The sequence below is a fragment of the Micromonospora sp. NPDC023888 genome, assembly GCF_040639415.1.
In the GTDB taxonomy this organism is placed as follows: Bacteria; Actinomycetota; Actinomycetes; order Mycobacteriales; family Micromonosporaceae; genus Micromonospora.
Genome location: NZ_JBEZZW010000004.1, coordinates 224,039 through 276,227 on the forward strand (window position 1 = coordinate 224,039; position 52,189 = coordinate 276,227).

50 protein-coding genes, 1 pseudogene and 1 riboswitch (1 of these 52 only partly in view) are annotated in these 52,189 nt (G+C 72.5%); of the genes and pseudogenes, 32 read left to right on the forward strand and 19 right to left on the reverse strand.

What is annotated here, in order from left to right:
• The 3 genes from AB0F61_RS05600 to AB0F61_RS05610 all read right to left on the reverse strand — a co-directional run.
• Window positions 1-186: the 5' end (the start) of a hypothetical protein gene (locus tag AB0F61_RS05600; protein ID WP_357803592.1), read on the reverse strand. 1,026 nt of this gene lie to the left of the window's left edge; the window shows 186 of its 1,212 coding nt (coding positions 1-186); the start codon lies at window positions 184-186; the stop codon falls past the left edge of the window.
• A 67-nt stretch (window positions 187-253) separates the two neighbouring features.
• Entirely contained in the window at window positions 254-1,807 is a 1,554-nt protein-coding gene (locus tag AB0F61_RS05605; RefSeq protein ID WP_357803594.1) for an FAD-dependent oxidoreductase, read from the reverse strand.
• A 30-nt stretch (window positions 1,808-1,837) separates the two neighbouring features.
• Entirely contained in the window at window positions 1,838-2,320 is a 483-nt protein-coding gene (locus AB0F61_RS05610) for an MSMEG_6728 family protein (RefSeq protein ID WP_357803596.1), read from the reverse strand.
• A 95-nt stretch (window positions 2,321-2,415) separates the two neighbouring features.
• Here AB0F61_RS05610 and AB0F61_RS05615 point away from each other — a divergent pair, with 95 nt between their 5' ends.
• The 4 genes from AB0F61_RS05615 to AB0F61_RS05630 all read left to right on the forward strand — a co-directional run bounded on the left by AB0F61_RS05615 (window position 2,416) and on the right by AB0F61_RS05630 (window position 9,137).
• The gene (locus AB0F61_RS05615; protein WP_357803598.1) at window positions 2,416-4,386 is read left to right on the forward strand and encodes an NAD-binding protein; all 1,971 of its coding nucleotides are present in this window, start codon (window positions 2,416-2,418) and stop codon (window positions 4,384-4,386) included.
• A 66-nt stretch (window positions 4,387-4,452) separates the two neighbouring features.
• The gene (locus tag AB0F61_RS05620; protein WP_357803599.1) at window positions 4,453-7,335 is read left to right on the forward strand and encodes a BTAD domain-containing putative transcriptional regulator; all 2,883 of its coding nucleotides are present in this window, start codon (window positions 4,453-4,455) and stop codon (window positions 7,333-7,335) included.
• 30 nt (window positions 7,336-7,365) lie between these two features.
• Entirely contained in the window at window positions 7,366-8,355 is a 990-nt protein-coding gene (locus AB0F61_RS05625) for an ATP-binding cassette domain-containing protein (RefSeq protein WP_357803601.1), read from the forward strand.
• Between the two features lie 26 nt (window positions 8,356-8,381).
• Window positions 8,382-9,137, forward strand: coding sequence for an ABC transporter permease (locus tag AB0F61_RS05630; protein WP_357803602.1), 756 nt, complete (start codon window positions 8,382-8,384; stop codon window positions 9,135-9,137).
• A 29-nt stretch (window positions 9,138-9,166) separates the two neighbouring features.
• Here the strand turns inward: AB0F61_RS05630 and AB0F61_RS05635 are convergent, their stop codons facing one another.
• Complete coding sequence (locus AB0F61_RS05635; protein ID WP_357803603.1) at window positions 9,167-10,405, reverse strand: APC family permease; 1,239 nt, start codon at window positions 10,403-10,405, stop codon at window positions 9,167-9,169.
• A gap of 11 nt (window positions 10,406-10,416) precedes the next feature.
• A complete protein-coding gene (locus AB0F61_RS05640; RefSeq protein ID WP_357803693.1) occupies window positions 10,417-11,154 on the reverse strand; it encodes a phosphatase PAP2 family protein in 738 nt (245 codons plus the stop codon).
• A gap of 120 nt (window positions 11,155-11,274) precedes the next feature.
• Between AB0F61_RS05640 and AB0F61_RS05645 the strand changes: the two genes are divergently transcribed.
• Window positions 11,275-12,498, forward strand: coding sequence for a DUF4032 domain-containing protein (locus tag AB0F61_RS05645; RefSeq protein WP_357803605.1), 1,224 nt, complete (start codon window positions 11,275-11,277; stop codon window positions 12,496-12,498).
• Window positions 12,499-12,710: 212 nt separating this feature from the next.
• On the opposite strand, the gene nagA is transcribed toward AB0F61_RS05645, so the two are convergent.
• The 3 genes from nagA to AB0F61_RS05660 are packed head-to-tail and all read right to left on the reverse strand — an operon-like array spanning window position 12,711 to window position 15,738.
• Complete coding sequence (gene nagA / locus AB0F61_RS05650) at window positions 12,711-13,820, reverse strand: N-acetylglucosamine-6-phosphate deacetylase (protein ID WP_357803607.1); 1,110 nt, start codon at window positions 13,818-13,820, stop codon at window positions 12,711-12,713.
• Window positions 13,817-14,812 (reverse strand): ROK family protein, encoded by a 996-nt coding sequence (locus AB0F61_RS05655; protein ID WP_357803609.1) that lies wholly within the window; start codon window positions 14,810-14,812, stop codon window positions 13,817-13,819. Before AB0F61_RS05655 ends, nagA begins: the two co-directional genes overlap by 4 nt.
• A complete protein-coding gene (locus AB0F61_RS05660) occupies window positions 14,809-15,738 on the reverse strand; it encodes a sugar isomerase (RefSeq protein WP_357803611.1) in 930 nt (309 codons plus the stop codon). Before AB0F61_RS05660 ends, AB0F61_RS05655 begins: the two co-directional genes overlap by 4 nt.
• Before the next feature lie 200 nt (window positions 15,739-15,938).
• Between AB0F61_RS05660 and AB0F61_RS05665 the strand changes: the two genes are divergently transcribed.
• The 19 genes and pseudogenes from AB0F61_RS05665 to AB0F61_RS05755 all read left to right on the forward strand — a co-directional run bounded on the left by AB0F61_RS05665 (window position 15,939) and on the right by AB0F61_RS05755 (window position 28,099).
• Window positions 15,939-16,724 carry a DeoR/GlpR family DNA-binding transcription regulator gene (locus AB0F61_RS05665; protein WP_355027530.1) on the forward strand — a complete coding sequence of 262 codons (786 nt, stop codon included), beginning with the start codon at window positions 15,939-15,941 and terminating at the stop codon, window positions 16,722-16,724.
• A 121-nt stretch (window positions 16,725-16,845) separates the two neighbouring features.
• Window positions 16,846-17,856: an ATP-binding cassette domain-containing protein gene (locus AB0F61_RS05670; RefSeq protein WP_357803613.1), complete on the forward strand. Its 1,011-nt coding sequence runs from the start codon at window positions 16,846-16,848 to the stop codon at window positions 17,854-17,856.
• Complete coding sequence (locus tag AB0F61_RS05675; protein WP_357803615.1) at window positions 17,853-18,869, forward strand: ABC transporter permease subunit; 1,017 nt, start codon at window positions 17,853-17,855, stop codon at window positions 18,867-18,869. The genes AB0F61_RS05670 and AB0F61_RS05675 overlap by 4 nt, the downstream gene beginning before the upstream one ends.
• 112 nt (window positions 18,870-18,981) lie before the next feature.
• A complete protein-coding gene (locus AB0F61_RS05680) occupies window positions 18,982-19,386 on the forward strand; it encodes a DUF3263 domain-containing protein (RefSeq protein WP_357803616.1) in 405 nt (134 codons plus the stop codon).
• Between the two features lie 198 nt (window positions 19,387-19,584).
• Entirely contained in the window at window positions 19,585-20,232 is a 648-nt protein-coding gene (locus AB0F61_RS05685) for a hypothetical protein (protein ID WP_357803618.1), read from the forward strand.
• Window positions 20,229-20,624: a phage holin family protein gene (locus tag AB0F61_RS05690; RefSeq protein ID WP_357803619.1), complete on the forward strand. Its 396-nt coding sequence runs from the start codon at window positions 20,229-20,231 to the stop codon at window positions 20,622-20,624. The genes AB0F61_RS05685 and AB0F61_RS05690 overlap by 4 nt, the downstream gene beginning before the upstream one ends.
• Before the next feature lie 21 nt (window positions 20,625-20,645).
• The gene (locus AB0F61_RS05695) at window positions 20,646-21,245 is read left to right on the forward strand and encodes a DUF3618 domain-containing protein (protein WP_357803621.1); all 600 of its coding nucleotides are present in this window, start codon (window positions 20,646-20,648) and stop codon (window positions 21,243-21,245) included.
• The gene (locus tag AB0F61_RS05700) at window positions 21,214-22,110 is read left to right on the forward strand and encodes a hypothetical protein (protein WP_357803623.1); all 897 of its coding nucleotides are present in this window, start codon (window positions 21,214-21,216) and stop codon (window positions 22,108-22,110) included. Before AB0F61_RS05695 ends, AB0F61_RS05700 begins: the two co-directional genes overlap by 32 nt.
• A 140-nt stretch (window positions 22,111-22,250) precedes the next feature.
• Window positions 22,251-22,760 (forward strand): GNAT family N-acetyltransferase, encoded by a 510-nt coding sequence (locus AB0F61_RS05705; RefSeq protein ID WP_357803625.1) that lies wholly within the window; start codon window positions 22,251-22,253, stop codon window positions 22,758-22,760.
• A 278-nt stretch (window positions 22,761-23,038) separates the two neighbouring features.
• On the forward strand, window positions 23,039-23,473 hold the full coding sequence (locus AB0F61_RS05710; RefSeq protein WP_357803627.1) for a hypothetical protein: 435 nt from the start codon (window positions 23,039-23,041) through the stop codon (window positions 23,471-23,473).
• Between the two features lie 2 nt (window positions 23,474-23,475).
• Complete coding sequence (locus tag AB0F61_RS05715; RefSeq protein ID WP_357803629.1) at window positions 23,476-24,651, forward strand: SRPBCC family protein; 1,176 nt, start codon at window positions 23,476-23,478, stop codon at window positions 24,649-24,651.
• A 5-nt stretch (window positions 24,652-24,656) separates the two neighbouring features.
• Window positions 24,657-24,863 (forward strand): annotated as a pseudogene (gvpJ, locus tag AB0F61_RS05720) (gas vesicle protein GvpJ); the annotation flags it as partial.
• A gap of 136 nt (window positions 24,864-24,999) precedes the next feature.
• Window positions 25,000-25,755: a GvpL/GvpF family gas vesicle protein gene (locus AB0F61_RS05725; RefSeq protein ID WP_357803630.1), complete on the forward strand. Its 756-nt coding sequence runs from the start codon at window positions 25,000-25,002 to the stop codon at window positions 25,753-25,755.
• Window positions 25,756-25,758: 3 nt separating this feature from the next.
• Window positions 25,759-26,082, forward strand: coding sequence for a gas vesicle protein GvpG (locus AB0F61_RS05730; protein ID WP_357803632.1), 324 nt, complete (start codon window positions 25,759-25,761; stop codon window positions 26,080-26,082).
• Entirely contained in the window at window positions 26,048-26,380 is a 333-nt protein-coding gene (locus AB0F61_RS05735) for a gas vesicle protein (RefSeq protein WP_357803634.1), read from the forward strand. The genes AB0F61_RS05730 and AB0F61_RS05735 overlap by 35 nt, the downstream gene beginning before the upstream one ends.
• Window position 26,381: 1 nt before the next feature.
• The gene (locus AB0F61_RS05740) at window positions 26,382-26,750 is read left to right on the forward strand and encodes a gas vesicle protein (RefSeq protein WP_357803636.1); all 369 of its coding nucleotides are present in this window, start codon (window positions 26,382-26,384) and stop codon (window positions 26,748-26,750) included.
• Window positions 26,743-27,540, forward strand: coding sequence for a GvpL/GvpF family gas vesicle protein (locus AB0F61_RS05745; protein WP_357803638.1), 798 nt, complete (start codon window positions 26,743-26,745; stop codon window positions 27,538-27,540). The genes AB0F61_RS05740 and AB0F61_RS05745 overlap by 8 nt, the downstream gene beginning before the upstream one ends.
• On the forward strand, window positions 27,537-27,746 hold the full coding sequence (locus AB0F61_RS05750) for a gas vesicle protein (protein ID WP_357803640.1): 210 nt from the start codon (window positions 27,537-27,539) through the stop codon (window positions 27,744-27,746). The genes AB0F61_RS05745 and AB0F61_RS05750 overlap by 4 nt, the downstream gene beginning before the upstream one ends.
• Window positions 27,746-28,099, forward strand: coding sequence for a gas vesicle protein K (locus AB0F61_RS05755; protein ID WP_357803642.1), 354 nt, complete (start codon window positions 27,746-27,748; stop codon window positions 28,097-28,099). The genes AB0F61_RS05750 and AB0F61_RS05755 overlap by 1 nt, the downstream gene beginning before the upstream one ends.
• A gap of 50 nt (window positions 28,100-28,149) precedes the next feature.
• Here AB0F61_RS05755 and AB0F61_RS05760 read toward each other — a convergent pair whose 3' ends face one another.
• From AB0F61_RS05760 to AB0F61_RS05795, 8 genes are all read right to left on the reverse strand, one after another.
• Window positions 28,150-29,082 (reverse strand): superoxide dismutase, encoded by a 933-nt coding sequence (locus AB0F61_RS05760; RefSeq protein ID WP_357803644.1) that lies wholly within the window; start codon window positions 29,080-29,082, stop codon window positions 28,150-28,152.
• 92 nt (window positions 29,083-29,174) lie between these two features.
• The gene (locus AB0F61_RS05765) at window positions 29,175-31,400 is read right to left on the reverse strand and encodes an AAA family ATPase (protein WP_357803646.1); all 2,226 of its coding nucleotides are present in this window, start codon (window positions 31,398-31,400) and stop codon (window positions 29,175-29,177) included.
• 36 nt (window positions 31,401-31,436) lie between these two features.
• Complete coding sequence (locus tag AB0F61_RS05770; protein ID WP_357803647.1) at window positions 31,437-31,952, reverse strand: hypothetical protein; 516 nt, start codon at window positions 31,950-31,952, stop codon at window positions 31,437-31,439.
• A gap of 37 nt (window positions 31,953-31,989) precedes the next feature.
• Entirely contained in the window at window positions 31,990-32,733 is a 744-nt protein-coding gene (locus AB0F61_RS05775; RefSeq protein ID WP_357803649.1) for an ATP/GTP-binding protein, read from the reverse strand.
• Window positions 32,711-33,199, reverse strand: a complete 489-nt coding sequence (locus AB0F61_RS05780; RefSeq protein WP_357803651.1) for a DUF742 domain-containing protein — start codon at window positions 33,197-33,199, stop codon at window positions 32,711-32,713. The genes AB0F61_RS05775 and AB0F61_RS05780 overlap by 23 nt, the downstream gene beginning before the upstream one ends.
• Window positions 33,196-33,669 carry a roadblock/LC7 domain-containing protein gene (locus tag AB0F61_RS05785; protein WP_357803653.1) on the reverse strand — a complete coding sequence of 158 codons (474 nt, stop codon included), beginning with the start codon at window positions 33,667-33,669 and terminating at the stop codon, window positions 33,196-33,198. Before AB0F61_RS05785 ends, AB0F61_RS05780 begins: the two co-directional genes overlap by 4 nt.
• Window positions 33,666-36,197, reverse strand: a complete 2,532-nt coding sequence (locus AB0F61_RS05790; RefSeq protein ID WP_357803654.1) for a sensor histidine kinase — start codon at window positions 36,195-36,197, stop codon at window positions 33,666-33,668. Before AB0F61_RS05790 ends, AB0F61_RS05785 begins: the two co-directional genes overlap by 4 nt.
• Complete coding sequence (locus tag AB0F61_RS05795) at window positions 36,184-37,362, reverse strand: hypothetical protein (protein WP_357803656.1); 1,179 nt, start codon at window positions 37,360-37,362, stop codon at window positions 36,184-36,186. Before AB0F61_RS05795 ends, AB0F61_RS05790 begins: the two co-directional genes overlap by 14 nt.
• Before the next feature lie 374 nt (window positions 37,363-37,736).
• Here AB0F61_RS05795 and AB0F61_RS05800 point away from each other — a divergent pair, with 374 nt between their 5' ends.
• Together AB0F61_RS05800 and AB0F61_RS05805 are read left to right on the forward strand one after the other, a co-directional pair.
• Entirely contained in the window at window positions 37,737-40,601 is a 2,865-nt protein-coding gene (locus AB0F61_RS05800; protein WP_357803657.1) for an alpha/beta fold hydrolase, read from the forward strand.
• Window positions 40,601-41,467 (forward strand): ABC transporter permease subunit, encoded by an 867-nt coding sequence (locus tag AB0F61_RS05805; RefSeq protein WP_357803658.1) that lies wholly within the window; start codon window positions 40,601-40,603, stop codon window positions 41,465-41,467. The genes AB0F61_RS05800 and AB0F61_RS05805 overlap by 1 nt, the downstream gene beginning before the upstream one ends.
• Before the next feature lie 9 nt (window positions 41,468-41,476).
• On the opposite strand, the gene AB0F61_RS05810 is transcribed toward AB0F61_RS05805, so the two are convergent.
• Window positions 41,477-42,166, reverse strand: a complete 690-nt coding sequence (locus AB0F61_RS05810) for a DUF4232 domain-containing protein (protein ID WP_357803660.1) — start codon at window positions 42,164-42,166, stop codon at window positions 41,477-41,479.
• A gap of 526 nt (window positions 42,167-42,692) precedes the next feature.
• Here AB0F61_RS05810 and AB0F61_RS05815 point away from each other — a divergent pair.
• A complete protein-coding gene (locus tag AB0F61_RS05815) occupies window positions 42,693-43,148 on the forward strand; it encodes a DoxX family protein (protein ID WP_357803662.1) in 456 nt (151 codons plus the stop codon).
• 226 nt (window positions 43,149-43,374) lie between these two features.
• On the opposite strand, the gene AB0F61_RS05820 is transcribed toward AB0F61_RS05815, so the two are convergent.
• On the reverse strand, window positions 43,375-43,680 hold the full coding sequence (locus tag AB0F61_RS05820) for a metalloregulator ArsR/SmtB family transcription factor (protein ID WP_357803663.1): 306 nt from the start codon (window positions 43,678-43,680) through the stop codon (window positions 43,375-43,377).
• Window positions 43,681-43,771: 91 nt separating this feature from the next.
• Here AB0F61_RS05820 and AB0F61_RS05825 point away from each other — a divergent pair, with 91 nt between their 5' ends.
• The 4 genes from AB0F61_RS05825 (at window position 43,772) to AB0F61_RS05840 (ending at window position 47,956) form a co-directional block, all read left to right on the forward strand.
• Window positions 43,772-44,740: a DMT family transporter gene (locus AB0F61_RS05825; RefSeq protein WP_357803665.1), complete on the forward strand. Its 969-nt coding sequence runs from the start codon at window positions 43,772-43,774 to the stop codon at window positions 44,738-44,740.
• Window positions 44,741-44,886: 146 nt separating this feature from the next.
• Window positions 44,887-45,087, forward strand: a complete 201-nt coding sequence (locus AB0F61_RS05830) for a hypothetical protein (RefSeq protein ID WP_357803666.1) — start codon at window positions 44,887-44,889, stop codon at window positions 45,085-45,087.
• A gap of 84 nt (window positions 45,088-45,171) precedes the next feature.
• Window positions 45,172-45,307, forward strand: a riboswitch (SAM riboswitch).
• Window positions 45,308-45,317: 10 nt separating this feature from the next.
• A complete protein-coding gene (gene thrC, locus AB0F61_RS05835) occupies window positions 45,318-46,604 on the forward strand; it encodes a threonine synthase (protein WP_357803667.1) in 1,287 nt (428 codons plus the stop codon).
• 332 nt (window positions 46,605-46,936) lie between these two features.
• On the forward strand, window positions 46,937-47,956 hold the full coding sequence (locus AB0F61_RS05840) for a GNAT family N-acetyltransferase (RefSeq protein WP_357803669.1): 1,020 nt from the start codon (window positions 46,937-46,939) through the stop codon (window positions 47,954-47,956).
• Between the two features lie 9 nt (window positions 47,957-47,965).
• Here the strand turns inward: AB0F61_RS05840 and AB0F61_RS05845 are convergent, their stop codons facing one another.
• A complete protein-coding gene (locus tag AB0F61_RS05845) occupies window positions 47,966-50,158 on the reverse strand; it encodes a hypothetical protein (RefSeq protein ID WP_357803670.1) in 2,193 nt (730 codons plus the stop codon).
• Window positions 50,159-50,388: 230 nt separating this feature from the next.
• On the opposite strand from AB0F61_RS05845, the gene paaN reads away from it, so the two are divergent.
• The gene (gene paaN, locus AB0F61_RS05850) at window positions 50,389-52,062 is read left to right on the forward strand and encodes a phenylacetic acid degradation protein PaaN (protein ID WP_357803671.1); all 1,674 of its coding nucleotides are present in this window, start codon (window positions 50,389-50,391) and stop codon (window positions 52,060-52,062) included.
• Window positions 52,063-52,189 lie beyond the last annotated feature (127 nt).

Genomic DNA, 52,189 nt, shown 5'->3' on the forward strand with positions numbered 1-52,189 from the left:
GGCCTCGGCGGGGACGCCGAGTTCGGCGTGCTGCCCGTGGTGGTAGGCGTCGGCCATCCACCAGCCCAGGCGTAGTGCGGTGACGATGCAGGCGCGTTCGTCGCGGATCAGTGGGTACGCGTCGTCGCGGCCGATCTCGCCGATTGGTGGATGGTTCTCCGCGCCGGCGCGGTGCAGTGGTGACATTCCCCGCTGCCCTCCCGCCCGGTCGATCGACGGTTGATCAACCAAGCGTACGGCAGCGTACCGGTGCTTATGTTGTGTTTTGTCGGTTTGGGGTGCCGCGGCCGGCCAGCAACCCCCGGGGCCGGATCGACCGCACCGGCTCCGCCGCGCCGCCCTCCGCGCGCAGGATGTGGTTCGCGGCGACGACGCCCGTCGCCGCGGAGCGTTCCATCAACGCGCTCGGGAAGTCCGTGGCGATGCCGTCACCGGCCAGGTAGAGGCCGGACGCGTCGGTGCGTACCCCCGGTCGCCAGGCGTGGCTGCCCGGCGTGAACGCCGGCGCCTGCGCCTCCACCCGGGCCCGCAGCTCGCGAACCCGCAGGTCGGCAACCTCCGGCCAGAGCGCGACAAGTTCGCGTCGCATCCGCTCGGCCAACTCCTCGGCCGGCACCCCCGGCTCGCAGGCATACGCGTGCAGCTCGATGACCGACCCACCGGTCTGCCGGGCCCACCGCCGAGGCTCGTCCTCCAGCCGGTGATACAGCGTCACCGAATCCAGTGTGGGCTGCCGGGACACACCACTGAACACCGCCCGCTCGGCGGCCACGTCCCCGGCGCACCAGTACCGCGCCACCGCGTACGGCGGGCCGGGCCGGCCGAAGGCGGGCATCCGGGCGGTCAGCTCCGGCGCCTGCTCGACCAGGTCGGGAGAGGCCGCGACAAGCGCGGCGAGTGCCGGCGGGTCGACGGCCAGCACCACGTGGGCCGCCGGGTGGTCACCGCCGTCGGTGGTCGTCACCCGCCAGCCGTCGGCGTCCCGGTGCACGCCCGTCGCGGCGCGACCGGTGAGCACCCGACCGCCGTGCTTCTCCACGTGCCGGGTCAGCGGCTCCCAGATCGCCGTGGCGTAGTCCTCGTCCGGGCAGTCGAACGCCAGCCCCTCCGGGTTGCCGAGCAGGTAGAAGTGGAACTGGGCGACCATCTCGGCGGCCGACATCTCCGCCTCGTGGTTGAAGAACGAGTGCGAGAAGACCTCGAACAGCATCGCCCGAGCCCGGTCCGGCAGCCGCAGCGACGCCAACAACTCGTCGGCGGTGGTGTCGTCCAACTCGGCGTAGGTGCGCACCGGGTCGTAGGTGAGCAGCGGCAGCGCGGCGTCCCGGTCCATCAGGCGCAGGTCGCCCAGCCGCAGACTGGGGCTGCGCACCAGCAGCGCGAGCAGGTTCGCCGGCGGTGCGGGCGGCAGCTTTCCGAACTCCTCGGTCGGCCACTGCGCACTGAGGATCGGGTATCCCGCGATGGGCTTGAGGAAGCCCAGGTCCGGGTCGATCCGGCGGAGGATGGCCCGCCAGTTGTAGTACTGCCGGAAGAACGCGTGGAAACCGTGCTCGTTCTGTTGGCTGCCCTCGGGCAGCGCCTCCGGCCAGGCGCCCAGTCGACCGCCGAGCGTCGGTGCCGCCTCCAGCACCGTGACCGCCACCCCCCGCTCGGCCAGCACCACCGCCGCCGACATGCCGGCGATGCCGCCACCCACCACCACCGCCGCGGTCGGCCGCGGCACGCGGTCCGCGCCGCCGCCGCCCGGGTCGACCAGATGTTGGCGTACGCCGATGAGCCGACCCACCACCTGCGACAGCGTCATGGGCACCTACCTCTCTCGGCCCAGTCTGCGCTACGGAAGGCAACGGCGCGCGCGGTCGGAGGCGGGCCAGACGTACTCCAGGTCCTCCGGAACGTCGTCGCCGAACAGGGGCCGGTAGTGCGCCGGGTCCTTGCGGACCAGCGACGAGCGGTGGCTCAGGTGCAGCTCGTCGCGGCCCAGCCACGGCGGCAGCTCACCAGCCTCGGCCAGCTCGACCTGAGTCCGTACGACGCCGGGCCCGCAGGCGGCCGCGAGGTCCACGGTCATCGTGGTGGCGCAGGTGTCGGCCCGCCCCGGCTCGGTCCACACCGCGCACATGTCCAGCCCGTAGCGGGTGAGCGCCTCCTCGTACCCGGCCCACATCTTCACCGCCGGGTGGTTGCGCCAGCCGTACCCGGGTCGGGTGAGCCCACGCAGCACCTGGATGGCCTCCACCCGCTGCTTGCCCAGCCGCTTCTGGTCCAGCGTGCGGGCGCTGGCCAGGAAGTCCGGGTACGGGAGGAACGTCTGCATGCGGCTGCTCTACCCGTCGCCGCAGCGGGCATGCCTGGTCACGGGATGATCCGGACGGGGTCGCCCACCATGGCCGTGCTGATTACGATCCGGGCATGGCGGAGCCGTGGCGGGACCGGGCGCGACGGGCGGTCGAGTGGAACTGGCGGCTGCGGTCGGTCGGTGATCCACGCCCGCACTACGTGATCTGCGGGAAGGACGCCCTCGCCTACTACGTGGCTCGGGCGCTGCTCGAATCCGAACTGCCGGCGGGTGGTGCCCGGGTGACGGTCGTGGTGCCGGAGCGTTACCGCAGCAACGGCCCGGACGTGGCGGGGCTGCGCGGGGTCCGGGTGGTCCGCTCGGATCGGCTGGACGTGTCCACCTTCGAGGCCGCCGGCCTGGCCGGGGCGACCGGGCTTGCCCTGCTGCACCAGGACGACGTCGGCAACCTGCACGCGGCGCTCTGCGCGCAGGCCGTCGACCAGCAGGTCCGCCAGGTGCTGCGGATGTTCAACGGCACCCTCGCCGACGGGGTGCGCAAGCTGATCAAGGCACCGGTCGAGGTGCTCTCCGACGCCGAGATGGCCGCGCCGGCCTTCGTGGCCGCCGCGCTCGGCGAGGTCGACCCCAGCTCCTTCCAACACCGGGACAAGACGTTGCGGGTGGCGCGGCGGGCCGACGTCCGCCCGCAGGACGTGGTCTGCGCCCTGGCCCACCTCAGCGAGGCGCAGGGGGTGGAGCTGCTGCCGGCCGAGCAGGCCGGCGCGGACCTGGTGCTCGCCGAGGCGACCGGGCAGCCGCCGGGCACCGAGGTCGCCGCCCGTCGGCTCGTCCGGGCCCGCCGGCGACGCCGTCCGGTTACGGTGCTGCTGGGAGCCGTACGCGGCTTCGCCACCCGCAAGATCGGCGTCGCGGTGATGCTGGTGCTGGCGGTGATCGCGGTGCTGGGGGCGCTGATCTCCCGCACCGAGGGCGCCTCCCCGCTGGAGGCGCTGTACCTGACCCTGGTCACCACCCTCAGCGGCGCCGACCCGGACACCACCAAGCCAGCCGGAGCGCAGATCATGCAGGTCGTGCTCAACCTGGCCGGGTTGGCACTGATCCCGCTGATCACCGCCGTCGTGGTGGACGGCATCGTCAACGCCCGGCTGGCCCTGCACACCGGCCGGTTGCAACCCGCGCGGGCCGGGCACGTCGTGCTGATCGGCCTGGGCAACGTCGGCACCCGGGTGATGGCGCAGCTCCGGGAGTACGACGTCGAGGTGGTGGCGATCGACAAGGACCCGGCACCACGCGGCGGCGCCCTGGCCCGCCAGCTCGAGGTGCCGGTGATCGTCGGCGACGCCGCGCTCTCCGAGACGCTTGTCGCCGCGTCGGTGGCCGACTGTCAGGCGCTCGTGGTGGCGTCCACCGACGACGTGGCCAACCTGGAGGCGGCGCTCGCCGCCCGTGACCTCCACCCCGGCCTGCGGGTGGTGCTGCGGCTCTTCGACGGTGACTTCGCCGAACGGGTGGAGGAGACCTTCGCCCTCGGGGTGTCCCGGTCGGTCTCCTACCTGGCCGCCCCGGCCTTCATCGGGGCGCTCACCGAACGCGCGGTGATCACCACGATCCCTGTCGACAGGCATGCGCTGCCGGTCGCCGAGGTGCCGGTCGCCGCCGGCTCCGAGTTGGACGGTCGGCCGCTGGACGTGGTCAACCGGGACGGGCAGGTCCGGTTGATCGCCCGTACCCCGGCCGGCGGCGGCAGGACGATCTGGTGGAAGGACCTCGACCCCCGCCAGGTGGTCTTCGCGGGCGACCGGTTGACAGTGGTCGCCCGCCGACGCGGGTTGGACTGGCTGACCAGGCAGTGCGCCCCTCCCGCCGCGGGGAGGGTGCCGATGCCGCACGGTCACGTCGACTCGACGTCCCGGCCGGAGCCGGTCCTGCCGGCCGCGGTACCGGAGTCACTGCCGCCACCGACCGGGCCGGGGATCGCTGCCTCGACCTCCGGCGCGGCGCATCCGGTGCCGGCCCCGTTGTCGCCGGCCGACGGCGCCCTACCGCCGACTCGCGACGCGGGCACCCGCGTAGATGACTAGGTGCTGATCGGCAAGATCGGCGATCGGTCGGCGGGAACCGGCCGGCACTGGGTGACAATCGGTGCCATGCGTTTCCGCATCCTGGGGCCGACCCAGGTGCTGCTGGCCGACGGGCGTGAGATTCCCGTCGGCGGTCCGCGGCTGCGCGCACTACTGGCGCTGCTCCTGCTCGACGCGGGCCGAGTGGTCCCCGCCGAGCGGCTGATCGACAACCTGTACGGCGAGCACCCGCCCCGGGGCGCTGCCAACGCCCTTCAGTCCCAGGTGTCGCGCCTGCGTCAGGCCCTGCCCGCCGAGCACACCCCTGTCGAGTTCCATCCGACCGGCTATCGGCTCGCCGTGGATCCGGCAGACGTCGACGCGTACCGGTTCGAACGGCTCGCCGAGGCGGGGCGCCACGCGCTCGCCGGCGGTGACTGGGCCCGCGCGGCGGCCGAGTTGCGTACGGCGTTGGAGTTGTGGCGGGGTCCCGCCCTGGCCGACGTCATCGACGTGGCCGGCGCACCCGCGCAGGCCGCCCGGCTGGACGAGCTGCGGCTGGCCGCCGTCGACGATCGGATCGAGGCGGACCTGGCGTTGGGCGCGTCCGCCGCGCTGGTCCCGGAGTTGCGGGAGTTGGTCGTCGCGCACCCGTTGCGGGAGCGGTCGCGGGGCCAGCTCATGCGTGCGCTGTCCGCACTGGGTCGGCCGGCCGAGGCGCTTGCCGAATTCGAGGCGGCCCGCCGCACGCTGGCCGAGGAACTCGGCGTCGGCCCGTCGCCGGAGCTGGCCGCGATCCACCTGGCGGTGCTGCGTGGTGCGGACCGCCCGGCCGAACGCGCGGCGGCCGAAGCGGCGCTGCCGAGCCACCTCACCACGTTCGTCGGGCGGGAGGAGGAGCTCAAACGCGTTGGGAAGCTGCTCGGCGAGCGCAGGCTCGTCACCCTCACCGGCCCCGGGGGAGCGGGCAAGACCCGGTTGGCGATCGAGGCCGCGAGCCGTTCGGACGGCGAGGTCCGCTTCGTCGAGCTGGCCGGGCTGGCCGACGGGTCGGACGTACCGCAGGCGGTGCTGAGCGCCCTCGGCCTGCGCGACGCGGGCCTGCGGGCCCCGGCCGAGCCGGGCCGGCAACCGACCGACCGGCTGGTCGAGGCGCTCGCCGAGCGGCGGCTGCTGCTGGTGCTCGACAACTGCGAGCACGTCATCGCCGACGCGGCCCGGCTCGCCGCACGACTGCTGGGCGCGTGCCCGACGTTGCGGGTGCTGGCCACGAGTCGTGAACCGCTCGGGCTGGCCGGTGAGGCGTTGTGCCCGATGTCCGGGCTCGCCCTGCCACCGCCCGACGCGTCGGCGCTGGACGCCGACGACTACGCGGCGGTCAGCCTGTTCGCCCAGCGGGCCGCCGACGTGGCGCCCGACTTCACCCTCACACCGGCCAACGCCGAGCTGGTGCTGCGGATCTGCCGCACCCTCGACGGTCTGCCACTGGCGATCGAGCTGGCCGCCGCGCGACTGCGGGCGCTGTCGGTCGCCGAGGTGGCCGCCCACCTCGACGACCGGTTCCGGCTGCTGTCGATGAGCAGCCGGGCCGCATCACCTCGGCACCGCACGCTCAGGGCGGTGGTCGAGTGGAGTTGGGACCTGCTCGACGATGCCGAGCGGACACTGGCCCGACGGCTGACCGTCTTCGCCGGCGGTGCCACGCTGGAGGCGGCCGGGCGGGTCTCCGAGATGCCCTCGGCCGAGTTCGTCGACGCGCTGACCGGTCTGGTCGACAAGTCCTTCGTGGAGTTGACCGGAGGCCGTTACCGAATGCTGGAGACCGTGCGGGCCTTCTGCGCCGGACGCCTCGCCGAAGCTGGCGAGGCCGAGCGGCTGCGCCGCGCGCACACCGCGTACTTCCTGGAACTCGCCTGGACCGCCAGCGACCACCTGCGCCGAGCGGAACAACTGCACTGGTTGCGACGGCTCGACGCCGAGCGGGACAACCTGCACGCGGCGCTGCGTCGTGCCACCGCGGCGGGCGACGGGCCCGACGCCGCCGGGTTGGTCTCCGCCCTGTCGTTCTACTGGTGGTTACGCGGCATGCGTGGGGAGGGCGCCCGGCTGGCCGCCGACGTCCTCGACGTGCTCGGTGCCGAGGCGCCGCCCGGGTTGGGCGAGGAGTTCGCCCTCTGCGTCTACAACGCGTCGCTCGCCGGTTCCGGTCACCTGCCGTCGCTCGGCACGCAGGATTCCGTGATCCGCAGCCTCGACCGGCCCCCTCGACAACCGTTCCTGCTCTATCTGTCGGGGATCTCGACCGGCCCCCCACCCGGCGGCCCCGAGGACGTCGAAGAGCTGATGCGGGAGCTGCGGCGGCTGGTCGGCCCGGACACCTGGATCAACGCGCTCGGCGCGATGGGCCACGGCTCGGCGCAGATGTGGGGTGGCCAGTCGGACCGGGCCGGGGCCGCGTTCTTCGCCGCGCTTGACGGCTTCCGGAGCACCGGAGACCGGTGGGGTTCCCTGATCACACTTGGCGCGCTCGGCGAACTGGCCGCCTGGCGGGGTGATCCGGAGGCCGCGGGCGAGCACATGAACCAGGCCATGGGGTTGGCCGAGGAACTCGGCTCGGCCGTCGACCAGGCCGACATGCTGCGTACGCGGGGTGAGATCAGGCTGCGTGCCGGTGACCTCGCGGCGGCCCGGGACGACTTCGCCGGTGCGCTGCTGCTCGCGCAGGGCAGTGGCGCGCCCGAGTTCGTGTCCGCCGCCCGACTCGGCCTCGCCCAGGTGGCACGGCTGCACGGTGATCTGGCCGAGGCGAGGCGGCTCTGCGAAGCGGCGTTGGCCGGCGGGCTCACCGGCTGGTACGTCGGCGAGGCGACGCGCGCGGAGATCATCCTCCTTCTTCAGCAGATAACCGAGGAGGAGAAGGCCGGGGCCGCGAACGGGCCCGGTGCGCCGCCGTCAGCGGACGGTGCGTGACCCGTCAGCGCCCGACCGCACCCTGGCGGCATGACGACATACGAGGTGGTGGCCGAAGGGCTGGGTAAGCGGTACGGCCCGACCCGGGCACTTGACACCTTCAACCTGACCGTACCGACCGGAACGGTGTACGGACTGCTGGGTCCCAACGGCGCGGGAAAGACGACTGCCGTACGGATCCTCACCACGCTGCTGCGCTTCGACGCCGGCCGGGCCACTGTGGCCGGGTTCGACGTGCGGCGTCAGCCGGACGAGGTGCGGGCCCGGATCGCGTTGACCGGGCAGGACGCCGCGGTCGACGAGATCCTCAGTGGGCGGCAGAACCTGGAGCTGTTCGGCCGGCTGTTCCGGTTGGGCAGACGGGCGGCCCGCCGACGCGCCGACGAACTGCTGGAACGGTTCGGGCTCGACGAGGCGGCGGGTCGGTCGGCCGGTGAGTACTCGGGTGGGATGCGCCGCCGGCTGGACCTGGCGGCCAGCCTGATCCGGACACCGCGGGTGCTCTTCCTCGACGAGCCGACCACCGGCCTGGACCCGCGCAGCCGCAACCAGGTGTGGGACCTGGTCCGTGGTCTGGTCGCGGACGGGACCACGGTCCTGCTCACCACGCAGTACCTGGAGGAGGCCGATCAGCTCGCCGACCGGATCTCGGTGATCGACGCCGGTCGGGTGGTGGCCGAGGGCTCGCCGGACGAGCTGAAGTCGATGACCGGCGGTGACCGGATCGAGGTGGTGGTGCGCGACGCGGCCGACCTGACCCGGGCCGCCCGCATCGTCGCGTCGATCTGTGCCGCGGAGCCGGAGCGCGATCCGGAGGTGCGGCGGCTCAGCGTGCCGGTCACCGACCGGGTCGCCGGGCTTGTCGACGTGGTGCGGGCGTTTGACGACGCCGGGGTCGCGGTGGAGGACATCGGCCTGCGGCGCGCGACGTTGGACGAGGCGTTCCTGTATCTGACCGGACACCGGCCGGACGAGGCCCGTGAGGCCGTCGGCGTTGGCGGAAAGGCGGACCTGGCATGACCACGGCGGTGGCTGACGGTTGGACGATGACCAGGCGGAACATGATCCACGTGATCCGCGCACCGGAGGAGCTGATCCTCTACTTCTCACTGCCGATCATGTTCGTGCTGGTCTTTGGGTACGTGTTCGGCAGCGGCATGCAGGTGGCGGGTGGCGGCAGCTACCGCGAGTTCCTGCTGCCCGGGGTCTTCGTGATGACGATGTTGTACGGCCTCGGCGCCACCGCGACCGGCGTGGCGCTGGATCTCAGCCGGGGTGTGGTCGACCGGTTCCGGTCGATGCCGATGGCCCGGTCCGCCCTGATGACCGGTCGCAGCGCCGCGGACCTGCTCCGTGCCCTGCTGGAGATGTCCACCCTGCTGGTCTGTGGCCTGCTCGTCGGGTGGCAGTGGCGGCAGGGTGTCGGCAGGGCGTTGCTCGCCGTCGGGCTTCTCCTGCTGCTGCGGATCGCGATCACCTGGGTCGGGATCTACCTGGCGTTGCTGGTCCGCAACCCGGACACGGTCGGCGTGATCGTCTTCCCGGCGGCGTTCCCGTTGAGCGCGATCTCCAACGTCTTCGTGTCGCCCGAGCTGATGCCGTCGGTCATCGGTGCGATCTCGGAGTGGAATCCGCTCTCGGCCACCGTGGCCGCGATCCGTCAACTGTTCGGCAACCCCGGCCTGGGTGGCGACTCCTGGCCGGCGGAGCACGCCATGCTGTTGGCGGTGGTGTGGCCGGTGCTGCTGATCGCGACGTTCGCGCCGCTCGCGGTGCGCCGGTACCGGCGGCTGAGTCGCTGACCCCCTGGCCGCCGGTGGCCCTGCTCAGGTCACCGGCGGGCGGGGCGCAGCGCGTACCAGGCGGCGCCGGCGGCGAGCACGCCGAAGCCGGCGAGGACGCTGCCCGTCGGCAGGTTGACCGCGAGCAGCAGACAGCCGAGCAGCCCCAGGCCGGCGAGCACCCGCACGGGCAGCTTCCGCGCCGGCTCCCGGCCCAACGTCAGCGCCGCCGCGTTGGTGATCGCGTAGTAGACAAGCACGGTGCAACTGGAGAAGCCGATGGCGTCGCGCACGTCGCCGAGCAGCACCACCACGATCACCACGGCGGCCACGGCCAGTTCGGCGCGGTGCGGCACCTGGTGCACGGGGTGCACGGCGGCCAGCGCGCCGGGCAGGTCGCGGCGGCGGGCCATCGCCAGGGTGGTCCGGCCGACCCCGGCGACCAGGGAGAGCAGGACGCCGACGACCGCGACGGTGGCGCCGGCGCGGACCACCCAGGCCAGGCCGGGCAGGCCGGCGGCGGTCACCACGTCGACCAGGGGCGCCGCGGACCCGGCCAGCCGGTCGGCGCCGAGCACGCCGAGTGCGACAACGGCAAGCACCAGGTAGATCGCGAGCACCACGCCGAGCGCCAGCGGCACCGCGCGCGGGATGGTCCGCCGCGGGTCGCGGACCTCCTCGCCGAGCGTGGCGATCCGGGCGTAGCCGGCGAACGCGAAGAACAGCAGCCCGGCGGCGGTGAGCACACCCCGGGCGGAGCCGCCGGGCTCGCCGAGCCGATCCAGGTGCACCGGCCCGCCCACCAGGCCGACGACCGCGACCAGGGCCAGTACCGCGAGCACCAGCGCGACAAGCGCCCTGGTCACGGTGGCCGTCTTGCCGATGCCCCGCAGGTTCACCGCGGTCACCGCGAGCACCGCGCCGACGGAGACCAGCCGGGCCTGCCCCGGCCACAGGTACGCCCCGATGGTCAACGCCATCGCCGCGCAGCTCGCCGTCTTGCCGACCACAAAGCCCCAGCCGGCCAGGAAACCGGCGAACGGCCCGAGGCGCTCCCGGCCGTAGACGTAGGTGCCGCCGGACTCCGGGTAACGGGCCGCCAACCGCGCCGAACTTGTCGCGTTGCAGAAGGCGATGAAACCGGCAAGCACCAGTGCGGGCAGCAGGCCGGCACCGCCGGCCGCCGCCGCGGCCGGGCCGAACACCACGAAGACGCCCGCGCCGAGCATCGAGCCCAACCCGATGACCACCGCATCGGGTACGCCGAGCCGCCGCGCCAGTTGATTCACGGAACGGAACCCTAGGGGTACGAGGTGAACGGCCGGTCCCAGGCGCGTAGCCGGCCGGGGAGCGGCACGCCGTCCCAGGGTGCCCGGTACAGCAGCCGGTCCAGGAGCAGGCCCAACAGCAACCCGGCCACCGAGTCGGTCAGCCAGTGCCAGCCGAGGTAGGTGGTGGTGGTGAGGACGACAAGCGGCGGCACGACGCGGATCACGGTGACCAGTCGGGCCGGCAGTTGGCGGCCGAAGCTGCGGGCCAGCGGGGCGAGCAGCAGCGCGATGACCCCGTACCAGACGATCGCGTTGGCGACGTGCCCCGACGGGTAGGACTGGGCGAACCGCACCGGCAGGTCGTCGTGGAACAGCGGCAGGGTCTGCTCGGGCGTCAGGAACGGCTCCTTGACGCTGGCGCTCGGTGCCGCCCGCGCGGTCCAGATCTTGAGTGGGCCGATCGTCAGGTTGGTCAGCACGAACGCGACCACCGGAGGCAGGATCGGCCGCACCGACCGCAGCCGGACGGCCAGCAGCACGCCCAGCCCGGCGGCGATCAACGTCAGCGGAGTGCCCTGGCCGAGGAAGTTCAGCACCCGGGCCACCCAGTACGCGGCGGCCGGCCGGTGCCCGTCGGCCCAGTCGGCGACCGCCCGGTCCAATCCGAAGAGCTGGTCGGCGGCGAGCGCCGCCGTCAACCCGGCCAGACCGATCAGCAGGAGCGCGTCGAACCACAGGCCGGCCGGGCGGACAGGCCGTAGCCGCAGGTCACGTCGTACCGCCGTGGGTTTGAGCACGCGACCACGCTACCGGCCCGGCGCGAGGCCGGGGTGGCCGGCGCTGTGGGCCCAACCACGATCAGAGGCGGATGCGGGGGGCGACCAGTCATGCTTGTGCCCGTGCGGATCACGTCTGCCCTCGTGGACCCGGCGCTGCTCGACCTGCCCTGGTCGACACCGCTGGAGGAGTGGCCTGCCCAACACCTGGTGGCGCTGCCGCAGGGCATCTCCCGACACATCGTCCGGTTCGTCCGGCTCGGTGACTACGTCTACGCGTTCAAGGAGACCCGCGAGCGGATCGCCGAGCGGGAGTACGACCTGCTCCGGGCTCTGGAGCGGATCGACTTCCCGTCGGTCGAGGCGGTGGCGGTCGTCGCCGACCGGCAGACCGAGGACGGGGAACCCCTCGAATCCGTGCTGATCACCCGGCACCTGCAGTTCTCCCTGCCGTACCGGGCGCTGTTCTCACACACCCTGCGGCCGGAGACGATGAGCCGGCTGCTCGACGCGCTCGCCGCCCTGATCGTGCGGATGCACCTCACCGGCTTCTTCTGGGGCGACTGCTCGCTGTCGAACACGCTGTTCCGCCGGGACGCGGGCGCGTTCGCCGCCTACCTGGTGGATGCGGAGACGGGCGCGTTGCACAACTCGCTCTCCAACGGTCAGCGCGGTGAGGACCTGGAGATCGCCCGGGTGAACATCTTCGGCGAGGCGTTGGATCTCCAGGCTGCCGGCCTGCTGCACGAGTCCATCGACCCCGAGGTGGTGTGCGAGGAGGTCGTGCAGCGCTACGAGCGGCTCTGGCACGAGATCACCTACGAGCAGGCGGTGGAGCGGGAGGCCCGGCACGACATCGAGGGCCGGATCCGCCGCCTCAACGAGTTGGGCTTCGACGTGGCCGAGGTGGCCATGTCCTCCATCGACGACGGGCGTTACCTGGTCCGGCCGAAGGTCGTCGACGCCGGCTACCACACCCGGCGGCTGCTGCGGCTTACCGGTCTCGACGCCGAGGAGAACCAGGCGCGCAAGCTGCTCAACGACCTGGACGCCTACCGGGCGGAGAGCGACCTGGTCGACGAGCAGCAGGCCGCACACCGCTGGCTCACCGAGGTCTTCGAGCCGGTGGTCCGGGCCGTTCCCGCGCATCTGCGCCGCAAGCTGGAGCCGCAGGAGCTGTTCGCGCAGATCATCGAGCACAAGTGGCTGCTCTCCGAGCAGGCCGGCCGGGACGTCGGGATGCGCCACGCGGTGCAGTCCTACCTGGCCGACGTGCTGGTGCACCGCCCCGACGAGCAGGCCGTCCTCGGCGTCGACGTCCCCGCCCTGGGCTGACCCGGCCTCCGCCTCGCCGAGACCGCCATGTTGCCGGATCGGAGTCCGCAGGATGCATACGCGTCCTGTAGAGCTGCTCCAGAAATGGGGCAGTCGCCTACCTGAGGCCCCTGCCCCACACTTGGGGCAGCTCTACAGGGTGCGCAGTGGTGCAGGGGGTACAGCCGTTCAGGGTCGCGCGGCAGTGGGACGGGACCGCTGCGCGGGGCGCTTCACTCCACCCAGGTGCCGCCGCGAAGGACCCGGACGACGTTCAGGTCGGCGTCCAGCACCACCAGATCGGCGCGGAGGCCAACCTGTAGGGATCCGACCCGACTACCCAGGCCGATGGCCCGCGCTGGGGTGGTCGCCACCATCCGCGCCGCGTCGGCGATCGGGATTCCGGCATTCACCGCGTGCCGCAGCGCGGCGTCCATGGTCAGCGTGCTGCCGGCGATCGCACCGTCGCGGGCGAGTCGGGCCACCCCGTCGGTCACGGTGACGGCCTGGCCGCCCAGCTCGTACTCGCCGTCGGGCATCCCGGCGGCGGCCATCGCGTCGGTGATCAGCGCCGCCCGGTCCGGGCCCGCGGTCGCGGTGGCGAAGGTCAGCATGCCGTCGTGCAGGTGCACCCCGTCGGCGACCAGCTCACAGATGACGGTGGGAGCGTCGAGCAGGGCCACCACCGGCCCCGGCTCGCGGTGGTGCACCTGGCGCATGCCGTTGAACAGATGGGTGCCGACACTCGCGCCGGCGGCGACCGCGGCGCGGGTCTGCTCGTACGTCGCGTCGGTGTGGCCCACCGCCGCCACCACCCGTTGCGCGGTGAGCAGCTTGATGGCCTCCAGCGCGCCGTCGCGTTCCGGGGCGAGGGTGACCATCCGGATCGCGCCCCGGCCCAGCTCGATCAGCTCGGTCAACTCGTCGGTCGACGGGTCGCGCAGGTATTCCGGGTTCTGCGCGCCACAACGGGCAGCGGAGAGGTAGGGGCCTTCGAAGTGGACTCCCGCCAGCACGCCCTCGTCGACGAGCGGAGCGAACGCCTCGGTGGCCGCGCGCATCAGCGGGAAGGGCGCGCTGACCAGGCTGGCCAGCAGGGTGGTCGTGCCGTGCGCGAGGTGGAAGTCGGCCGCCGCTCGGGCCTCGTCGGCGTCCCCGGTGGTGAAAGTGTGCCCGCCACCGCCGTGGGTGTGCATGTCGACGAAGCCGGGCAGGATCCAGTTGCCGTCCCGGACCGACGGATATTCGGCGACCGCTGTGATCCGATCACCGTCCCACTCGACGCAGCCCTGTCGGATGACACCGGTCGGGGTCACCACTCGGCCGTCCACCCGCACGGTCATCGCTTCTCCTGATGGTCACGGACGCGCACGGCGTCACGGTCACGGACGCGCACCGCGTCCAGGGCGAGCAGGGCGGCACCGAGGCAGCCGGCCTCGTCGCCGAGGGCTGCCGCGACCAGTCGCGGCTCCCGGTGGAAGGTCATCCGCTCGTGCAGCGCCGCCCGCAGTGGCGTCAGCAGCAGGTCCCCGGCCTGGGCCAGACCACCGCCGAGCACGATCGTCGCCACGTCGAACAGGGCCTGCCCGGTGGCGAGGCCGTCGGCGAGCGCCTCGACCGCCTCCTGCCAGACCTGGCCGGCGAGGGGGTCCCCGGCCGCGGCCCGCTCGGCGACATCGGCCGCGGTCACGGGAGCGCCCGCCGCCTCGCCAGCCAGTTCCGCGTAGCGGCGGCCGATGGCGGCGGCCGAGGCGATCGTCTCCAGGCAGCCGGGTCGACCGCAGCCGCAGCGCGGGCCGTCGGGCCGGACCAGGATGTGGCCGATCTCCCCGGCGGCGCCGTGCGCGCCCACGGACGCCGAGCCGTCGACCACGTGCGCGGCGGCGATGCCGGTGCCGATCGCCACGAACAGCACGTGCCCGGCGCCGCGCCCGGCACCGAGCCGTGCCTCGGCGAGACCACCGACGCGCACGTCGTGGCCGAGCGCCGTGGGCAGGCCGAGCCGCGTCACCGCCAGGTCCCGCAGGGGTACGTCCCGGAAGCCCACGTTCGCCGACCAGACCGCGACGCCGCGCGCCTCGTCCACCACCCCGGGTACGGCGATGCCGACCGCGATCGGCGTGAACCCGTCGGCGCGGGCCTTGTCGGCCAACCCGGCGGCCACGTCCAGGATCGAGCCGACCACGGCCGCCGGGCCGCGCGCGGCGTTCGTGGGGTGCCGCTCGGTGCGTACCGCGACACCGTCCGGTCGGACCAGGGCGCACTTCATGCCGGTGCCGCCCACGTCCAGCGCGACGACGACCTGGTCGGCGGCCCCGGCGTCGCCGCTGGTCACGCCAGCACCACCGACCGGGACAGGTGTCGGGGGGCGTCCGGGTCGAGGCCTCGGCTGGTCGCCAGCGCGACCGCGAAGCGTTGAGCCAGGATCAGGTCGGCCATCGGGTCGACCGGGGTACGACCGGCGGACCAACTGCCCAGCACCGTGCGCCAACCATGCGTGCGGCTGTGCACGAAGGCCGCCCCGGTGGCGGCCACGTCCTCGGGGAGGCCGTCGGGTAGCTCGCCGAACGCCCAGACCAGTCGGCCGGGCGCGGCGACCGAGATGGGACCGTGCCGGTAGTCCATCGCCGGGTACGCCTCGGCCCAGAAGGTGGCCGCCTCACGGCACTTCAGCGCTGCCTCCTGGGCCAGCCCGACCGTCCACCCTCGACCGAGGAAGGTGGCCTGCCCGATGGTGGCCGGATCGATCGGCAGCGGGGATCGCACCGCGACTTCGGCGTCGGCGGCGAGCGCGGTCACCGGGTCGCCGAGGTGGGCCCGGAGCAGGGCCAGCGCGGTGGTCGCGAAGCGGGTCTGCACCACCGACCGCTCGTCGGCGAAGGGCATGGTCACCGCGGCGCTGGCCAGCTCGACCGCCGGTGACGTCGGGTCGCCGACGATGACAGTGGTGGGGGTCCGCCCGCGCAGCGCGGCGAGCAGTTCCAGCACCTCGGTGGTGGTGCCGGAACGGGTGATCGCGATCAACCGGTCGTAGCGGCGGCCGGCGGGGAACTCGGACGCCTGGAAGGCGTCGGTCTCGCCCTGGCCGGCCTGCTCGCGCCGGCCCGCGTACGCCATCGCCATGAACCACGACGTGCCGCAACCGACGACGGCCACCCGCTCGCCGGGGCGGGGCAGGTCACCGTGGACGACGCCGGCCAGTGCGGCTGCCTCCCGCCAGCAGTCGGGCTGGCTCGCGATCTCCGCGTCCACGTACGCCATGGGAAACTCCTCGCAGGGGCGACCGGTGCGCAATACGGCTCGTTAGGCACGCATTTCGCGCGTCATTCTGCGCGAACGCCGGTCGCCGTGGCAACTGACCAACCGATCGCGCAGATCAGCCTTTTGCGCCAGCCTAGTTTCGCGCACTAGTGTGCACGCAATCAATCACCGTCCGTGCAGTAACTGGGAGGGCCCCCGCGGTGGACCGGTACGCCAGATGGAACGCCCTGCTCGAGATGCTCACCGACAACGGCCGGGTCAGCGTCGAGGCGGCAGCCGAGCGGCTGGACGTCTCCCAGGCCACCATCCGGCGTGACTTCGACCAGCTCGCCCAGCAGCAGATGATCACCAGGACCCGGGGCGGCGCCGTCGCGAACGGCGTCTCGTACGACCTGCCGCTGCGCTACAAGACGGCCAAGCACTCGGCGGAGAAGCAGCGGATCGGCGCGGCCGCCGCCGCGCTCGTCACGCCGGGCACCGTGGTCGGCCTGAACGGCGGCACCACAAGCACCGAGGTGGCGAGGGCGCTCGCCGTGCGTCCGGATCTGAACACCAGCGCCGAGGGTGCCCAGCTCACCGTGGTGACCAACGCGCTGAACATCGCCAACGAGCTGCTGGTCCGGTCGCGGATGAAGGTGGTGGTGGCCGGCGGGGTGGTGCGCCCGAAGTCGTTCGAACTTGTCGGCCCGCTGGGTGGGGCACTGCTGCGCGAGGTCACCCTGGACGTCGCGCTGCTCGGCGTGGACGCCATCGATCCGCAGCTCGGTGCCGCCGCCCACCACGAGGGGGAGGCCGCGATGAACAACCTGATGGTGGCTCGGGCCAAACGCGTGGTGATCATCGCGGACTCGTCCAAGTTGGGGGGTCACGCCTTCGCCCGGATCTGTCCGGTCGAGCGGGTCGAGACGCTGGTGACCGACTCCGGTGCCGCCCCGGAGCTGGTGGACGCGTTCCGCGCCGCCGGCGTACAGGTCATCTGCGCCTGAGCGGTCACGTTCCGTCGATGAAGTAGCCCTTTCGGCGCGTCGATGCATACCGCGTATTGCGTGCGTCTGCATACCGCGTATGGTGTCGGCTGTCACGCCCACCCATCGGGGGAGGTGCAGCTTGCCTGCTGTCCTGGAGATCGAAGGTCTACGTAAGACGTACAAGAGTCGTCGACGCGGCGCCCGCAACGCGCTCGACGGCTTCGACATGCGGGTCGAGGCAGGGCAGGTGCACGGCTTCCTGGGCCCCAACGGGTCCGGCAAGACCACCACGCTGCGTACGCTGCTCGGCCTGATCCGACCCGACGGTGGCCGGATGGCGCTGCTCGGGCACGAGGTCCCCGACGCGCTGTCCACGGTCGCCGGCCAGGTCGGCGCGATCGTGGAGAGCCCGCAGTTCTTCCCGCACTTCACGGCCCGGGACACGCTGTCCCTGCTGGCCGGGGCGGGCGAGGTGCCGGCCGTCCGGGTCGGCGAGGTGCTGGAACTCGTCGGGCTGCGCGACCGGGCCGACGAGCGGGTCAAGACGTACTCGTTGGGCATGAAGCAGCGCCTCGCCGTGGCCTCGGCCCTGCTGAAGAACCCGAAGCTGCTCATCCTCGACGAGCCGGCCAACGGCCTCGACCCGGGCGGCATCCGGGAGATGCGTTCGCTGATGCGCGATCTCGCGGAATCCGGGATGACAGTGCTGCTGTCCAGCCACATCCTCGGCGAGATCCAGTTGATCTGCGACTCGGTCACCATCATCTCGCTGGGCCGGCGGGTCGCGTTCGGCCCGGTCGACGAGGTGCTCGCGCAGCACTCGTCAGGTGCCGTCCGGGTCCGGCTGGAGGCGGTGAGCGACCTGCCGGCGGCCACCGAGGCGCTCACCAAGGCCGGGATCGGAGTCACCGGTCACCCCGACCACCTGATGTTGACAGGTGTCGACAAGCCGGCCTCCGTGACGCGCCTGCTCGCCGAGCACAACCTCTACGTCAGCGAGTTGGCTCCGATCGCCGTCGATCTGGAGAGCGTCTTCCTCGAACTGACGTCCACCGCGCCGGTCCCCGGTCAGCACCGGCAGGTCGACGAGTCCATGAAGGTCGGTGGGGCGGGTCAGCCCGGCACCACCGGGGGAGGGTGGGGCGCGTGAGCCTCTTTCGTACGGAGCTGCGCCGGCTCACCAAGCGGCGCTTCACCAGGTACATGACGCTGCTCGGCCTGCTGGTGCTGGCCGCAGTGGTCATCGGGGTGTTCTTCACGAACCAGAAGATCGGCGCCGAACAGTACGCCAAGGCCGAGCGGCAGGCCGACCAGCAGTACCAGGACCAGGTGCGCTGGAGCGAGCAGGAGCGGGCCAACTGCGAGCAGGCCAAGGCGGCCGGTACGCCGAACGACGGCCGCTACCCGGACGACTGCTCGGTGATGCAGGCGCCCACCCGGGACCAGATCGAGGCGAGCTGGTTCCTGCCCTCGACGTTCGACTTCCGGGACACGTTCGACGAGACGTTGATCCCGTTCGCGGCGATCCTCGCCCTGGTCGGGTTCGTGGTCGGCGCGTCCTTCATCGGTGCCGAGTGGAGCACCGGCGGCATGATGAACCTGCTGCTCTGGCGGCCGAAGCGACTCACCGTACTGCTCACCAAGCTGGCCGCGCTGCTCACCGGCATGCTGGCGGTGACGCTGCCCGCCGCGGTGCTCTGGTTCGCCGGGTTCTGGGGGGTCGCCACGTTCCGCGGCAGCACCGAGAAGATGACCTCCGGCGTCTGGCAGTCGTTCGTGCTGACCGGTGTGCGGGGCGTGGTGTTGGTGTTGGTGCTCACCACCATCGGCTTCGCCCTGGCGTCGCTGGGTCGGCACACCGCGATGGCCCTCGGCGGCGTGGTGGCGGTGATGGTGGTCGGCCAGTTCGGCCTGGGCATCCTGCTGGATATGGCGGGCGTGCGTTGGGCCGAGGCGTTCCTGCTGCCCACGTACATGCTGGCCTGGATGACCAAGACGATCACCCTCCAGGACTGGGATTCCTGCAACGCGACCTTCAACGGGTCGTGCGAGCCGGAGACCCTGGACATCACCTGGCAGCAGTCCTCTGTGCTGCTCTCGGCCACGGTGGTGGTGATCCTCGGAGCGGCGCTCTGGGTGATGCGTCGCCGCGACATCTCCTGACCCGACCGGTACGACGCGGCGCGGTCGGCCCGACCGTCGGGATTCCCCGGCGGCGCTGGGCCGGCCGCGCCGACTGGTGCGACCCAGGTCGTCCCTGGCTAGGCTGAGGGGCATGTCCGCCGACGCCACCCCGGCCGCCCCCGAGCCGTCCACTGACGCTCGTCCGGGTGACGTAGCGGGTGCTGGCGCGCCGACGGTCCCGACCCCGCGGCCGGTGCCGCCGATCGAGAGCACCGACGATCCCGAGCCGGACGACGAGGCCGACGTCGAGCCCACTGCCCCGACAGTCGGGCTTACCGAACGGGAACGGGCGATCCTCGCCTTCGAGCAGCAGTGGTGGCGGCACGCCGGCGCCAAGGAACAGGCCGTCCGGGACACCTTCGGCGTCTCGTCGACCCGGTACTACCAGCTACTCAACGGGCTGCTCGACAACCCGGCCGCGCTCGCCGCCGAGCCGCTGCTGATCGGCCGGCTCCGCCGCCTGCGCTCGTCGCGCGCCCGCAACCGGCGCCGCTGACCCCGCCACGTCCTCTTGGGCCGCCACGTCCTCTTGCGCCCCGGCGGCCGATTCCGCCGATTTCTCCCGTTGCTGTCGCGCTGTCGGTCGTCACGCCCCAGGCCGGGCGGCCTGACCGCATGCCGGCCGACCAGGCGGGTAGGCGGGAGGCGTCCTGGGCCGCGACACGACCCAGGACCCTCAGGAAGGGAGCGGGGGATGACGGCAACGAACCAGAGCGGATCGCCGAGCGGTAGAGCACAACAGGCCCGGCAGGAAGCCTCCCGGGTCGGCCAGCAGGCCACCCAGGCCGGCGGTCAGATGGCCCATGCCGCCGCCGAACAGGGTGGGCAGGTGGCCGCAGAAGCGCGGCGACAGGCCCGGCAGCTGACCGGCGAGGCCGGTGGGCAGTTGCGTGAGCAGGCGCAGAACCAGCAGCGGCGGGCCGCCGAGGGACTTCGCGACCTGGGTCAGAACCTCGGTTCGATGGCCGAGCGGGACGGCGATTCCGGGCTGGCCGGTCAGGCGGTACGCAAGGCGGCCGACGCCGCCCAGCAGGCCGCCGGGTGGCTCGACGAGCGCGAGCCCGGTGAGGTGCTCGACGAGGTACGCACGTACGCGCGGCGTCACCCGGGGACGTTCCTCGCGGGCGCGGCGGTGGCCGGGCTGCTGGTCGGGCGGCTCACCCGTGGCCTGACCGGGCAGGCGTCCGGCAACGGTGGAGGTGGGAGCGCACCCGGCGGGCCGTCCCAGCCGCAGGGCACCCCGGCGGAGCCCGATCAGCCGTACATGGGCACGGCACGGGCGCAGAACGTCTCGCCCGCCAGCCGGCGTTCGTCCGACCTGCCCGGTGGGGTGGCCCCATGAGTGCCCCGGAGAAGGAACGGACCCAGGCCTCGGTCGGCGAGCTGCTGGGCGACGTGACCCGGGACATGTCCACCCTGGTGCGCAAGGAGGTCGAGCTGGCCAAGGCCGAACTCCGTGAGGAGGTCAGCTCGGCCGGCAAGGCTGGCGGCATGTTCGGCGCTGCCGGGTTGGCCGGGTTCCTGGCCGTGCTCTTCGTGTCGTACGCCCTCTGGTGGGGGCTGTCCAACACGATGGACCAGGGGTGGGCGGCGTTGATCGTCGCGGTGCTCTGGGCCGCCGTGGCCGGTGGTCTCTTCATCAACGCCCGGACCCAGTTGAAGCGGGCACGTGCGGTGCTGCCCCGGACGAAGCAGACCGCCCGGGAGCTGCCGGACGCCCTGCGGGGCCGGTGACGGAATCGGGAGGAACAGATCATGTCCAGTGATCCGGATCGGATCCGGCGGGAGATCGAGACCACCCGCACCGAGTTGAGCAATGACGTCGACGCGCTGACCGACAAGGTCAACCCGCGTCGGATCGCCGGTGACCGTGCCGGGCAGGCCCGGGACGCGTTCACCAGAGCGAAGGAGAAGATGATGGGCAGCTCGAGTCACATGGGGCAGGAGGCCAGCCAGCGGATGTCGCACATGGCCGGCTCGGTGCGGGACGAGACCCGTTCGCTCGGGCAGCAGTCCCGCGAACAGGCGCAGGGCAACCCGTTGGCCGCTGGCCTGGTCGCCTTCGGCGTCGGTCTGCTGGCTGCCTCGCTCATTCCGCCGAGCGGACGCGAGCGGCAATTCGCCGGACGAGCCCGGGACATGGTGAGTGAGCACTCCGGTCAGCTACGCGAGCAGGCGAGCCAGATGGGCCACCAGATGCAGGACAACCTGCGTGAGCCCGCACAGCAGGCGGCACAGTCGGTGCGGTCAAGTGCCCAGCACGGGATGTCCGCGGTGGGCGACCAGGGCCGCTCGGCTGCCGGTCAGGTGCAGGGAGAGGCGCATGCGGCCGCCGACGACCTTCGGCAGCGCTGACCCGATGGGCGCGTCGGGGCCGGTGCCGGTGATGCGGGTACGCTCCGCGTCCGCACCGGCCCCGGGCCGGCCGGTGAACGAGGACCTGGTCTTCCAGCTCGGTCCGTTGGTCGGTGTCCTGGATGGCGCGACAGTGCCGGAGGGCTTCGACACCGGCTGCGTGCACGGGCCGGAGTGGTACGTCCGACACCTGGCCGCCCGCCTCGGCGTCGCCGAGGCGGCACGCCCGGCGGCACGGCTGACCAGCAACCTGGCGGCGGCCATCCTCGCCGTGCGTGCCGACCACGGCGGGCAGTGCGACCTCGACCATCCCGGCACCCCGTCCAGCACCGTCTGCCTCCTGCGGGACTGCGGTGACCAGGTCGACTACCTGGTGCTCTGCGACAGCCCACTGATCCTGGACGCCGGCGGTCAGGTGAGCGTGGTCACCGACAACCGGCTGGACACGGCGATGGCCGAGCTGCGGGAGACGGTGGCCGCCGTGCCGGGCGGCGCGGCGGATCGCGTCACCCGGTTTCGGCATGCCGTGAGCGTCCAGCGGGAGCGGATGAACCGCACCCACGGGTACTGGGTCGCGGCCGCCGACCCGGACGCGGCCTTCCACGCGGTGACCGGGACGATGCCCCGGCACGGTCCGACGGCGATTCGCCGGGCGGCACTGCTCAGTGACGGCGCGTCAAGCGCGGTGGAGCAGTTCGACCTCACCGACTGGGCCGGCCTGCTCGACCTGTTGAGCGCCGACGGGCCGGGCGCGTTGCTCGACCGGGTCCGGGCCGCCGAGCGCGACCACCCCGACCGGCTGCGCCGGCACAAGCCCACCGACGACGCGTCTGTGGTGTTCTGCGAGTTCGCGCCGACGGTTTGAGCCTCTTACACCCGGTCGGATGACAACAGAGCGTGATGCGGAACACCCCGCCCGCCCGACCGGCCGGTACCGCTGTCCGGACCGCCAGTGGATGTCCAATGGGGTGGACTTCGGCCGATGAGAGCGGCAGACTGCGGCACGTGGCGGGTGCGGTCCGGCTGGAGCCGGTGGACGAGCAGAACCTGGAGCCGTTGCTCTCCGTAGCGGCTGCCGAGGCGGAGCCCAGCGACGTGATGCCTCCGGTCGAGGCCCCCGCCGGCTGGTCGCTCGCCCGTCGAGAGGCGTTCCGGGAGTTCCATCGGGCCAGCTTCGGCGGGCTGGACGGCCCCACCCGAACGCAGATGTACGCGATCCTCGTCGGCGGCGAGGTGCTGGGTATGGTCCGGATGACGCGCTGTGACGAGCCCGGCACGGTGGAAGCCGGCATGTGGCTCGGTCTGTCGGCACGGGGGCAGGGGATCGGCGCGGCAGCCCTGCGGGAGTTGCTGAACGCCGCCGCTCGGGCGGGCATGCGGGCGGTCGTCGCGGAGACGACCCGGGACAACATCGGCGCGGTCGCGGTCCTTGAAAAATGCGGTGCGAAACTGCGCGAGGACGGCGGAAAGGTGTGGGCCGAAATCTGCCTCGATTCCACACCGCCGGCCCTCTGAGAGGCCCATTACGCTTTCGCCTCCTGTGGCGTCATCCCTGCTCATGAGCCTCGGGAAGTCCGGTCTGCGCCGTTGCGCGCCGCCTATCCGAATGCCTTCTCCGGCGTCGACAAAAATTGTCGTAACGGTTTCGGATTAGTGCCGCCGGGTACTGCCCGCCGGGTCCGCAGATACGGGACGTCTGATCGAGGGCATGGTTGGCGCTGTTTCCCCGGTAGCCCTGCTCCGGCCCGCACCGGGCAGACGTCCGGCCCGACCGGGGAGCGTAGGGAGACCTGATGAAGACCGGAACACGAATCGGACTGGCGGTGGGCTTCGGCTACCTGCTGGGCCGCCGCCGCAAGCTGCGTACGGCGCTCACCCTGGCCGCGGCGGTCGCCGCCGGTCGGGCGAGTCGGGACCCGGGCGGTCTGCTGAAGCGGGGCACCGACGTGCTGCACTCGTCCCCCCAACTGGGCAACCTGGGCCGGCTCGGAGTGCCGCTGGTAAACGCCGGTCGGGCAGCCGCGACCGCCGCGGCCGGCAGTGGTGTCGACGCGCTCACCGGGCGGCTGCGCGGCTCGGCTGACGCCCTGCGTCGCCGCTCCGGTGCGCAGAGCGGCACCGACAGCCGGAGCGCCGACAGCCGGAGCGCCGACGACAGCGGCGCCGACGACAACGGGGCGACGAGCGACCGCGACGACTCGACAGCCGCACAGCGGCGGGGGCGGTGACCATGGCGGCGCAGAACAGCCCGGCGGGACTCGGCGACAAGCTGCGTGGTCAGTTGACCGACGAGGTGCGAAACCTTGCCGGTGCGATCGGCGAACGCGCGGTGAGTGTGGTGACCGAACGGATCACCGGTGCGACCGGTCGGCTCAGCGAGTACGCGCGCCAGGGCGGTGGGCCCGGTCTGATCGCTGCCGCCACGGGTGCGCAGAAGTTGGCCGAGGGCGGCTCACCGGTGAAGGCGATGGTGCATGCCGGTGTGGCCGGCGGTAAGGAGAAGCTGATGTCCGCTCTCGGTCGTGCGGGCGGAAAGGGCGGAAAAGGCGGTGGGAAGAAGAAGGTCACCAACATCGTCGAGACGATCGAGGTCGGTGTGCCGGTACGGGCCGCGTACAACCAGTGGACGCAGTTCGGCGACTTCCCGAGCTTCATGAAGAAGGTCGAGCAGGCCGAGAACGACGAGGCCGAGAAGATGACCTGGAAGGCGCAGGTCTTCTGGTCGCACCGGACGTGGGAGTCGACAATCGTCCGGCAGGTGCCGGACAAGCTCATCCACTGGCGGTCCAAGGGCGAGAAGGGCTCGGTCGACGGCACCGTCAGCTTCCACGAGATCACCCCGGACCTGACCCGCATCCTCGTGGTGCTGGAGTACCACCCGCAGGGCCTCTTCGAACACACCGGCAACCTGTGGCGTGCGCAGGGCCGGCGGGTGCGGCTGGAGCTGAAGCACTTCGTCCGGCACGTGATGACCGAGGTGGCGCTCGACCCGGACCAGGTCGAGGGCTGGCGCGGCGAGATCCGCGACTCCCAGGTCGTCAAGGACCACGAGACAGGCCTGCGCGAGGAGCAGGAGCAGCAGCAGCGCGGACGGGCTCCGGAGGAACCGGCCGAGGAGGAGGAGCCGCGCCGCCGGCCCGGCGGGCGACTGCGCCAACGGCCACCCCGGCGGCCGGCCGAGCCGGAGTACGACGAGGAGTACGAGGCCTACGAGGACGGCTACGACGAGGGGTACGCCGACGAGCCCGACGAGGAGCCTCCGCCACCACCACGCCGTCGGGTACCGGAGCGGGCCCGGCGCGCCGAGCCCCGCGAGCAGCCACAGCGGCCCCGGCCGCCGGTCCGACGTGGACCGGAACCCCCGCGCCGACCCGTGGTGCGCCGCCGCCGGGAGGAAGAAGAGTGACGTTGGTGCCCGGCGATGACGCCGTCGGCGGCGCCCTGGAACGGGTGGGCTCCGCCGGCGGGCTCGCCGACGTGGTGGAGACGGTGCTCGACAAGGGTGTCGTGATCGACGCGCAGGTGACGATCGGGGTCGTCGGTATCCCCCTGGTGGAGATCAACGCTCGGGTGGTGGTGGCGAGCATCGAGACCTATCTGCGGTTTGCCGAGGCGGTCGACCGGTTGGACATCGCCCCGGACGAGGGCGAAGGGCTTTCCGGCCTTCTCGGTGGCGTCACCGGCGCGGTTCGGGACGTCACCGGTTCGGTCGGTGATGCCGCCGGCACCGTACGCGACCTCGGGAGGAGCTGAGATGGCGGACGAGACGGGACTGTTCGTCTACGGCGTGGTGCCGGCCGATGTGGAGGCCACGCCCGACGCCGCCGGGGTCGGTGAGGCACCCGGCGAGGTGACGGTGATCCGGCATGGGGACATCGCAGCCCTGGTGAGCGCGGTTCCGCTTGACGCGCCGCTCGGCCGCCCGGCGGACCTGCGGGCCTACCAGGACCTGCTGGACGGGACGGCGGTGGTGGCGCCGGTGCTGCCGGTGCGGTTCGGCACCGTGGTCACCGGCCCGGACGCGGTCCTCGACCTGCTCCGACCGCACCACGACCGGTTCGCCGCCGCGCTTGCCGAGTTCGAGGGCCGGGTGCAGTACGTCGTGCACGGGCGCTTCGAGGAGCGGACGCTGCTACGCGGCATTCTCGACGAGAACCCGACGGCCGCCGGGCTCGCCGAGCAGGTGCGTGGCCGGGCCGAGGCGGCAAGCCGTGAGCCGCGGATCCGACTCGGGGAGTTGATCAGTCAGGCTGTGGAGCTGCGCCGTGAGGCGGAGAACAGGCGGTTGCTCGACGTCACGGCCGAGCACGTCGTCTCCACCCAACTGCGTCCGCCCAGCCACGAGATGGACGCCGCCCACGTGGCCCTGCTCGTGGACACCGACCGCGAGGCCGTCCTGGTGGACGCGCTTGAGGAGTACGCGCAGCACCGCCGGGGCCTGTTGCGGTTGCGGTTGCTCGGGCCGTTCGCCCCGTACGACTTCGTCGGCGCGCACCAGCTGGCGGGCTGACCGGTGGACCTGCTCTGGGCGCTGCTGACCCTGCCGTACGCGCCGGTGCGTGGGCTGACCGCGGTGGTCGGGGTGGTCGCCCGCGAAGCCGAGTCGCGGCAGCGGAATCCGGTGAACGTTCGGCGCGAGCTGGAGGAGTTGGACGCCGCGGTGGCAGCGGGCGAACTCAGCGCCGAGGAACGCGACCGGGCCGAGCAGCGGGTGCTGGACCGGCTGACCGGAGGCGCGGGACGCGCTGGTGAGCGAGCACGTCCGCCGCGGCGCGGCCCGGTGCGCGAGAGAGGAGTGCGCCATGACCGACGACGACGTCCGGGCCCGGCGGCGTGATCCCACCGCCGAGGGTTACCCCGGCGACGAGTACGTGGAGCCGGTGTCGGCGGTCGAGGCGGCCCGCGCCGGGCTGCGGCAACTGATCGAGCTGACCGGCCGCGAGCCGTCCGTCACCACGTCGTTGGAGGCCACCGAGGACGGCTGGCTGGTCGGGGTGGAGGTCGTGGAGACCCGCCGGATCCCCGACTCCACAGACCTGCTCGGTCTCTACGAGGTCGAGCTGGACATCGAGGGCAACCTGCTCGGCTATCGGCGAGTGCGGCGCTACCAGCGTGGGAAGAGTGAGGTGGGCTGAGATGACCGCTGCGCAGCCGTCGGTGGTGCAGAACTCCGGCCAGGTCCTGCCCGCCGGCCACGAGCCGGCCAATCTGGGCGACATCCTGGAACGGGTGCTCGACCGGGGCATCGTCATCGCCGGCGACATCCGGGTCAGCCTGCTCGACATCGAACTGCTGACGCTGAAGCTGCGGCTGGTCATCGCGTCTGTCGACACGGCACGCCAGATCGGCATCGACTGGTGGGAGCACGACCCGTGGCTCAGCTCGCGCGCTCGTTTTCCGGTCGAGCCGGGGCCGCGTGACCCGCAGGAGGTCGACGCGGAGCGGCGGCCCCGGGTGGCGGGTCGGGCGCGACGGGATGTCGAGCTGGAGGAGTGGGATGGCTGAGGTGCCCGTCGGAGCCTGGCTGCACGCTGTGGTCCGGGACGCCGATCCGGCGACGCTGGCGGCGATCCGCGGGATGGACGGCGGACCGGTCCGTGCGGTGTCCGCCGCCGGACTCGTCGCCGTGGTCAGTTCCGCCTCGCTTGACGAGTACGGCGAGGAGCCCCTTCGCCGCAACCTGGAGGACCTGGCCTGGCTGGAGCGGGCGGCCCGAGCGCACCACGCGGTGGTCGAGGCGCTGGCGCGTCGGGGGCCGGTGGTGCCGGCCCGGCTCGCCACCGTGCACAGCGACGACGAGCGGGTGGCCCAATCCCTCGACGCCCGCCGGGACGAACTCGTCCACACGCTCGACCGGTTGACCGGACGTGGTGAGTGGGGCGTCAAGGCCTACCTGGCGCCGGGGGAGGTCACCGTGGGCACGGGGACGACGGGCGCGGGTGGGGTGGGGACGGCGTACCTGCGGCGCCGACGTGCGCAGTTGACCGCCCGGGAGGAACGCCAGCAGGTGGCGAGCGCCGCGGCGGACGCGGTGCACGTCGCGCTCTGCGAGGTGGCGGTGGCGGGCCGGCGGCACGCCCCGCAGGACCGGCGGCTTTCCGGGGCGTCCGCCCCGATGGTGCTCAACGGGGCGTACCTGGTCGACGTCGCGACCCTGCCCAGCTTCACCGACATGGTCGGCTCGTTGAACGGCCGGCACCCGGGGCTTCACCTGGAGCTGACCGGGCCGTGGCCGGCGTACTCCTTCGTCGTGGAAGGGCCGGAACCCGCGCTCACCGGACGGGAGCCGGGGTGACCACCGCGCTCGCGCCGAACAGCGCCGACGACCCGCTGGCGTATCGGCCGGTGGCCCTCGTCGACCTGCTCGACCGGGTCCTCGCCACCGGCGTGGTGATCAGTGGTGACATCACCCTGGCGATCGCCGACGTGGACCTGGTCCGGATCTCGCTGCGCGCGCTTGTCGTGTCGGTCGGCTCGCTGGGGCAGACGGAGGACGCCTGATGACCGGGCGGGACGAGGCCACGGAACTGGCCGCCGCGTTGGGTTCGGAGTCGTGGCAGCAGCCCCGGGTGACCCCGCTGGACCACCGGATCTCAGTGGACCGGGAATCGGTCGAGCGGGGGTTGGCGAGCCTGGTGCTCACCGTCGTCGAGCTGCTGCGGCAGCTCATGGAGCGGCAGGCCCTGCGCCGGGTGGACCTCGGCGACCTCACCGAGGAGCAGGTCGAGCGGATCGGGGTGACGTTGATGGCCCTGGAGGAGCAGATGGTCGGGCTGCGCGAACACTTCGGGCTGGCTCCGGAGGACCTGAACGTGGACCTCGGACCGCTCGGCCCGCTCCTGCGTACGGACTGACCCCGGGCCGGTCGGCGGCAACCCAGGAGGGCCACCGCCGACCGGCTGGATCAGGCCGGCACCCGGACGATGTCGTAGTCGGTGGTCGGTGTCGACTCCACGTCGAACCGACCGTTCACCACGTACAGCGCCGAGCCGAGCAGGTCACCGGTGGCCGGCGACCGTAGCTGCGGACCGGTGATCTCCCGCTGCACCGTCCCGGCGGTGTGGTCGGCGTTGAGTCGGACCACCGCGACGACGTTTGTCAGGTTCCGGATCACGTACAGGGTGCGACCGTGCAGCACCAGCCCGTCGGCCCGGTCCACCGAGTAACCGCCGAGGTCGAAGAGGCGGCTGCCGCCGGTGCGCGGGTCGACGCGGACGAGTTGGCCGGTGAGCATCTGCGCGACAAGCAGATCGCCGTCCGGAAGCGCCACGATCCCGTTGTTGAACGCGTCAGGCGTCGCGCCCGGCCCGGTGAGCGGCAGCACCCGGACGGCGGCCGGGGCGGGCAGGCGGCCACCCGGGCCCAGCGGCACCACGTACAGCTCCGGTCGGGTGGAGTCGGTGAAGTAGACCGCCCGCTCGGTGATCACCAGGTCGTTGACCAGGGTGTTGGGGTCGGTGGTGAACGGGTAGTGGGCCAGCCGGGCGCCGCTGTTCGCGTCGTACACGCTGGCCCCGCCGCCGGTGAAGTCGGCGGTCCAGAGCCGGCCCTGCGGGTCGAGCTTGAGGCCCGCCTTGGCGGCGCCGGGTGTGCCCGGGATCAGCACCGAGCCGCGTCCGGTGCGTAAGTCACCCCGCCACACCGCGCCGTCCAGGACGGACCCGACGTACACAGTGGTGCCCCGACCGATCGTCAACCCTTCCGGGGTGAAACCGTCGGGCAGGGCGATCCGGGCCGGGAACGGCTTCGTCGGATGAGCGGTCGCCGACGCGCCGACAGTGGTCAGGGTCGCCGCCGCGACCAGGGGCACGAGGAGAAGGGACAGCAGCTTGCGCAAGGAATACCGCCTGACGTCCAGGTGGAGGACTCCACAGAGGAATGTGACGCCCTAATAACACTCCGGAGCCGCCAAAAGGTTGGGTACGGTGCTCAGTCCCGCCGGGCGGCGTACGCGGCCAGCGCGGCGACCTGGGCCGGGTCCAGCGACGGGCGCACCCGTGCCCGTGCCGTCGCCACGTGCCCGGCGGTGACGGTGGCGGCGGCGAGTGACTCCCGCATCGCGGCAAGCGCCGCCTCCCGGACCAGCGCCGCGCAGTCCGCCGCGGAGAAGCCGGTCAGCTCGTCGCCGAGGGCGGCCAGGTCGACGTCCGGTGCCAGCGGCACCTGCCGGGACGCGGCTCGCAGGATCTCCGCGCGGGCCGGCCCGTCCGGCGGCGGCACGTAGACCAGCCGCTCCAACCGGCCCGGCCGCAGCAGCGCCGGGTCGACCAGGTCGGGCCGGTTGGTCGCACCGACCACCACCACGTTGCGCAGTGTCTCCACCCCGTCGAGTTCGGTGAGCAGCGCGGCGACCACCCGGTCCGTGGTGCCCCCGTCGGTGGCCTGGCCGCGTACCGGGGCCAGGGCGTCCACCTCGTCCAGGAAGATCAGGGTGGGGGCCGCCTCGCGGGCCCGACGGAACAGTTCGCGGACGGCGCGTTCGCTCTCGCCGACCCACTTGGAGAGCAGTTCCGCGCCCTTCACCGACAGCACATTGGCCCGCCCCGACCCGGCGAGCGCGGTGACCAGGTAGGTCTTACCGCAGCCCGGTGGCCCGTAGAGCAGCACACCGCGGGGTGGCTGCACCCCGAGCCGGGCGAAGGTGTCCGGGTAGGTCAACGGCCACAGCACCGACTCGGTGAGCGTCTGCTTGACCTCGCCCAGGCCACCCACGTCGTCGAGGGTCACCGAGGCGAGATCCAGGGTCGAGGCCGCCATCGTGGTCGGCCGGACCACCTCCCGGGCGGCGGTGAAGTCCGCCATCGACACCGTCGGTGTCTCGGCGGACTTCTGCCGCAGCGCCGCGCGTACCCCGGCCTCCCGGACCAGCGCGGCCAGGTCCGCCGCGACGAACCCGGGGGTACGCGCGGCCACCTCGTCCAACCGGACGTCGTCGGCCAGCGGCACCTGCCGGGTCAGCACGGTGAGCTGTTCGCGGCGCAACGCCTGGTCGGGAAGCGGAATGCTGATCCGCAGCGACAGCAGGTCGGGTGCGCGCAGCGCCGGATCGACCGCCTCCGGTCGGCCGGTGGCGCAGACCACCGCGACACCGGCCCGGACGCACTCGGCGAGCACCTGGCGGAACACCGTCGCCACCGGTCCGGGGCTCTCCGCCGGTGCCAGCGCCTCGACGTCGCTGACCAGCAGCACCGCCGGCCCGCCGGCTCGGGCCGCCGTCGCCGCGGCGCGCAACCGGTCGGCGGCGGCCTGGTTTGTCGACGCGGCCACCTCGGGTGCCCACAGCGGATGTACACGGGCACCGACCCGGGCGGCAACGGCCCGGACCAGCGCCGACTTCCCGGAGCCGGCCGGGCCGACGAGCAACACCCCGAGCGAGATGGTGGTGCCGAGCCGGCCCAGCACCTCCCGGTGGTGGAAGCCGAGGTCGAACAGTTCGGTCAGCTCCTCGGCCTGGGTGCGCAGGCCGGGCAGCTCGTCCACGTCCGGTGTGTCGGCGGGCTGGTCCACCGCCGGGGCCGCGTCGTCCGTCCGGGTCGGCCGCGTCCGGCCGGCGTCGACCGGGGCGGGCCCGCCGTGGGTGGTCGGGCCGTGCTCCCACCCGATCACGGTGTCCATGGTGACGAGCGCGCCGACGGCCGGCTCGACCGAGCGCACGGTGAGCAGAGTGCTCGTCCAGGCGAAACCGACGGTGTTGGCGAGGCTGCGCCGGGCCGCCTCGACCAGGCTGCGCACCGAGGCGTCCGGCAGCACGTCCTGTGGCAGCAGCGACACGTCGTCACCGCCGGTGAGCACCTTGCCCAGCAGGGCCAGCCGGAGCATCTCCGGGCTCACCGCCGCGACCACCCCCACCGGCCCGGCCAGGACGACCCGAACCGCCGGCACCAGCGGCACCGGGCTGACCCGCACCTGGGCGCCGTCGCGCACGCCCAGGTTGCCCAGGGTCAGGTCGTCGGCGTACAGCAGGGCGCTGCTCGCGCCCGGCGCGGCGGTCGCCACGATCCCCGCCGTCTCCCGGCGGCCGGTAAGCCGGACCGGGTCGCCGGGCCGCAGCCCCAGCGCGGTCAGCGCCTCCGGATGCAGCCGCACAATGCCCCGTCGGGCGTCAAGTGCGGCCGGCCGGAGGCTCGCCGTCAGGGTCAGGTCGGGTTGCGCCACCGCCCGACCGTAGCCGCCGCCGGCCAGCCCCGCCGGTCAGCGCCGCGGATCCAACTCGTCCAGCAACGACGGGTCCCGCCTGATCAGCTCGGCCAGTCGGGCCGCCGGGTCCGGGGTCAAGCCGTCCGGGCCGGGCGCCCACTCGGGCACCGTGCGACCGGACAGCGGCCAGGCCGGCGGGGGTTCCACAGGCGCCGCCGGGGGCACCGGCCCGACCGTGACGTCCGGACCGGCCCAGGAGACCCGCATGGGGTACGTCCGCCCCTCGTGCTGCACCTGCACTGTCACCACCAGCCCGGGATGGCCGCCGACGACCTGACGGACCGCCTCGGCCACCTCCTCCACCGGACCCCACCCGGCCACGTCGCCCGGGGAGTCCGCCCCCGCGTGCCGGGGATCGTGCCGTCCCGACCCGGTGTCGCGGACGTCGTCCGGGCCCGGCCCGGGAAGGCCCGGCGGTGGCGTGCTGTCGTCACGGTCGTTGGTCCGCCGGCGCCGCGCCTCCTCGCGCCGGGCCAGTCGGGCCAGCGTCTCGTCCAGGTCGCCCCTCACCAGATCACCTCTTCCCGCACGGCCGGAGCCGGTCGGCTCAGGCTTGCCTGTCCCGGGTGGCACGTTCCAGCGCACGGTCCAGGACGACCAGCAGGGCGTCCCGCACCGAGAGTCGGTCCCGGGCGTCGAACTGCACCAGGGGCACCTGGTCACCGATGGCCAGTGCCCAGCGGATCTCGCTGAGTTCCAGGGCCAGCCGCCCGTCGAAGGCGTTGACCCCGACCACGAACGGCAGCCCGGCCCGTTCGAAGAAGTCGATCGCCGGGAAGCAGTCGTCCAGTCGGGCGCTGTCCACCACGACCAACGCGCCGAGCGCCCCGCGGGCGAGGTCGTCCCACATGAAGCCGAACCGGGCCTGCCCCGGCGTGCCGAACAGGTAGAGCTTCAGACTGCGGTCGATTGTCACGCAGCCGAAGTCCATCGCCACCGTCGTGGTGGTCTTTGTGGAACGGACACCCGGATCGTCCACGCCGATCCCGGCGCTTGTCATCTCGGCCTCGGTGGTCAGGGGAGCGATCTCGGAGATCGCGCCCACGGTGGTGGTCTTGCCCACCCCGAACCCGCCGGCCACCAGAATCTTGACGGGGATCGGCGGCGCCGCCGGCTTACCGACCGGCGGCGGCGACGTTCCCGCGCCGGACGGAGGCTGGTACGGCGGCGGCGGGCCGGCCCGTCCGACTGCCGGCCCGCCTCCCGGCACGGCGTAACGGGCGGCGGCGCTGTTTCCGGCGACCCCGCCGAGCGGGGCGACCGGCCATTCAGGAGATCGCACGGAGTCCATCAATCACTCGCAGGATGAGGTCGGGGTCGGCGGCGTCGTTGCTGTCTGTGACGTGCACGTCCAGGTGTCCGGCCGCCCGTAGGTCGCCGACCAGGACCCGCGTCACGCCGAGGTGCAACCGGGCGCGGGCCGAGATCTCGGCGACCGAGATCGGTTCCGCGCAGAGCGCGATGATCGCCTGGGATTCCGGTGCCAACAGGGCACCGGGCGAGACGGCCGACCACCCGCCGTCCGTACGGGCGGTCACCTGCGTCTCCAGCCCGATCGCCGGGTCGGCGCCCGCCACCCGTCCCGAGGTGAGCACGAACGGACGGGGACCGGCCGCCCGGCCGCCGCCCGGCTCCGGCTCCGGCAGCGGCGATGCCACCACGTCGTCGGCGTCGGTCGGGGGAGCCGTGCGCAGGTACGGGCGGATCCGGACCCCCGGTTCCGGGTCCGGGTCCTCACCGGCGACGTCGGAGGTCACTGCTGAACGGCGTTCTTCAACTCGACGATCAGCCGCGGGGTCAGGGCGCCACCGGCCCGCCCGGCGAAGAGCGTCATCTCGTACGCGACAGTGCCCAGGTTGGCCGACCGGTCGGCGACCACCCCGAGCACCGAACCGCTGCTGATCGCGCTGATCAGCAGGTAGCCGTCGGCCATGTCGACGATCACCCGGTTCAGACCACCCAGCGCGTACCAACTGGCCGCCCCACCGGCGAGACTTGTCATCCCGGAGACCACCGCGGCCAACCGCTCCGCGTTGGACCGGTCCTTGATCGCCGACATGGCCATCAGCAGGCCGTCCGACGAGACCGCGATCGCCTCCAGGACCCCGGCCGTGCCGGAGGTGAAGGAGTCGAGCAACCAGTTGAACGTACGGGCCTCCGGGCTGAGGTCCCCGCTGGCGCCGGACGGGCTCTGGTCGACGTTGTCGTGCAGGAAGGGACTGGTCACCGTGATGATCCTTCTTCGTTCCGGCGGTCTGGGCCGACTTCGCGGAGAGCGCGGGCGACGCCCTCCTCGAACTCGCTTATGCGCTTGCGGACCTCGGCCGGGTCACCGAGGTGGGTACTGGGTGGCTGACAGGCCGGGACGACAGTGAGGTTCGCCCCCGGCACCCGTCGGCTCAGTCGGGGCCGACCCGGGGTGGCGTCGGACGGGCCAGCGCCACCAGCCACCGTAGGGCCGACGCCTCCCGGTGTGCTCGGCAGGTCGACGGTGTTCAGTTCGGCCCGACGTACACCGGCCTGGAACGCCTCGACCAGCGCTCGGGCCGCGGCGGGGTCCGCGCCGGTGGCGTCCACCGGCCGGGTCGGGGTGGCGGCGGCGTGCAGGCTGGCCCCGGGCACCCGCTGCCGGATCCGCGGCGCGCTCGGTGGGCTCGACGGTTCGGGCTCCGGCTCCTGCGGGGTGCTGACGGGCTCCTGCGGCTGGCCGGGGCCGAACGCGTTCCAGGACGGGCTGGCCTCCAGGCTGCGGGTGGCTCGGCTGAGCAGGTCCGAGTCGAAGTGGGCTGGCTCGGGGACGGCCGCCGTGATGGACCGCGCGGCGCGCTCGGAAGCGGCCGCCGTACGCCGGTCCCGCTCCGGCACCGCGGCCCGGGCGACGGTGCTCCCGGCCGGGTCGGCGCGGCGCAGCACAAGTGACGTGGACGGGATCTCCAGGTGTGCCGTCACCCCACCGCCGGCGGTGGCGGCTAGGCCCACCTCCCAGCCGTGCCGGCGGGCCAACCGGCCCACCACGAAGAGACCGAGCACCTCGGTCGGTGCCAGGTCGAGCCGTTCCCGGCGGGTGAACCGGCCGTTCTCCTCGGCCAGCCGTTGTTCGCCCATGCCGATGCCGTGGTCCACGACGGTGATCCGCGCGCCGAGGCCGGACGTGTCGGCGGCCACCAGCACCCGGGTGTGCGGCGGGGAGAAGGCGGTGGCGTTCTCCATGAGTTCGGCAAGCGCCAGGATGAGGTCGCCGACCACCGCCGGCGCAGCCGAGATGCCCGCCGGCACCCGCACCTCCACCCGGGTGTAGTCCTCGATCTCGCCGAGCGCCAAGCGGACCACGTCGGCGAGTGGCACCGGCGCGGTGTGGGCGTCGGCGCCGGCCGATCCGGAGAGCACCACGAGGCTGCCGGCGTTGCGCCGCAACCGGCTGGAGATGTGGTCGAGCCGGTACAGGTGCTCCAGCCGTCCCGGGTCGGCCTCCTGCTGCTCCAGCCGGTCGATGAGCGCGATCTGCCGGCCCACCAGGTTCTGGGTGCGCCGCCCGACGTGGCCGAACATCTGCGCCACGTTGCGTCGGCCGGCGACCTGTCGCTCGACCAGCCGCGCGGCGGTGTTCTGCACCCGGTCGAAGGCCCGCGCCAGGTCGCCGATCTCGTCGTTGGCCCGGATGTCCACCGGTTCCAGCCGGACCGGCTGGGGGCTCTCCCCCTCGTCGTCGGTGACCCGCACCAGCTCCGCCTCGGCGACCCGGGCGACCCGGTCGGCCGAGCGGGTGAGCCGGGTCAGCGGTCGGGCAACCGTCCGCGCCACCACCACGCTGAGCAGCACCACCAGCGTCAGGATCAACACCGCCACGGCACCGACCAGGTACGCGGCCGTCAGCGCGCGCCGCTGCTCGGCGGTCACCTCGGTGAGCACGTCGGCGACCAGCTTCTTCTCGACGAACTGACCGAGCCGGATCATCGTGCGGACGGCTGGGAAGAGCGCCTCGATCGACACGTCGCGGACCGCGGCCGCCGGATCGCGGGCGCTTCTGACCAGGAAGTTGGGGCGGGTACGCGCTTCCACGGCGGCGTCGTTGAGCTGGGCCACCTTGAGCTGTTCGGGCGTGATCAGGCCGCGGTAGCGCGAGTTGTCGACCATGACCGCGGCGATGCACGCCACGTACGCGGCGGTGGTGTCCGAGGTGCCGACCGCCTTGACCAGCAGGCTCAGGGTGGCGCAGGCCGCCAGGCCCTCGTCGGCGCGGAGCAGCCCGTCGAGGGCGAGCACCTGCCGGCCCGCCAACGTGTCGGTGTCCACCCCGACCATCAGCCGCAGTGACTCGATGATCCCCTTGTCGACCGGGTCGAACGCGTCCATCACCTGACCCGGGTTGGCGGTCCTGGCCAGGACGGCCGTGCGCAGGTCGATGAGGCTGGTCACGCCGTCGAGGGCGCCGTCGACCTGGTCGGTCAGCGCGTCACTCCGCGCCGCCCGCAGGTCGGCCACCCGGTCGTCGACGTCCGCGGACTTGCGGACCACCTCGCTGCGCTCGACCTGGCCGAGCAGGAAACCGATTGAGAGGATGCGTTCCTGTTGGAGGTCCTGGACCAGGCTGCCGACCCGGCTGGCGAGCCGTACGCGCTCGGCGGTGTCGCTGGCCCGCTGCGCCGCGGCCACCCGGTCGAGCATCACGGGCACGGCCAGGCCGACCATGCTGAGCAGTGGGATCACCACGAGCAGCGCGAGCTTGCCGCGGATCCGGAGCCTACCGAGCAGCATCGAAGGCCCCCCACTGCGCGGGCTCCGGATCGCGGGCCGCGCCGGCCGGTTGCAGCCCGCGCGGGTCGCTCGGCACCGGTTGCCACGAGTCCGCCGGTGACGGGGCGTCGGCGCTCTCCGCGTGGGTCGCGGCCATGGCCGCCCGGCGACGGGCCCGGCCACGGGCGGCGAGCAGCAGTGCGGCGAGCCAGCTCAGCAGCAGCGCGGCGAGCACCCCGGCCGCGCTGATCAGCCAGCGGTCCCGGTCGAACTCGTCGATGCGCTCGACGAGCAGGGCGTCGAGTTCGGCGAGGATGACCGGCTGAAGTTGGCGGGCCGCGCGGTGCGTGTTGAGCCCGGCGGCGCTCAACTGGCCGGGGTCCACCACGCTCGTGCCCTTGGCCGGGGTGGAGTAGGCGGCCAGTGCCTCAACCGAGCGTTGGTAGGTGTCCAGTGGGGTCAGCACGTTGGCACCGAGATCGGTGCTCTCCGAGCCGTCCACGGCGGAGCGCAGGTTGTCGACGAGGTCACCGGCGGGTGCCAGGGCGGCCACCCGCAGACCGGTCAGCTCCATCAGGCCGCGTGGTTGCTCGGCGGCTGGCCGGCGGGCGACGAGCGTGCCCAGGTCGGCGAGCCGGCCGGCGGCCACCACCGCCTCGGGTAGTTCCTGGCCGGCGCTGTCCTGGAGGAAGAAGGAGTCGGAGACGGGATCGCGTACCAGCCCGGAGCTCTCCCGGACCTTGCGGTGCAGCGCCAGCAGCAGGTCCGAGACCTCGCCGTACGCCGTGTAGGCGGACTCCGGGTCGGCGGGGCTGCGGCCGCGCAGTGCCTCCAGCTTGGCGCGTACCCCGGCCCAGCGTTCCTGGCTGAGCAGCTCGGCGCCGATGCGGGCGTCCACGGCCGCGGCCTCCTCGACCGCCCGGTTCAGCGCGTCGCCGGACACGGGTCGGTTGCTGACCGCGGCGGACTGGGCCTCCACGAGGGCGTCGGTGACCGAGCCCAGGGCGGTGAGGTACTGCACGCCGAGTCGTTCCCGGACGGCCAGGTCCCGGTCGTCGGTGGTCTGCCGCCAGGCGGACGTGACGAGCAGACCCACAGGTGCCAGTAGTGCCCCGATGAGCAGCAACGGCAGCAGTCGGCCCAGGGTGGACGGACGTCGACGGGCCCGCGGCGCGGGGACTGTCATGGTTGTGTCTCCTCCGGCGTGGGGCGCGGATCGGCGCGGCGTCGGGTGACCCGACAAGTCCCGTGCACCGGACCGGAAAACTAACCGACCCCCCTGCTGGTCAGGCGTAGGTGGACGAGTCAGGTTCGCGTCAGTTCGAGCAATGTCACCATTCGCCCGCGTTCCCGACACGCTCTGTTTCATCAGTGGGTGTGACATGGAGGGATCCAGACGGATATCCGTGAAAGATCGGAATTCACGGGATCCGAACTCAACTCACTGGGCCGCGTCGGACATGGCGCGCTCGCTGCCGTCCGCACACCGATCGGGGCAACCGGACAGACGTACGGCGGATCTCAGCCAGCGCTCAGGCTGCGAGCCGTAGCGTGTGCCGCATGACATCGCCGTCGCCGGCCGCGTGGTTCCGGCGTGCCCTGCCCACCCGCCGTCGCGCGATCGCCGCGGCGGCGGTCGTCGTGCTGTTGGCTGCCGCCGTGACCTGGGCGGTGTGGCCGCAGGGACCGGGCGTACGCACCGAGAGCGCGATGCTCACCGTCCGCTCCGGACCGTCCGGCGACCAGCCGGTCGACCTGGACACGACCTTCTACCTCCCGGACGACGCGTCGTCCGGGAGGAAGGTCCCGGCGGTGCTGCTGGCACACGGGTTCGGCGGTACGAAGGAGTCGGTGCGCTCCGACGCGGAGGAGTTCGCCGGGCGGGGCTACGCGGTGCTCACCTGGACGGCCCGGGGCTTCGGTCGCAGCGGCGGTGAGATCCACCTGGACAGTCCGGACCACGAGGTGCGCGACGCTCAGCGGCTGCTGGACTGGTTGGCCGCCCGGCCGGAGGTGCGCACCAACGCCCCCGGTGACCCGCAGGTCGGTGTGGTCGGCGGCTCGTACGGCGGCGGGCTGGCGCTGCTGCTGGCCGCCCAGGACAGCCGGGTCGACGCGATCGTTCCCATGATCACCTGGAACGACCTGTCCCGCGCCTTCCTGCCGGAGAGCACCGGCAAGCCGCCGACCGAGGGCGTGTTCAAGAAGGGCTGGGCGGGTCTGTTCTTCGGCGGCGGCGGCAACGTGGGTTCCGGGCCGGCCGGGCTCTCCGGTGCGACCGCCGCCCAGCCGCAGGGCGCGCCGGCGTCGGCCGGTCCGCCCAGCCCCGGGCCGGGCGCTGGCCCGGGCACCGGTCCCGGTGGCGCCCCGGCCGGTGCCGCCGACCCGTCGTGCGGCCGGTTCGCGGCCGACGTGTGCGCCGCGTACCTGCGGATCGCCACCACCGGCCGCGCCGACCAGGCCGCCGTGGACCTGCTGCGCCGGTCCAGCCCGGCCGGTGTGCTGGACCGGATCAAGGCGCCCACGCTGCTGGTGCAGGGCGAGGCGGACACGCTCTTCCCCCTCGGTGAGGCGGACGCGAACGCGCGCGGCATCGCCGCCGCCGGCACCCCGGTCCGGGTCGCCTGGTTCACCGGCGGGCACGACGGCGGCAGCGGACCCCGCTCGGACGAGGACCGGGTGAAGTTCCTGACCATCACGTGGCTCGACCACTACGTCAAGGGGGAGGGCGACGCGCCCGGCGACGACTTCACCTGGTCGCGGATCGCCGGCTTCGACGCGCTCGACAGGGGTCTGGTCGCCACCGGTTTCCGCCGCGCCGACTACCCGGGCCTGACCGGCAATGCCCACCGGGAGGTCACCGTCGCCGGCCCGGCCCAGCCGATCGCGAACCCGCCGAACGGCAACCCGGCCGCCATCTCCTCGATCCCGTTCGCCGGTGGGCTCACCTCCCTGCTGGACGGCGTGGCCGGTGACGTGCCCGGTCAACACGCCCGGTTCGAGTCGACTCCGCTCGCCGAGGCGGTGGACGTGGCGGGTGCGCCCACCGTCACCCTGCGGGCCGCCTCGCCGACCGGTACGGCGGTGCTCTTCGTCAAGCTCTACGACGTCGACAAGGACGGCGCGGCGACCCTGCCGAACGGGCTGGTCGCCCCGATCCGACTCACCGGTCTGCCGCAGCGCGTGCAGGACGCCAGCCCGGTCACCGTGACGCTGCCCGGGATCGTCCGCCGGGTGGAGGCGGGGCACCGGCTGCGCCTCGTCGTGGCCACCTCCGACCAGGCGTACACCACGCCCGCCGAGCCGACCGTCTACACCGTGTCGGCGGACGGCGCGGTCACCCTGCCCACTGTCGACGGCGAGCCGATCCCCACCGCCGCGACGCTCTGGCGCTGGGTGCTCGCCGGTCTGCTCGCCGCCATCGCGATCGGCCTCGTCGTGGTCGTCGCCGTGCTGCGCCGCCGGCATCGCCGCCAGGACCGGTCGGTGCATCCGGAGTACGCGGACACCCCGTTGGCGGTGCGCGCGCTGCGCAAGGAGTACGCGGACGGCTTCGTGGCGGTGTCGAACGTCGACTTCGAGGTGCACCCCGGTCAGGTGGTGGGTCTGCTCGGACCCAACGGCGCCGGTAAGACCACCACCCTGCGGGTGCTGATGGGGTTGACCCAGCCGACCGCCGGGGAGATCTACGTCTTCGGTCGCCGGCTGGTGCCCGGCTCACCGGTGCTGTCCCGGATCGGCGCGCTTGTCGAGGGCCCCGGCTTCCTGCCGCACCTGTCCGGGCTGGAGAACCTGAGGGCGTACTGGCGGGCCACCGGCCGGCCGTGGGAGGACGCACAGTTCGACGCGGCCCTGGAGATCGCCGGGCTGGGCGACTCCGTGCAGCGGAAGATCAAGAACTACAGCCACGGTATGCGCCAGCGCCTCGCCATCGCCCAGGCCATGCTCGGCCTGCCCGAGCTGCTGGTCTTGGACGAGCCGACCGACGGGCTCGACCCGCCGCAGATCGCCGAGATGCGCCGGGTGCTCCAGCGGTACGCCACGGATGGCCGGGCGGTGCTGGTCTCCAGTCACCTGTTGGCCGAGGTGGAGCAGACGTGCACCCACGCGGTGGTGGTGAACAAGGGCCGGATCGTGGCGTCCGGGCCGGTGGAGGAGATCGTGGGCGAGTCGCCGAGTGTGCTCTTCGACGTGACCGACCCGGTGGCCGCGCGGGCGGTGCTGGACCGGCTGCACGGGGTGCGGGTGCTGCCGGAGAGCGACGGCCAGTTGGTGGTCGACACGAACGGCACGGCACGCAGCGAGGTGGTGGCCGAGCTGGTGCGCGCCGGCATCGGGGTGGACCGGGTGGTGCCGCGGCGCCGCCTGGAAGACGCGTTCCTCGCCCTGGTGGGCGACAACTCTCGGGGAAGCGGTGACCGGTGATGGCTGTTGTCGACGCGGGCGAGGCCCGGGGCTACCGGCCGTCGGGCACCATGCCGTTCGCTGCGGAGTTCCGTCGGCAGGCGTCCCGGCGGCGGACCCAGTTGGCGCTCGGGTTCATGGTGCTGCTGCCGCTGATCATCCTGATCGCGTTCCAGTTCAACTCCGGTGGCGACGACGACAACGGCAACAACGAGTTCGCCAGTCTGGTCGACCTGGCCACCTCCGGCGGGCTCAACTTCACCCTCTTCTCGATCTTCGTGTCGGCGTCGTTCCTGCTCGTGGTGGTCGTCGCGCTGTTCTGCGGCGACACGGTGGCAAGCGAGGCGAGCTGGGGCAGTTTGCGTTACCTGCTGGCGATCCCGGTGCCCCGGGCCAGGTTGTTGGCGGTGAAGCTGGTGGTCGCACTCGCGTACTCGGGACTGGCTCTGGTCCTGTTGGCTGGCACCGCGCTGCTGGCCGGCACTCTGCGCTACGGCTGGTCGCCGCTGCGCAGCACCGTCGCCGCCGAGCTGGAACCCACCGAGGGGCTGCTCCGGTTGCTGGCCGTGCTCGGCTACCTGGCGGTCGTACTGCTGGTGGTGGCCGGGCTGGCGTTCCTGCTGTCGGTGACCACGGACGCCGCGCTCGGCGCGGTCGGCGGTGCGGTGCTGCTCTGGATCCTGTCCAGCATCCTGGACCAGATCACCGCCCTGGGCGCGCTGCGGGACTTCCTGCCCACCCATTTCAGCACCGCCTGGCTGGGGCTGCTCTCGACCCCGGTGCAGACCGACGACGTGGTACGCGGCTGCGTCTCCGCGATCGGTTACGCGACGTTGTTCTGGGGGCTGGCGTTCTGGCGCTTCACCCGCAAGGACATCACGTCGTAGCGGCGGGGCTCACAGCCGGCTGTCGGGTGGGCTCACCGACGACGGCACCGCGCTGGGCGTCGGCGGCGGGGCCGGCCGGGTCGGTGCCGGCGCCGGCGAGTCGGCCTTCTTCCAGGCGCTGACGCCGATCCGACCGGTGTTGCCCAGGTCGATCGGGCCGTCCGGGTCCACCTCTTCGCCCGGCTGCCCGGCGGCGGGTGCCACCGTCAGGTACTCGCCGTTGGTGGCCACCACTGTCGAATCGGTGACCAGGTTGCGCCAGAGCACCACGGCAGTGGCCCGTTCGTTCGGGGCGAGGGTGAGCTTCCGGGGCGGTTGGTCGAAGCCCGAAGTGATCTCCTTGCCGCCGTTGACCACGCGCAGCATGATCGGCTCGTGCTGCTCGTCGAACACGTGCAGCACCGGGTACCCGTTGAGCTGGTAGGGGCGGTCACCGCAGTTGACCAGCTCCAAGCCGAGGGCGCGTAGGCCCATTGCGGCGTCCCCGCCGGTGGAGCGGATCCGGACACCGGAGGCCGGGCACTCGACCGGCGGGTCGGTGCTCGTGGACCGGCTCGGCGGCGTCGGCGGCGGGCTCGGAGGGTCCCCGCCCTGGCCCCGATGATCGGCCGGTACACAGGCGCCGAGCGTGAGCGCTGACGCGAGCGCCACGAACGCCCTGCTGGCCCGACGTGGTGCTGCCCTGTTGCGGGAGATCATGTGGCGATCCTCGCGTACGTGGGCGGCTCACCGTCGCCCGGCCCTGCCCGGGGTCCCCTCTGCCGCCACGTCGGTGGGAGGACCTCTTCGGGTGCCTTTGGAGCTGAATCGTCTGCGTCATCACCCGGTACCGGCAGTCCTTGTCCCCACGGTCGGTCACCACCGGTCGTGAACGCCCCAGCGTGGTCGCGCAGGTCTCAACCGTGATGGTCGGGCCTTGCGAGTGCGCCTCCGTGGTCGGCGCAGGAGAGCTGGCCGAGCCCGAGCTGACCGCCCGAACCGGGCGGCTCGACCTGCGGTACCCACAGTATGGGAGCGTGCCCACGGCGGACGAAGCTGCCGGAATTTGGGAGTAGTCGCAGCTCAGAGGCGTGGAGGCGGCCTTGCGTCGCCGAGAACGCTCGACGCGGGGCCGCGGCCGCCGGTACATTCCGACCGGGGACTTTCCCACTGACAAGGAATTTATAAACTTCGATGGTTTCATGCCTCACATTGAAGGGATCAGATTCCTTCGATGGAGGTACCGATGAACGTTCCTCGGCTCGGCGGGCCGACCCTGTCCCTGTTCCGCATCGTGATCGGCCTGCTGTTCACGTTGCACGGCCTCACCTCGGTCTTCGGGTTGTTCGGCGGCAACCCGATGACCGGTGAGGCGATAGCGCTCGGCACCTGGCCGGGCTGGTGGGCCGCGCTGATCCAGCTGGTCTGCGGCACCCTGGTGCTGGCCGGGCTCTTCACCCGACCCGCCGCTCTTCTCGCATCCGGCTCGATGGCGTACGCCTACTTCGTCGTGCACCAACCGGATCATGTGCTGCCCCTGCGCAACGGTGGTGAGCTGTCGGCGCTCTTCTGCTGGTCGTTCCTGCTGGTCGCGGCCCTCGGCCCGGGTTCCTGGGCGCTCGACAACCTGCTCGCCCGTCGCCGCGACGTTCGGTCCGTTCCAGCGGTGCCGGTGGCCGAGCCCGGCTCGATGGTCGTTTGACCGCACCCGTACCGCGTCGCCGGGGCCTCGACGAGGTGGCTCCGGCGACGCGTCCGGTCGGGGGTCGCCCCCGGAGTGGTCTGTCTGCCCGGGGTGTAGCGGAACCCGGCTCTGCGCTGATGTCGTGAACGATTCAGCTCCATAGCGTGCGCGGGTGGCAGGTCTCACCCGCCCCGCGAGCGCCGGGGGGCGAAGGGCGAGAGCTGGGGGCGGCGAAGCGGGAGCGTCAGGCCGGCGTGCGCGTGCCGAGGACCGCGTCCAGCAGGCCCGGGTAGAGCTTGTCCAGCTCGTCGCGGCGGAGTCGGACCAGGCGGCTGGTGCCGGCGGCCCGGGTGCGGGTCAGGCCGGCCTCGCGCAGCACCTTGAGGTGGTGGCTGCGGGTCGCCTTGGAGACGCCGAAGTCGAAGCTGCCGCAGGTCGCCTCGCCGCCCTCGACAAGCGCCCGCACGATCTGTAGCCGCACGTCGTCGGCGAGTGCGGCAAGCACTGTGGTGACCGGTACGTCGGTCAGGTCGGGTTCGTGCGGCTCCATGTGACCAGTGTAACCCTTGTTCGACAACTATCGAACAACACCCTATGGTCGGTGTCGTTGGTTCGACGATACTCGAACATTGGAGTTGACCATGCGACCCCGTGCCGCCGCCTATCCTCTGCTCGCCGTGCTCGGCTGGGGCGTGATGTTCCCGGTCCTGGCCAGTGCCCTGACCCGGGTCGACCCACTCAACCTGACCACCGCCCGCTACCTGCTCGCCAGCGTCGTCCTGGTCGCCATCCTGCTGCTGCGCGAAGGTGCCGGCGCGCTGCGCCACGGCGGCCGGACGGGCGAGATCCTGCTGCTCGGCGTGGTCGGCTTCGCCGGCTTCAACGTGCTCACCAACCTCGCGCTCGAACACGCCGCCCCGCAGCAGATCGCCCTCTTCGTGGCCACCACCCCGCTGATCACCCAGTTGGTCCGCTGGGCCCGTGACGGCGTACGGCCGAAGCCGCTCCTGCTGGCCCTCTCCCTGGTGGCGCTCCTCGGAGTCGGCCTGGTGATCACCCGCGGGAGCCTGGCCGGGCTCGGCCAGTTCGGTCTCGGTGGGCTGATGATGATCGGCGCGGTGCTCGGCTGGGGCATCTACACGCACGGTGCCAGCCGGTTCGGCGACTGGTCGCCGCTGCGCTTCACGACCCTGACCGCGCTCGCCGGCACGGCGGCCATGCTGGCCGCGAGCATCGGCGCGGACGCCGTCGGCTGGCAGCACGCGCCGGCCGCCGCCGACCTCGCGGCGGTCACCCCACAACTGGCGTACGCCGTGGTCATCGGCGCGGTGGTCGCGGTCCTGGCCTGGAACACCGGTGTGCAGCGGCTCGGTGCCGCCAACGCCGCGCTGTTCATGAACCTGGTCCCGGTCACCACCTTCGCGGTGCAGATCGCCCGCGGCTACCGCCCGGAGCCGATCGAGCTGGCCGGGGCCGCCATCACCATCGGTGCGCTTGTCGCCGCGAACCTCGCCACCAGGGCGCGGACCCGGCCTTCGCCGTCGCCGCGGTCGACCGCGATCACCGACCAGGTCGCGGTGGTCGACCCCGTCGCGGTGAGCGCCCGCTGACCCCACCCGCCGTCGTCCCACGCCCCAGCGGCGGGGGAGATAGCGGCGGCGCATCCGTGGCACGATGAGCCGCCTGCCCCTGCCACCGATCGTGCGGTCGGCCATCCAGCGAGGGGCATCGTCGTGACGTCGATCGAGAGCAGCCGATGAGCCCCGTGCAGCGCGCCGTGGTCGTCCTGGTGTCCGTCATGACCGGGCTCGTCCTCGTGTGGGGTGCGATATGGCTGGTCGCCGGGGACGGGCGGCCCACCGGTGGCGCCATCGCGGTCGCCGGCTGGATTCTGGTGGCGGTGCTTGTCGCCTTCGGTGCCGTGACGATCTATCTCGGGAAGCGCCGCCGCCGGTAACTGGCTGAGTTGCTCGGCTCACAGCGTGGGATCCGCGGTAGAGGCGGCGGACATAGTTGCCTAGACTCGACTGCACAACTGCATACCTCATCCAGAGGGGCTGAGGGATACGGCCCGACGACGCCCCGGCAACCACCCCGCGCGCTCATCGCTGAGCGACCCGCGGGGCAGGTGCCAATTCCGTCCCCGCCGCACGGTGCGATGTGGGGAAAGATGAGAGGACTCTCGACATGACGTCGACGCTCGCCGCCTCCGGCATCGACACCTCCGCCAGCCCCGCCCGCGCACTGGTCTGTCGTGCCTGCTCGGCCCGTTACCCGCTCGTCGCCCAGCACGCCTGCTACGAGTGTTTCGGCCCGCTTGAGGTCGACTACGACACCGCCGCACTGGCCACCGTCACCCGCGAGCAGATCGAGGCCGGCCCGGAGAACATCTGGCGCTACGCCGCACTGCTCCCCGCCGGTCAGGACCCGGCCACCCGGGTCACCCTCGACCCGGGGCTGACCCCGCTGGTGGCGGCCCCGCGCCTCGCCGCCGAGCTGGGCATCACCGCACCGCTGTGGGTCAAGGACGACAGCGGCAACCCGACCCACTCGTTCAAGGACCGGGTCGTCTCGGTGGCGCTCACCGCCGCGAAGGCGCTCGGTTTCACCCGGTTCGCCTGCGCGTCGACGGGCAACCTGGCCAACTCGGTGGCCGCGCACGCCGCCCGTGCGGGGGTGCCGTCGGTGGTCTTCATCCCCAGCGACCTGGAGCAGGGCAAGGTCATCACCACCGCCGTCTACGGCGGCGAGCTGGTCGCCATCGACGGCTCCTACGACGACGTCAACCGGCTCTGCGGCGAGCTGGTGGAGACCGACGAATTCGAGGACACCGCGTTCGTCAACGTGAACGTCCGGCCGTACTACGCGGAGGGGTCCAAGACCCTCGGCTACGAGGTGGCCGAGCAGCTCGGCTGGCGCATCCCGGCGCAGGTGGTCATCCCGATGGCCAGCGGCGAACTGCTCACCAAGATCGACAAGGCGTTCTCCGAGCTGGTGGAGATCGGCCTGGTCGAGGCGCCGGCCGGCGGCTGGAAGGTCTTCGGAGCGCAGTCCGCCGGCTGCAACCCGATCGCCGTCGCGCTGCACGACGACAGCGACACGATCATCCCGGTCAAGCCCACCGGCATCGCCAAGTCGCTGAACATCGGCGACCCGGCCGCCGGCGTCTACGCCCTGGAGGCGGTCCGCCGCACCGGCGGCTGGATGGAGTACGCCGACGACGACGAGATCCGCGCCGGCATCCGCGATCTGGCCCGCACCACAGGTGTCTTCGCCGAAACCGCAGGCGGGGTGACCGTGGCGGTGCTCCGCAAGCTTGTCGAATCCGGTCGGCTCGACCCGACGGCGGAGACCGTCGTGTTCAACACCGGCGAGGGTCTGAAGACCGTCGACGCGGTGGCCGGCCAGGTCGGACCGACCCACCACATCAAGCCCTCGCTGCGCGCCGCCCGCGACGCCGGCCTCCTCGGCTGACCCGGCCCGCCGGGTCGGCCCGTTGATCCACTCGGGTTCCTGGAAGCCGCGGTAATCGCCCGGCCCGGACACCCCGTTCTCAGGAAACCCGAGTGGATCAAACGTGTAACTGGGGTTTCGCTGTGAGTATGGAAAACCCGCCCCTGCGGACTTGACGGCAGGAACCGGACGGCGCAAGATGCTCCGTGCGGGAGGGCATTTCGCCGAAGACTTTTGAAGTTCTTGCGACCCAACGCCGGAGGCGTTGTGCGAGTGTCCCTCCCGACCACGTTCGATCGGGCCAGCGAATAATTCGCTGGCCCGATCGCTTTCCCGGGCGCACGCTCAGCGGCATGAGCATCACCATCGCGACGTTCGACGGCGCCGACCGAGCCGCCGTCGACGAGGCGTACCTGATCGGCGTGGCGGCCCACGACGTCGATCTGCCGGACCTCCCACCCTTCTGCCGGCGACGCTTCGACGCGTTGTTCCACACGCCGATGCCCGGCACCAGGTCGCTCTGGGCGCTGGCTCGGCTCGACGGGGTCCCGGCCGGTTACCTCCAGCTGGACCTGCCCTACCTCGACAACACCGACAACGCCACCGCCGAACTGACGGTGCATCCCGAGCTGCGGCGGCGGGGCGTCGGCCGGGCGCTGCACGAGCACGGGGTACGCCTCCTGCGCGAGAACGGCCGCAAGCGGGTGGTCGCGATGGCCGTCTCCGCGCTGCCCGACGGGCCAGCCCGAAGCGCGGCGGGCGACGCGTTCGCCGCCGCCACCGGCGCCCAGCCCGCCCTCACCGAGGTGCGTCGCCGGCTCGACGTCGACGCGATCGACCGGGTCGCGCTGCGGGCGGCGCTGGCCGAGGCCCGGCCGCGAGCCGAGGGCTACCGGTCGGTCTGCTGGCAGGGGGCAGCCCCGCAGGAGTACGTCGCCGACATCGCCTACCTGGACGGCCGGCTGCTCACGGACGCGCCGATGGGTGACGTGCAGTGGGACCCGGAGCAGGTGGACGCCGAGCGCATCCGTGGCAACGAACGGGCGTTGGACGCCAAGGGCCGGCGGTGCTACCACCTCGGGATGCTCCACGAGGCGTCCGGCCGGCTGGTCGCCTGGACCCTCCTGGACGTGGGCGCCTCCGCCGACTGGCACGCCTTCCAGCAGATCACCATCGTCGACCCGGATCACCGTGGGCACCGGCTCGGTCTCATCGCCAAGGCCGAGAACCTGCACCACCTGCTCACCCACGAGCCGGCCGTCCGGGTGATCGACACCTGGAACGCGACGAGCAACAGCTACATGGTGGCGATCAACGAGCAACTCGGCTTCCGCCCGGTGGACGCCTGGACCGACTGGCAGCTCACGCTCTGACCCGGCCGGTCACTCGTCCGGCCGTTCCCAGCGCTCGACCAGCTCGCAGATCGCGGCCTGGAAGTCGTCGTCAGGCGTGAACCGGTGGCCCTGCACCGGAGGGGGCACCGTGTCGGTCGGTGGGATGAGCAGCCCCTTCGGATCCCGTACCCGGCGGTCGACCCGGGCGGCAGGGTCGTCGGGTCCGTCGACGTACGGGGCGAACACCGGTCCGCCCACCGCGTCGGTGTACCGCCACAGGTTGATCCACCGCCAGGCCACCCGGCCGCCGACCTCGCGCAACATCTCGTCGCTGACGTACGCCGGGAAGATCCGCCGGTACCGGTTTCCGAGCGGGGCGCCGTAGGTGAGCAGGGCCACCCGCCGGCGGCAGCGGTCGGGGAGCTGGAGGATCGTCACCGCCGCGAGCACGCTGCCGTGACTCTGCCCGGACAGCACCACCGCGTTCCCGTCGGCGGTGAGCTGGCCGATCCGGCGGGCCAGCTCCGGGACCGCCCGCTCGACGTAGCACGGCGGGGCGAGCGGGTGTGCGGCACGCGGCCAGAAGGTGGCCAGCTCCCAGAGCACCCCGACCAGCCGGATCGCGCCGGATCGGTAGGCGACGAGTCCCATCACCGCGAGGACCGTGGCGAACAGCCCGATCAGCAGGGCGCCCAGGTCGGTCACGAAGATCACCGGACGGGCCAGCGACTCGCCGCCGAGTCTCAGCGCGAGCGCACCCGGGCCGGGACCGATCACCGAGAGCCCGGCCGCCGCCAGGGTGAGCAGTAGCAACACCACGTACGCGGCGGCCAGCATTGGCCCGAGCCGATCCGTCAGCCTGGCACGCACGATCACGTCCCGGACGGCCCGGGCCCGTTCGGGGGCCGCCCGGGACGCTTCCGGGTAGTCCCGCCGGACCAGATCCTCGGCCTCCCGACGCCGGCGATTCCGGCTGATCCGGGGTATGAGCAGGGCCGTCACGAGCACCAGGACCGTGGCGAGGGTGAAGCCGAGGGCTACCCAGCGGTAGGCGATCGGCGGCGACAGCGGTGGCGCCCCGGGCGGCAGCGGCCGGGCGGGCGTCGGGCTGGAACCACGGTCCAGATACTCGGCGAGCCCGTAGGTCAGGCCCGAGTCGTAGGCGACGCCCAGCCCGATCGCGATGGTTGTCAGCACCGGCGCGCCCAGCCCGACCAGCAGGAAGAGGGGCCGGGGAAGGGCGCGGCGCTGCACCACGACCACCAGGCCCAGCATGGCGAGCAGTGCCACCTGCCCGGCGAACAGTCCAGCGGCCATCGTCCCGTACCCGGGCAACACCCCCTCGGCCTTCCACGGCGGCCGTGGCAGCAACGCGTACCCCAGGGTCAGTGCGGTGAGCGCGACGGCCACCCAGCGGATCGTCCGCGAACTTCGCTGGTCCCGCTCTCCGCGCCGCTCGATCGCCGGCCGGCAGAGCAACACCACCGCGCCGGCGAGCAGCGCCACATCCGCGGCCAGCAGCAGCCAGCCGGGCACTGTGGCGTCGTGCGGCGCCAGAACCAGCAGCAGGGTCATGTCGAGCGTGCCCAGCGCCACCGCGACGTGCACCGAGCGCAGGCGACGCAGCAGTGAGCGGGTGTCCCAGAAGGCGGGCGCGTCGAGCCGGTCCGCACCCACGCCGGGTGGGTGGTTGCCGTCCTCGGGGAGCTGCCAGGTCCGGGCACCGAGTCGCCAGATCAGGACGATCGCGATGATCGGCGGTACGGCCAGCAGCGCGAGTCGCTGCCCGGGCGGCACGCCGCCCAGCCAGGAGATCTCCCGCCGCCCCTCCAGGCACCTCGGGTAGGCCGCGCACTGCCACGCGATCAGGTCGAGGGACACCCCGACGGTGGAGAGCACGTACATCGCGGTCACCGTCGCGGCCAGCAGCCGGCACAGCGCCCGACCGGCACGGCCACGGCGACCGGTTACCGGCAGCATCCAGACCGCGATGTTGCTGAGCATGAACGGCAGGAGCAGGACCAGGGAGAACGTTCGAGTGGCGGTGCCGCCGGTCAACCGGCTCCAGCGGTACGCCTCAAGCGTCACCCCGTTGCGGTCGGCGGGGGAACCGTAGCCGGGCCGTGGCCGGTAGAAGCCGGCGTTGTCGTCTCCCGCGACCCGCGCGACGATCGGTCGATCGAGGATCGTCTCGGGCCCCTTGTCGGCGACCCCGTGCACCCGGATCTCGGTGATCCTCACCCGCCGCCCTCCCCTGGCCGGCTTTCCTGGCCGGAAGGCCCGGGGTTACCCGCTGCCGCCCCGGGCAACCCCGGTGCCGTCGGCCATTGGCGCTTCTGCTCCCGACTCCGACTGCGGCATGAGCCGCTGTCGGGCATTCGCGCTACTGCTCGCGGACCGGACTCAGGCATGAGCCGCTGTCGGGCATTCGCGCTACTGCTCGCGGACCGGACTCAGGCATGATGGCGGGCATGACGGAGACCCCGCATCCCCTGTACGACAGGCACGCCGACACCCTCAACCGTGCGCTGACCGCGATCACGGAGCGGGGCTACTGGTCCGCCTATCCCGAATCCCCAAGCCCTCGGGTGTACGGCGAGACCGCCGCCGCCGACGGCAAGGCCGCCTTCGAGGCGTACCTCGGTGGTGACTTTCCGCTCGACCAGCCGGGCACCGGTGCACGGGTCGCCACCGAGGCGAGCCCGTTCGGGGTGGAGCTGGCGGTGCGTTACCCGCATGCCGGCCCCGGCGAGTTGATCGACGCCGCCTCCGCCGCGCTGCCGGCCTGGCGCGACGCCGGCCCGCAGGCCCGGGTGGGGGTCTGCCTGGAGATCCTCGACCGGCTGCACAAGCACATCTTCGAGCTGGCCAACGCGGTGCAGTTCACCAGCGGGCAGGCGTTCGTGATGGCCTTCCAGGCCGGCGGCGCGCACGCGCTGGACCGGGCCCTTGAGGCGTTGGCGTACGCGTACGCCGAGATGACCCGGCACCCGGGCACGGCCGGCTGGGAGAAGTCCGCCGGCAAGGGCGACCCGCTGCGGATGACCAAGACGTTCCACGTGGTGCCGCGTGGGGTGGCGCTGGTGATCGGGTGCAACACCTTCCCGACCTGGAACTCCTACCCGGGGCTGTTCGCCTCGCTCGTCACCGGCAACCCGGTGCTCGTCAAGCCGCACCCGCGCGCGGTGCTGCCGCTTGCCATCACCGTGAAGTACGCCCGGGAGGTGCTGGCCGAGGCCGGGTTCGACCCGAACCTGATCATGCTGGCGGCCGAGGCGCCCGGTGAGAAGCTCGCCAGCGACCTGGCCCTGCACCGCGCCGTGAAGATCGTCGACTTCACCGGCTCCACCGAGTACGGCGACTGGCTGGAGACGCACGCCCGGCAGGCATCGGTCTACACCGAGAAGGCCGGTCTGAACACTGTCGTCATCGACTCCACCGACGACTTCGCCGGCATGTGCCGCAACCTCGGCTTCACGCTGACCCTGTACAGCGGTCAGATGTGCACCACCTCGCAGAACATCCTCATCCCGGCCGGTGGTATCGAGACCGACCAAGGGCACAAGAGCTTCGACGAGGTGGCCGGCGGGATCGCGGCTGCGGTCGGCAAGCTCACCGCCGACCCCGCCCGGGGTGTCGAGCTGACCGGCGCCATCGTCAACGACGGGGTGCTGGAGCGGCTGGCCGAGGTCACCAAGGTGGGTGAGCCGGTGCTGGAGTCACGGGCCGTTACCCACCCGGCGTACGCCGACGCGGTGGTGCGTACCCCGACGATCGTGAAGCTGACCGCGGACGACGCGGAGACGTACGGCCGGGAGTGGTTCGGGCCGATCTCGTTCGCCATCGCGACCGACTCCACAGCGCACAGCCTGGAGTTGCTGCGCCGCACGGTCGGCGAGAAGGGCGCGCTCACCGCGGGGGTCTACTCCACCGACGAGGCGGTGCTGGACGCCACCGAGGCGGTGGCGGTCGAGGTCGGGGTGCACCTGTCCTGCAACCTCACCGGCGGGGTCTTCGTCAACCAGTCGGCGGCGTTCTCCGACTTCCACGGCAGTGGCGCCAACGCGGCGGCCAACTCGGCGCTGACGGACGGGGCTTACGTTTCGAATCGCTTCCGGATCGTTCAGTCGCGGCGTCACGTGTAGTGGTTGCGGTGGGGTTTCCGGGGCAGCCCGACCCGCTCCGGGCGGTCAGGCTTGATCCCTGCGCGGGTCGGCACAAACGTCAAACTGCCCCGGCGACGCCGGACCGCACGGTCGATCAGGACGGCGC

Bases quoted from the DNA above. Each gene is read 5' to 3' on its own strand.
- AB0F61_RS05605 (WP_357803594.1), bottom strand. From the start codon at position 1,807: ATGACGCTGTCGCAGGTGGTGGGTCGGCTCATCGGCGTACGCCAACAT.
- AB0F61_RS05610 (WP_357803596.1), bottom strand. From the start codon at position 2,320: ATGCAGACGTTCCTCCCGTACCCGGACTTCCTGGCCAGCGCCCGCACG.
- AB0F61_RS05615 (WP_357803598.1), top strand. From the start codon at position 2,416: ATGGCGGAGCCGTGGCGGGACCGGGCGCGACGGGCGGTCGAGTGGAAC.
- AB0F61_RS05620 (WP_357803599.1), top strand. From the start codon at position 4,453: ATGCGTTTCCGCATCCTGGGGCCGACCCAGGTGCTGCTGGCCGACGGG.
- AB0F61_RS05625 (WP_357803601.1), top strand. From the start codon at position 7,366: ATGACGACATACGAGGTGGTGGCCGAAGGGCTGGGTAAGCGGTACGGC.
- AB0F61_RS05630 (WP_357803602.1), top strand. From the start codon at position 8,382: ATGACCAGGCGGAACATGATCCACGTGATCCGCGCACCGGAGGAGCTG.
- AB0F61_RS05645 (WP_357803605.1), top strand. From the start codon at position 11,275: ATGCTTGTGCCCGTGCGGATCACGTCTGCCCTCGTGGACCCGGCGCTG.
- nagA (WP_357803607.1), bottom strand. From the start codon at position 13,820: ATGACCGTGCGGGTGGACGGCCGAGTGGTGACCCCGACCGGTGTCATC.
- AB0F61_RS05660 (WP_357803611.1), bottom strand. From the start codon at position 15,738: ATGGCGTACGTGGACGCGGAGATCGCGAGCCAGCCCGACTGCTGGCGG.
- AB0F61_RS05680 (WP_357803616.1), top strand. From the start codon at position 18,982: ATGTCCGCCGACGCCACCCCGGCCGCCCCCGAGCCGTCCACTGACGCT.
- AB0F61_RS05685 (WP_357803618.1), top strand. From the start codon at position 19,585: ATGACGGCAACGAACCAGAGCGGATCGCCGAGCGGTAGAGCACAACAG.
- AB0F61_RS05690 (WP_357803619.1), top strand. From the start codon at position 20,229: ATGAGTGCCCCGGAGAAGGAACGGACCCAGGCCTCGGTCGGCGAGCTG.
- AB0F61_RS05695 (WP_357803621.1), top strand. From the start codon at position 20,646: ATGTCCAGTGATCCGGATCGGATCCGGCGGGAGATCGAGACCACCCGC.
- AB0F61_RS05700 (WP_357803623.1), top strand. From the start codon at position 21,214: ATGCGGCCGCCGACGACCTTCGGCAGCGCTGACCCGATGGGCGCGTCG.
- AB0F61_RS05710 (WP_357803627.1), top strand. From the start codon at position 23,039: ATGAAGACCGGAACACGAATCGGACTGGCGGTGGGCTTCGGCTACCTG.
- AB0F61_RS05715 (WP_357803629.1), top strand. From the start codon at position 23,476: ATGGCGGCGCAGAACAGCCCGGCGGGACTCGGCGACAAGCTGCGTGGT.
- AB0F61_RS05725 (WP_357803630.1), top strand. From the start codon at position 25,000: ATGGCGGACGAGACGGGACTGTTCGTCTACGGCGTGGTGCCGGCCGAT.
- AB0F61_RS05735 (WP_357803634.1), top strand. From the start codon at position 26,048: ATGACCGACGACGACGTCCGGGCCCGGCGGCGTGATCCCACCGCCGAG.
- AB0F61_RS05740 (WP_357803636.1), top strand. From the start codon at position 26,382: ATGACCGCTGCGCAGCCGTCGGTGGTGCAGAACTCCGGCCAGGTCCTG.
- AB0F61_RS05745 (WP_357803638.1), top strand. From the start codon at position 26,743: ATGGCTGAGGTGCCCGTCGGAGCCTGGCTGCACGCTGTGGTCCGGGAC.
- AB0F61_RS05755 (WP_357803642.1), top strand. From the start codon at position 27,746: ATGACCGGGCGGGACGAGGCCACGGAACTGGCCGCCGCGTTGGGTTCG.
- AB0F61_RS05775 (WP_357803649.1), bottom strand. From the start codon at position 32,733: ATGGACTCCGTGCGATCTCCTGAATGGCCGGTCGCCCCGCTCGGCGGG.
- AB0F61_RS05790 (WP_357803654.1), bottom strand. From the start codon at position 36,197: ATGCTGCTCGGTAGGCTCCGGATCCGCGGCAAGCTCGCGCTGCTCGTG.
- AB0F61_RS05795 (WP_357803656.1), bottom strand. From the start codon at position 37,362: ATGACAGTCCCCGCGCCGCGGGCCCGTCGACGTCCGTCCACCCTGGGC.
- AB0F61_RS05800 (WP_357803657.1), top strand. From the start codon at position 37,737: ATGACATCGCCGTCGCCGGCCGCGTGGTTCCGGCGTGCCCTGCCCACC.
- AB0F61_RS05805 (WP_357803658.1), top strand. From the start codon at position 40,601: ATGGCTGTTGTCGACGCGGGCGAGGCCCGGGGCTACCGGCCGTCGGGC.
- AB0F61_RS05810 (WP_357803660.1), bottom strand. From the start codon at position 42,166: ATGATCTCCCGCAACAGGGCAGCACCACGTCGGGCCAGCAGGGCGTTC.
- AB0F61_RS05815 (WP_357803662.1), top strand. From the start codon at position 42,693: ATGAACGTTCCTCGGCTCGGCGGGCCGACCCTGTCCCTGTTCCGCATC.
- AB0F61_RS05820 (WP_357803663.1), bottom strand. From the start codon at position 43,680: ATGGAGCCGCACGAACCCGACCTGACCGACGTACCGGTCACCACAGTG.
- AB0F61_RS05825 (WP_357803665.1), top strand. From the start codon at position 43,772: ATGCGACCCCGTGCCGCCGCCTATCCTCTGCTCGCCGTGCTCGGCTGG.
- AB0F61_RS05830 (WP_357803666.1), top strand. From the start codon at position 44,887: ATGAGCCCCGTGCAGCGCGCCGTGGTCGTCCTGGTGTCCGTCATGACC.
- thrC (WP_357803667.1), top strand. From the start codon at position 45,318: ATGACGTCGACGCTCGCCGCCTCCGGCATCGACACCTCCGCCAGCCCC.
- AB0F61_RS05840 (WP_357803669.1), top strand. From the start codon at position 46,937: ATGAGCATCACCATCGCGACGTTCGACGGCGCCGACCGAGCCGCCGTC.
- paaN (WP_357803671.1), top strand. From the start codon at position 50,389: ATGACGGAGACCCCGCATCCCCTGTACGACAGGCACGCCGACACCCTC.